General features: G+C 48.2%; 36 protein-coding genes (1 of these 36 only partly in view). 11 read left to right on the top strand and 25 right to left on the bottom strand.

Annotation, left to right across the window (positions count from 1 at the left end; genetic code table 11):
* Positions 1–139 precede the first annotated feature (139 nt).
* Both ACYVF1_RS18025 and ACYVF1_RS18020 read right to left on the bottom strand, forming a co-directional pair.
* Positions 140–2,563 (bottom strand): ABC transporter permease, encoded by a 2,424-nt coding sequence (locus ACYVF1_RS18025; protein WP_461081329.1) that lies wholly within the window; start codon positions 2,561–2,563, stop codon positions 140–142.
* Positions 2,564–2,747: 184 nt separating this feature from the next.
* Positions 2,748–5,168, bottom strand: coding sequence for an ABC transporter permease (locus ACYVF1_RS18020; RefSeq protein WP_461081327.1), 2,421 nt, complete (start codon positions 5,166–5,168; stop codon positions 2,748–2,750).
* 248 nt (positions 5,169–5,416) lie between these two features.
* Between ACYVF1_RS18020 and ACYVF1_RS18015 the strand changes: the two genes are divergently transcribed.
* The 4 genes from ACYVF1_RS18015 (at position 5,417) to ACYVF1_RS18000 (ending at position 8,274) form a co-directional block, all read left to right on the top strand.
* A complete protein-coding gene (locus ACYVF1_RS18015) occupies positions 5,417–5,869 on the top strand; it encodes a carboxymuconolactone decarboxylase family protein (protein ID WP_461081325.1) in 453 nt (150 codons plus the stop codon).
* 57 nt (positions 5,870–5,926) lie between these two features.
* Positions 5,927–6,274: a YciI family protein gene (locus ACYVF1_RS18010; RefSeq protein ID WP_461081323.1), complete on the top strand. Its 348-nt coding sequence runs from the start codon at positions 5,927–5,929 to the stop codon at positions 6,272–6,274.
* A gap of 30 nt (positions 6,275–6,304) precedes the next feature.
* Positions 6,305–7,603, top strand: a complete 1,299-nt coding sequence (locus ACYVF1_RS18005) for an RNA polymerase sigma factor (protein WP_461081321.1) — start codon at positions 6,305–6,307, stop codon at positions 7,601–7,603.
* Positions 7,604–7,722: 119 nt separating this feature from the next.
* Positions 7,723–8,274 (top strand): DNA-3-methyladenine glycosylase I, encoded by a 552-nt coding sequence (locus tag ACYVF1_RS18000; RefSeq protein ID WP_461081319.1) that lies wholly within the window; start codon positions 7,723–7,725, stop codon positions 8,272–8,274.
* Between the two features lie 324 nt (positions 8,275–8,598).
* On the opposite strand, the gene ACYVF1_RS17995 is transcribed toward ACYVF1_RS18000, so the two are convergent.
* From ACYVF1_RS17995 to ACYVF1_RS17945, 11 genes are all read right to left on the bottom strand, one after another.
* Positions 8,599–9,180, bottom strand: a complete 582-nt coding sequence (locus ACYVF1_RS17995) for a hypothetical protein (protein WP_461081317.1) — start codon at positions 9,178–9,180, stop codon at positions 8,599–8,601.
* A 203-nt stretch (positions 9,181–9,383) separates the two neighbouring features.
* Entirely contained in the window at positions 9,384–11,819 is a 2,436-nt protein-coding gene (locus tag ACYVF1_RS17990; protein ID WP_461081315.1) for an ABC transporter permease, read from the bottom strand.
* 18 nt (positions 11,820–11,837) lie between these two features.
* Positions 11,838–14,264: an ABC transporter permease gene (locus tag ACYVF1_RS17985; RefSeq protein WP_461081313.1), complete on the bottom strand. Its 2,427-nt coding sequence runs from the start codon at positions 14,262–14,264 to the stop codon at positions 11,838–11,840.
* A 49-nt stretch (positions 14,265–14,313) separates the two neighbouring features.
* Positions 14,314–15,420 carry a DUF2911 domain-containing protein gene (locus ACYVF1_RS17980; protein WP_461081311.1) on the bottom strand — a complete coding sequence of 369 codons (1,107 nt, stop codon included), beginning with the start codon at positions 15,418–15,420 and terminating at the stop codon, positions 14,314–14,316.
* A gap of 137 nt (positions 15,421–15,557) precedes the next feature.
* Positions 15,558–17,948, bottom strand: a complete 2,391-nt coding sequence (locus ACYVF1_RS17975; protein WP_461081309.1) for an ABC transporter permease — start codon at positions 17,946–17,948, stop codon at positions 15,558–15,560.
* A 52-nt stretch (positions 17,949–18,000) separates the two neighbouring features.
* Positions 18,001–20,418, bottom strand: coding sequence for an ABC transporter permease (locus ACYVF1_RS17970; protein WP_461081307.1), 2,418 nt, complete (start codon positions 20,416–20,418; stop codon positions 18,001–18,003).
* A 153-nt stretch (positions 20,419–20,571) separates the two neighbouring features.
* On the bottom strand, positions 20,572–22,992 hold the full coding sequence (locus ACYVF1_RS17965) for an ABC transporter permease (RefSeq protein WP_461081305.1): 2,421 nt from the start codon (positions 22,990–22,992) through the stop codon (positions 20,572–20,574).
* Between the two features lie 115 nt (positions 22,993–23,107).
* Positions 23,108–25,483 (bottom strand): ABC transporter permease, encoded by a 2,376-nt coding sequence (locus ACYVF1_RS17960; protein ID WP_461081303.1) that lies wholly within the window; start codon positions 25,481–25,483, stop codon positions 23,108–23,110.
* 151 nt (positions 25,484–25,634) lie between these two features.
* On the bottom strand, positions 25,635–26,312 hold the full coding sequence (locus ACYVF1_RS17955) for an ABC transporter ATP-binding protein (RefSeq protein ID WP_461081301.1): 678 nt from the start codon (positions 26,310–26,312) through the stop codon (positions 25,635–25,637).
* Between the two features lie 115 nt (positions 26,313–26,427).
* A complete protein-coding gene (locus tag ACYVF1_RS17950; protein ID WP_461081299.1) occupies positions 26,428–27,675 on the bottom strand; it encodes an efflux RND transporter periplasmic adaptor subunit in 1,248 nt (415 codons plus the stop codon).
* Between the two features lie 251 nt (positions 27,676–27,926).
* Positions 27,927–29,627, bottom strand: a complete 1,701-nt coding sequence (locus ACYVF1_RS17945; RefSeq protein WP_461081297.1) for an ArnT family glycosyltransferase — start codon at positions 29,625–29,627, stop codon at positions 27,927–27,929.
* A 210-nt stretch (positions 29,628–29,837) separates the two neighbouring features.
* Between ACYVF1_RS17945 and ACYVF1_RS17940 the strand changes: the two genes are divergently transcribed.
* Entirely contained in the window at positions 29,838–31,223 is a 1,386-nt protein-coding gene (locus tag ACYVF1_RS17940) for a sigma-54-dependent transcriptional regulator (protein ID WP_461081295.1), read from the top strand.
* Between the two features lie 205 nt (positions 31,224–31,428).
* Here ACYVF1_RS17940 and ACYVF1_RS17935 read toward each other — a convergent pair whose 3' ends face one another.
* Positions 31,429–32,172, bottom strand: coding sequence for a lysophospholipid acyltransferase family protein (locus ACYVF1_RS17935; RefSeq protein WP_461081293.1), 744 nt, complete (start codon positions 32,170–32,172; stop codon positions 31,429–31,431).
* Positions 32,173–32,323: 151 nt separating this feature from the next.
* Between ACYVF1_RS17935 and ACYVF1_RS17930 the strand changes: the two genes are divergently transcribed.
* A complete protein-coding gene (locus tag ACYVF1_RS17930) occupies positions 32,324–33,301 on the top strand; it encodes an acyl-ACP desaturase (protein WP_461081291.1) in 978 nt (325 codons plus the stop codon).
* A 4-nt stretch (positions 33,302–33,305) separates the two neighbouring features.
* Positions 33,306–34,661, top strand: a complete 1,356-nt coding sequence (locus ACYVF1_RS17925) for a sensor histidine kinase (protein ID WP_461081289.1) — start codon at positions 33,306–33,308, stop codon at positions 34,659–34,661.
* On the opposite strand, the gene ACYVF1_RS17920 is transcribed toward ACYVF1_RS17925, so the two are convergent.
* The 4 genes from ACYVF1_RS17920 to ACYVF1_RS17905 form a co-directional block, all read right to left on the bottom strand.
* Positions 34,645–35,217 carry a P-loop NTPase family protein gene (locus ACYVF1_RS17920; RefSeq protein WP_461081287.1) on the bottom strand — a complete coding sequence of 191 codons (573 nt, stop codon included), beginning with the start codon at positions 35,215–35,217 and terminating at the stop codon, positions 34,645–34,647. The genes ACYVF1_RS17925 and ACYVF1_RS17920 overlap by 17 nt on opposite strands.
* 76 nt (positions 35,218–35,293) lie before the next feature.
* A complete protein-coding gene (locus tag ACYVF1_RS17915) occupies positions 35,294–35,749 on the bottom strand; it encodes a DinB family protein (protein WP_461081285.1) in 456 nt (151 codons plus the stop codon).
* Positions 35,746–38,751 (bottom strand): glycoside hydrolase family 3 N-terminal domain-containing protein, encoded by a 3,006-nt coding sequence (locus ACYVF1_RS17910; protein ID WP_461081283.1) that lies wholly within the window; start codon positions 38,749–38,751, stop codon positions 35,746–35,748. The genes ACYVF1_RS17915 and ACYVF1_RS17910 overlap by 4 nt, the downstream gene beginning before the upstream one ends.
* 113 nt (positions 38,752–38,864) lie before the next feature.
* A complete protein-coding gene (locus ACYVF1_RS17905; RefSeq protein ID WP_461081282.1) occupies positions 38,865–39,797 on the bottom strand; it encodes an AraC family transcriptional regulator in 933 nt (310 codons plus the stop codon).
* A 494-nt stretch (positions 39,798–40,291) separates the two neighbouring features.
* Here ACYVF1_RS17905 and ACYVF1_RS17900 point away from each other — a divergent pair, with 494 nt between their 5' ends.
* Together ACYVF1_RS17900 and ACYVF1_RS17895 are read left to right on the top strand one after the other, a co-directional pair.
* Positions 40,292–41,818 (top strand): aldehyde dehydrogenase family protein, encoded by a 1,527-nt coding sequence (locus tag ACYVF1_RS17900; RefSeq protein ID WP_461081280.1) that lies wholly within the window; start codon positions 40,292–40,294, stop codon positions 41,816–41,818.
* Positions 41,819–41,904: 86 nt separating this feature from the next.
* Complete coding sequence (locus tag ACYVF1_RS17895) at positions 41,905–42,291, top strand: DUF779 domain-containing protein (protein WP_461081278.1); 387 nt, start codon at positions 41,905–41,907, stop codon at positions 42,289–42,291.
* Between the two features lie 98 nt (positions 42,292–42,389).
* Here the strand turns inward: ACYVF1_RS17895 and ACYVF1_RS17890 are convergent, their stop codons facing one another.
* From ACYVF1_RS17890 to ACYVF1_RS17875, 4 genes are all read right to left on the bottom strand, one after another.
* Entirely contained in the window at positions 42,390–43,130 is a 741-nt protein-coding gene (locus ACYVF1_RS17890) for a GLPGLI family protein (RefSeq protein ID WP_461081276.1), read from the bottom strand.
* A gap of 70 nt (positions 43,131–43,200) precedes the next feature.
* Positions 43,201–46,059 (bottom strand): TonB-dependent receptor domain-containing protein, encoded by a 2,859-nt coding sequence (locus tag ACYVF1_RS17885; protein ID WP_461081275.1) that lies wholly within the window; start codon positions 46,057–46,059, stop codon positions 43,201–43,203.
* Positions 46,060–46,363: 304 nt separating this feature from the next.
* Positions 46,364–47,668, bottom strand: a complete 1,305-nt coding sequence (gene pabB, locus ACYVF1_RS17880) for an aminodeoxychorismate synthase component I (RefSeq protein ID WP_461082294.1) — start codon at positions 47,666–47,668, stop codon at positions 46,364–46,366.
* Positions 47,668–48,675 carry an NYN domain-containing protein gene (locus tag ACYVF1_RS17875; RefSeq protein WP_461081273.1) on the bottom strand — a complete coding sequence of 336 codons (1,008 nt, stop codon included), beginning with the start codon at positions 48,673–48,675 and terminating at the stop codon, positions 47,668–47,670. Before ACYVF1_RS17875 ends, pabB begins: the two co-directional genes overlap by 1 nt.
* Positions 48,676–48,934: 259 nt before the next feature.
* Between ACYVF1_RS17875 and hisB the strand changes: the two genes are divergently transcribed.
* Entirely contained in the window at positions 48,935–50,083 is a 1,149-nt protein-coding gene (gene hisB / locus ACYVF1_RS17870; RefSeq protein WP_461081271.1) for a bifunctional histidinol-phosphatase/imidazoleglycerol-phosphate dehydratase HisB, read from the top strand.
* 290 nt (positions 50,084–50,373) lie between these two features.
* Positions 50,374–50,940, top strand: a complete 567-nt coding sequence (locus ACYVF1_RS17865) for a 1-acyl-sn-glycerol-3-phosphate acyltransferase (RefSeq protein ID WP_461081269.1) — start codon at positions 50,374–50,376, stop codon at positions 50,938–50,940.
* A 21-nt stretch (positions 50,941–50,961) separates the two neighbouring features.
* Here ACYVF1_RS17865 and ACYVF1_RS17860 read toward each other — a convergent pair whose 3' ends face one another.
* The 3 genes from ACYVF1_RS17860 to ACYVF1_RS17850 all read right to left on the bottom strand — a co-directional run.
* A complete protein-coding gene (locus tag ACYVF1_RS17860; RefSeq protein ID WP_461081267.1) occupies positions 50,962–51,414 on the bottom strand; it encodes an SRPBCC family protein in 453 nt (150 codons plus the stop codon).
* A gap of 28 nt (positions 51,415–51,442) precedes the next feature.
* On the bottom strand, positions 51,443–54,355 hold the full coding sequence (locus ACYVF1_RS17855; RefSeq protein ID WP_461081265.1) for a glycoside hydrolase family 9 protein: 2,913 nt from the start codon (positions 54,353–54,355) through the stop codon (positions 51,443–51,445).
* A gap of 201 nt (positions 54,356–54,556) precedes the next feature.
* On the bottom strand, positions 54,557–57,671 hold the 3' portion of the coding sequence (locus ACYVF1_RS17850) for a ThuA domain-containing protein (protein WP_461081263.1). Its footprint extends 311 nt past the window's final position; the window shows 3,115 of its 3,426 coding nt (coding positions 312–3,426); the start codon falls outside the window, past its right edge; it ends in the stop codon at positions 54,557–54,559.

Below are 57,671 nucleotides of genomic sequence, written 5' to 3'. Positions count from 1 at the left end.
TGTTTTCTGATCTATTCTCTTCCACATAAATAATCATGTAAATCTTTTTAATCCTGTTAAAATCCTGGCTGCGTCGGCGGTCCGATCAGAAGACAAAATCCAGAAAATCCCTAAATCCGTTAAATCCTGGTTCAAACAATTAATCCCGGTTCAGGCTTCTCACAGGGTTCGCCAATGCCGCTTTAACACTTTGATAACTAACCGTAAACAACGCGATACTAATTGCCAGTAGGCTTGCTATGGCAAACACCCACCAGGGTATACTGATGCGATACGCAAAATCCTGAAGCCATTGATTCATGAAATACCAGGCGAGGGGACTGGCGAGAAGGATGGCAATCAGTACCAGCTTTAGGAAATCTTTCGAAAGTAACGTAACGATGCTGGCAACGGAAGCGCCGAGTACCTTCCGAATGCCGATTTCTTTGGTGCGTTGAGCAACAATAAACGATACAAGTCCATACAGACCAAGACAGCAAATCAGAATGGCGATCCCCGTAAACGTATTAACCAGCCGGAATAGCAGATTTTCATTTTCGTAGAATTGCGCCAGTTGATCGTCCAGGTACGTATAGTTAAATACGTCGTTTGGGTAGAGTTTCTGCCAGACTTGCCGGATGTATTGAAGCGTTTGGGCTGGGTTTTTCCCCGATATCCGTATGCCCGCCTGTTTAAACGACGGTGAATAACTTGCGATGAAACAGGGTCCAATTTCTTCGTGTAGCGAACGTTGGTGAAAATCTTTCACGACGCCAACAATTGGTAATAGAACCGGTGATAAATAGTACTGAATTTTCAGCCCGATGGCCTGTTTTGGGTCATGGAGGTTTAGTTTTTTCAAAAATGTTTCGTTGATCAGGTACTCCCGAATGGTATCGCTGGGAACAATGTTACGTCCGGCAATGATTTGTAAACCATAGGTTTGCACATAATCTACATCACCGATACGTTCCCGAAGCGAGTATTTTTCCCAGTCGCCATGGCCTTCTACTTTTACCGAACCACTGTACAGAGACTGATTCGAGGGCGGTCGTTGACTTGCACTCACCGATTTAATGTCGGGATACTGCATCAGTTCGTTTTTGAGCGCGTCGCGTTGGCTCTTCTGCGACGTCGGCAGATTCACCACAATGACATTGTCTTTGTTAAACCCCAAATCAGCTTCGCGCAGATAACGTACCTGCGACGCTACAACTAACGCGCCGACAATCAGTGCCTGACAAACCACAAACTGCACCACAATCAGCGAATGACGTAGCGAAAAACTATCCCGGCGACTCATCGAAAGTTTCCCCGTCAAAGCCGCCCACGGACTAAAACCGGACAAGACAACTGCCGGATAAACGCCCGCCAGCACAATCACTACTACGTTGAGCAAGGCAATAAAGGAAAGCGTCACTACGTCCAGACGTAGCAGGAGAAAGGTAGACAACCACGTATTGAGCAGCGGTAACGTAACGATGGCCAGCAGAAAGGAAAGACTGGATGCGGTAAGAACAATGAGGGATGTTTCGAGCAAAAACTGCCGAACCAACTGTCCACGACTGCTGCCCAGCGTTTTACGGATACCCACTTCCTTACTCCGACGTATCGCCTGGGCCGTCGCCAGATTGACGAAATTGATACAGGCCGTCAGCACCAAAAAGAGCCCAACCAACCCCAGTGACCAAAGCAAGGAAGGTCGAATGGCACCACCAGCAACCCGTTTTACGTCGAAATGAACATCGGCTAACGGTTGAAAATGAAACTGATAGTATTTGGCCATCTCGCCAAAATGTTTCTTTCTAAGGTCAGGCATAGCCGATTCCATACTGGCAACTGACTGCGGATTTTTGAGCGTAACGAACAGTCGATCAGTGCTGTTGATATTGCTCCAGTCATTCTGTTCGTACGAAGGATCAAGTTGGGACAGGGTAGCGATGGAAATGAAAAGATTGATATCAGTATCGGTCGTTTTAGGAGGATCGGCCAGCACACCCGTCACTTTTGCCCGAACGACATGGTTTAGTTGAAGCGTCTGACCCATCGGGTCGATGTTGCCAAAATACTTCTTTGCCCACGATTCGGTGAGCACAACGCAGGCTGGCTCGCGAAGGGCTGTTTTGGAATTACCCCGAAGCCATTCGTAATCAAAAATGTCAAATAACTCAGGCTCTGCCAAAGCAGTGCTTTTGTGTTCCAGAAACCGCACTACCTGATTTGTCCTGGAAGACGCTACGTGTGGCCGCATTGATGTACCGGTTTCAACAGTTAGCTCACGGTTCATTTTCAGATAAGCAGCCTGTTCAACTTGTGGGTAGTCGTTACGTAATGCTTTTGCCATCGGCAGTGGCGCTCCAGGATCATTCTCCACCGTCCCATCATCGAGATGTAAATCCAGAACAACCCGGAAAATATGGTCGAATTTGGTGTGATGTCGATCAGTGCTGAGGTGGTAACGGATAAACAGAAAAATGAGCAGCCCTCCGGCCATTCCGACGGTCAGCCCTGTGAGGTTAAGAAGTGTGTAAATCCGCTGCGAACGGAGGTTTCGGAAGGCTGATTTGAGGTACGAACGTAGCATGGTGTTTGGTAGATTGTTTCTGAACCGCACGGACGGCCCCGCGGGATTGAGCAGATTCAGGGATTTAAAGGATTAAAAAGATTATCAAGATTTTACCGTTTGCACTACTTCTCGCTACGTCAACAAAATCGTATCAATCCTTTCAATCTTTAAAATCCCGCGGGGCCGCCCGTGCGGTTCAGAATTAATCCCGGTTCAGGCTTTTAATTGGATTCGCCAGCGCGGCACGTATGGCCTGTGTACTCACAACGAAGCCCGTCAGTAAAGCCAGAACCAACGCAACTGCTGCAAACGGCACCCACGAAAGCGTTGTTCGATAGGCGAAATGGCTCAGCCAGTTTTGCAACAGGTAATACGCCAGCGGGCCGGCAATGACGTTGGCAATGAGCAGAATTATCACGAATTCTTTCAGGAACAGGTTGACAATGCCGGCCGTCGAAGCTCCCAGTGTTTTACGAATGCCAATCTCTTTAGTACGGCGCGTTACGTTCAGTGAGACTAAGCCCAGCACGCCCAGTAATACAATTACCAGGGCTAAAACCGTAGCCAGCCTTGCCGCCTTTTGAAGCTGAATTTCAGTTTGATACAATTTCTGGAGCGTATCATCCATGAACGAATACTCGAACGGTGCATCCGGAAAAATCCGCGCCCATTCTTTGCCGATAGCCGTTACCGTTTCGGGAAGATTACGTGAAGGTGCCAGCTTAAACGTAACGTAGCGATAAATAGGATTCGTCCGGACATGAAAGAAAATGAGCGGATTGATGGATTCGTGCAGTGAACCAAAATGAAAATCTTTTAGTACACCGCCGACCCGGTTGGCTTGCCCACTACCCTGAAGACGAACGAGTTGCCCGATTGCTTTGGCAGGATCGTTCCAGCCTAATGCCTTAGCCGCCGATTCATTCAGAACTACTTGAGTCGAATCATATCCACCACCATCAGCGTGAAAGAAATGTCCCTCCCGAAGTTGCAGTCCGTACGTTTGGGCGAAGTGCTCATCGGTGGTCATTACTGTCGCTACGGCGGCATCGGTGCTGTCGCGGCCTTGCTGGAACAGGCGGCCAGTGCCACTGGCTTTCCCATCCGGAATGACGAACGAAAAACTGACGTCGCTTACACCAGGAATGCGTGTTAGTTGATTTCTAAATCCTTCCATACGTAGCACCCCCGCCGGCGACCAATCGCGCGGGACCGAAGCAACCGTCATGATCTGACTTTTTTGGTAACCTAAATCTTTGTTGAAGAAATAAGAAACCTGCCGGCTAATGACCATAGCCCCAATAAATACGAGAACCGCAACCGTAAACTGAAACACAATCAGTGCCCGACGGAAGCCAGTTCCCTTTTGCACCGATGCCGTTAGTTTGCCTCTCAACGACTCAACCGAAGGCAATCTTGACAGCACAAATGCCGGATAGCCGCCCGCCAGTAAGCCGATGCCTAAAATCAATCCCAGCAACCCGAAATAAGCAACCGGCGACCACGTAATGAGTGACGGAATCGGACGTTCCAGTACGTTGGCGAAAAGTGGTCGAAACAGTTCGTGGAATCCCAATGCCAGCAACGTAGCAACCGCCGATAGCAACAGACTTTCGGCCAGAAACTGGCCAATAAGTTGCTTTTTGAGTCCACCCAGCACCTTTCTGACACCAATTTCGCGCAGCCGTGTTGCCGACATACCAATGGTAATGTTGACAAAATTCACGACTGCCATGAGCAGAATGAACAGGCCGATGAGTGTTAGCGTCAACACCATTTTTTCGACCAACCCATTCTGTGCTTTCAAATAGTACGTTGTCAACGGACTTAGGTCGAGATGTAAATTTTCCTTAAAACTGGGAGGTGCATACGTAGCAAGCAGTTGCTCAAGCGGCTTGGTGAGTTGATCGGCAGTGACACCCGGCTGGAGTTCAAGGTAGTTGGGAATGTACTGATTTTGCCATGAATTAACACTGGTAAGCGGTGCAAAATAGCCGACATCGCGCATCGGAATGAAAATATGATCGCGATTGGGCAACAGATCCGTTACGCTATTTTTGGGTAGATTAGCCAATACGCCAGTTACCGTAAACAATTGCTTACCGCCGAGGGGCGTCTGCACCGCTAATTGCTGACGCAGTACGTCGGTTCTTCCGAAAAATTTCTGCGCCAATTCCGACGTAATGACGGCAGAGTTGGGGGCCAGCATCGCCGTTTTAGGGTCGCCGTACAGCAATGGAAATCCAAACATCGACAATACTGTAGAATCCCCTATTTCAATCCCTTCCCGAAAATGTTTTTCGCCAATTGAAACAATAGCCGTAACGCCATAAAACCGGTAATAATTAGCCACCAGATTTGGATACAACTGCTTGAGCGTGGGGCCAATAAGTCCTAACGTAGTGATGTCCATCCCCATCGTTTCCTCCTTCCACCGGCTTTGAACCAGATACTGCCGGTTGGCGTGGCGTAGCGTTTTATTGACGGCCAGTTCGCCCTGAATGTAGTTGCCAATGAGCAGTAGAAACGTAATGCCAACCGTAAGCCCGAACAACGTAACGAGGGCGTAAAATTTTCGACGTAACAGATTTCGAATGGCGATTTTAACGTAGTTTCGAAGCATAGGGTGGTCGTTTAGCGATACGTTCGTTTGTCGCCGTGAAGGTATTTACGTTTCCCCTATGAGTTGATTTTTAATACGTTAAAAGATGTTAAGGCGTAAAGGGCATGGGGGAAGGGCATAAGAAATTATGCTACGTCTACTCCCTGCCTTTGCCTCCAGGCCCTCTATAAAAAAAAATGTTTTTGATAGTTTGTCCAATTCGGTACTGTTCGATTGTCAATGGGTTGAAAAATCAAAAAATCAATTAAATGGAACAACGACTGAATCTTCAGGAAAAAGGACAAAATGCACTGAAAGTACTTTTTGGCATTGGTGGCTATCTCAAGAAATCGCCGGTTGAAGCAGGACTACTGGATCTAATTAATTTTCGAGTTTCGCAGATCAATCGGTGTGCCTTTTGTCTGGACATGCACTACAAAGATGCTCGTGCGAAGGGCGAAACCGAACAGCGGCTGTACGGCCTGAGTGCCTGGCGCGAATCACCGTATTATACTGATCGGGAACGAGCGGCCTTCGCACTGGCGGAAGCTGTCACAGCCAGCCACGTACCCGATGAAACTTACGCACAGGCGAAAGCCCAATTTTCGGGCGAGGAATTAATCGATCTGACGCTGGCAATTACGACAATTAACACCTGGAATCGCCTGAACCACGTTTTTCAGAACACGCCCGGTACGTATCAGGTGGGGCAATATCACTAAGATTCCCTAAGCCAATGAAATTGATTTATCACTAAATTCCAGCCAACAAAACGTATCATGAACGAATTTTTGATAATTATTCACCGAGATCTGATTAGCAAAGATGCTAGCCCTTCGCCCGAACAAATGCAGGCTTCCATCAAGCCATTTCAGGATTGGGTTGGCGGCATTGCGGCTCAAAATAAGCTGGTTAATCCGCCCAAACGTTGGGATTTGAACGGTCGGGTTGTGAAACAAAATAACACAGTGACTAATGGACCATACGCCGAAATTAAGGAGTCAGTGGGGGGCATGTTGCTGATTCGGGCCGCTGATTATGACGAAGCCGTCGAAATTGCCAAAGGCTGTCCGGTTATAAAGTGGGGAGCGGTTGTTGAAGTACGCATGGCTATACCAAACCCCTAACAGTCACTCAATGAAACGGCCTTTGTTTACATGCAAAGGCCGTTTTTCGATTTTATGGAGAGCCATGAACTAATACCTAATTTATTCAGAACGGAGTATCGAAAACTGGTTTCGGTACTCTGTTATCTGTTTGGTATTGAGCATATTGAGATTGCCGAAGACATTGCCAGTGATACGTTTCTGGCGGCTACTGAACTGTGGAGTTTACATGGAATACCCGATAATACGACCGGATGGTTATACACAGTTGCCAAGAATAAGACGAAAAATTACCTGAAACGGAATGCGCTTTTTGAGCAGAAACTGTCGGTCGAAATCAAAAGCAATACGTCCAAAGGCGAAGAAATCGAGATTGACCTGTCCTCGAAAAACATTGCTGACAGCCAATTGGCGATGATTTTTACCGTTTGTAATCCGTCTATTTCGGGTGAGTCGCAAATCGCTCTGGCGCTGAATCTGCTTTGTGGCTTCGGCATTCAGGAAATCGCCGACGCCTTTTTGACGAATAAAGAGGTAATCTATAAACGGATAAATCGCGCGAAATCAGCGCTGAAAGAAGCACGTATTAAAATTGAACAGCCCACTCTATTGGAAGTTAATGATCGCCTGGAAACGGTGCTTACTACGTTGTATCTACTGTTTTCTGAGGGCTATTTCTCTACGTCTCAGAACTTTCCACTACGTAAAGATTTATGTGCTGAAGCCATGCGATTGGCGTACTTGCTGATCGAAAACGAAATCACCAATAAGCCTTCTGTGAACGCGCTGTTTGCCCTGATGAGTTTTCACGCGTCCCGTTTTGACGCCCGAACCGATGAGCAGGGTGAAATTATTCTATACCAGGATCAGGACGAAACCCGCTGGAATCAGGAATTAATCGAGCAGGGAACGTACTATTTAAATCAAGCTTCTACGGGAAATCAACTATCGAAGTATCATCTGGAAGCCGGAATAGCCTATTGGCACACGCACAAGGAAGATTCACCCCAAAAGTGGGAAAGTATCTTACAGTTATATAATCACTTGCTCATTCTGGAATACTCGCCACTGGCCGCCTTGAACCGAACGTTTGCACTGGCCAAAGCCAATGGAAAAGAGGAAGCCATTCGGGAAGCTGAAAAACTGAAACTGACGGATAATCAGTACTATTATTCGTTGTTAGGCTATCTCTACACAGATGTCGATAATGCAAAAGCTATACAGTCCTTTGAAACAGCTTTAACTCTCACAAAATCGCCCGCTGTTAAAACAACGCTTGCCAAGAATATTGATCGACTGATCGAAGCTCTTAAACCGACATCAGCACCGGCTCTGGAGGATCATCAGTAAGCGGTTTGGGAGAAGCTTATTCAGTTATTCATAAAGCTCATTAAATGCTTCGCTTTATCTCTGCGGATAACTTAGGTTAAAAATATGCCTTAATTTTAACCTGAAAACGAACTCAATTTATGTCCTACTGCCGCGCCATCGAAACGATGTCTGAAGAGCGTAAAGCTCTGCACAAAGCGTACCACGATCACCTCTACGGATTTCCTATCCACGATGATAATGAGTTGTTTTGCAGACTGGTGCTGGAAATCAATCAGGCTGGCCTTAGCTGGGAAACCATTCTGAAAAAGGAAGTTACGTTCCGAAAAGCATACGACAATTTTGATCTGACTAAGGTGGCTGCCTATACCGACGCCGACCGCGAACGATTGATGGCTGATTCGGGAATTATTCGCAACCGTCTGAAGATCAATGCAGCCATTGAAAATGCAAAGGTTCTCCAGCGATTACAGCGGGAGTATGGTTCATTTGCCGCATGGCTTGACATTCATCACCCGAAAACAAAAGCAGAATGGGTAAAACTGTTCAAAAAGACGTTTCGCTTTACAGGCGGTGAAATCGTCAACGAGTTTTTAATGAGCATCGGCTACTTGCCCGGCGCTCATACAGAAGATTGCTCAGTTTATCATTCTGTGCTGGAATCTCAGCCAAAGTGGCTGACAGCGAATTGATTAATCAATGAATATTTCATTCTTTAGTTTCCTTTTTTTCGGGATATAACTCTCGGAATGCATTAAAAACGGCTTGGTGGGTTATGGTGGCGTGGTCTTCCTGCGGGAGGTAATCGAAATGAATGATCGCTTGTTTGCCGCTTATCTTCTTTAGTTTTTCGACCAACAAATTGGCTTATACTTCCATGACGTGCGGGATTTTACCAGCAATTTTTTCAGAATTTCCAGGGCCGTATTCCAGTAAAATACGGAATGTTTATGGATCGATTCGGTCGTAAAATTAGGCTCTGTAAAGGTCAGAGTTATTAGATAAAGTTCACTAGGTTAAGAGTCTGTTCCAAACAAGCTAACGATAGTTCCTACGGCGCCTACCAGACTCACAATCAGTCCAATAAATGCAAGCGTACCCGTGCCTAGAATGAGCATAAGTAAGCCTGCAATCAACAACACAATACTGCCAGCCAGCTTTCCTTTAGCAACCATCGCTTTTTGGGGATGACTAGGGGCCAGTTGTTTGCCGAGCTGCCGGTTCAGCTTCTTGAGTATCAGCCGCTCCAAACCATTCATTTTGTGCGGGGCTACGGTTATGGAAGAACCTGATGTTGCAGCTGACGCGGCCAGCATTTTCCCAATCCGGATCATACGCTTGTTCAGAGCTGTACTGGTCGCGAGTTTGCTGTCCTTCTGAACATTAGCTTCTGAGTGGTATGCGGTTATGTTCGCGGTTGCCTCTGTCTGAGCCGGTTCGATAACGTGCTGCGTAATCAGCGTGTTGGGTTGCACGCTGGCTGTAGCAGAGGACGTAACAGGGCCACGCTGAAAATAAGCGACAGGGCGACTGCACGAGGCAAGCATAGCAAGTGCTACTAAAGATGCATAGAAGGGCTTGGTAAACGTAGAGCTCATGAATTCCTTTATGATTTAAGGCAAGTTATTGAGAGTCAGTATTTTGATTAGAACATGAATCAAAAGTTGGCTCTCCTAAAAACCAAAAATACTGGAATTGACACTGGCTTTCCGTTTCAGTTCTGTTTTATAATCTCTTCTTAACGTCTTTCATCGCCTATTCGATTTTACGCTGCTCAGCGAGGACCGGGATATTGAGCAGACTATTCGCTACGTAGCGACTTCACTGGATTCATCAGCGCAGCACGGATGCTCTGAAAACTAATCGTTACCAAGGCAATACCAACCGCCAGAAGTCCCGCCAGAGCGAATACCCACCACTCAATGTCAATTTTATAAGCGAAGTCAGCGAGCCAGTTATTCATGGCATACCAGGCCAATGGTGAGGCAACGACGATGGCAATCAGCACTAGTTTCAGGAAATCTCTGGAAAGCAACGTAACGATACCGGCAACACTGGCTCCCAATACTTTACGTACACCAATTTCTTTAGTACGTTGCTGTGCACTGAACGTTGCTAAACCGAACAGACCCAGACAGGCGATGAAAATGGCGAGGATAGCGAAAATGGTGAACAACAAGCCATACTGCTTATCGGACTGGTATTGTTTGCCGTAAAATTCATCCAGAAAGAAATAATCCAGCGACGATTCCGGGAAAATGTTTTCCCAGCGAGTGGCTACCTGATCCAGCAGTTTTTGCGGGTCATCCGTACGAAATTTAATGGAATAATACTCTGTCGGAATCCAGCCGAACTTTGGGTCCATAAACAGAATGATCGGCGTAAACGACTGATGGAGTGAGCGTTGGTGGTAATCTTTTATGACACCGATAATTTCATTCGCTCGGTCGGGGGTGGTTTCCAACGCGATTTTCTGCCCAATCGCCTGCTCGGGCGACGTAAAGCCAAACTGCTTCACCGCCGACTCGTTAAGAACCAGGGCTGTAGAATCGGATGGACGATTTTTATCAAAACCACGTCCAGCCAGCAGTTGAAGACCGTAGGTCGGCATGAAATCAAAATCGACGGTTAGCATTTCGAAAAGCCGGTTATCGGCATCCCGGGCTTCAAACCGACGATTTGCCAGAAACTGCCTGACTTCCTTACCGGGAATCGCTCCCGAACCCGTTACGTTCGATACGTTTGCCAGCGACTTAACCTGCTTTTTGAAAAGCTCGACCCGCTCGGCGTGATCAGGCATATTGACAGGCGCTTTAATGACAACAGTCTGATCGGTCAAAACGCCCGGCCGCTGATTCATCATGTAAGCCGTTTGCCGGTAGACCACCAACGTACTGACAATCAGAATAACGGAAATTGCAAACTGAACCACCACCAAACCCTGACGTACCGTTCGTTCCGATCCCGAAAACAGGAATCGTCCTTTCAGCACCGAAACGGGCGAAATACGAAGCAGCGAAAAAGCGGGGTACAGACCCGTTACCAAAATACCGACGACCCATAATGCGATCATTCCGAGCAGCATAACCGGATCGGTCCAGACAATCTGCGCCGACTGCAGATGCAGCGAATCGGGAAGTACTTGTGTAGCCAGCAGAAGTAGCGGTACGGCTACCACTAAAGCAAGTGTATGCAACAGGAATGATTCAATTACAAATTGCATCAATAACATCCGGCTCGATGAGCCAATCATACGCCGAACGCCTGCTTCTTTCGCCCGGTAAAGTATCCGAGCCGTAGTAAGATTGCTGTAATTAACCCAGCTAATCAGCAGGATAACCAGCGCGATGATCGACAGAAACCGCACCACCGTTCGGTTGCCTTTTACTTCAATTTCGTTGGGTGTGGCCGGGTTGAGATGCAGGTCATGTAGCGGGATGAGTTTGATTCCCCACGTAACATCTTTCATCGCCTGCTCGGTTTTGTACTGCTCGGCAAGGGCCGGAAATTTGGTTTCTACGCGGCTGGGATCGGTATGCGGTTTGAGCTGGACGAACGTATAACTCGCGTGCTGATACCAGAAATTCCAGAATTTGGACGTAGCGGTTTTTCCCGAAATCAGCATGTCGAACTGCATGGTCGAGTTGACGGGCAGATCAGCAAAAACACCCGTTACCTGATACGTCTGCGTTTTTGCCAGTGTACTGATTTCGAGCGTTTTCCCTAACGGGTTCTGCGAACCAAAATATTTTTTCGCTGACGATTCTGATAAAACAACTGTATTTGGTTGGTTCAGAAACGTTTTGCGATCGCCTGCCCGGACGGGATAATCGAAAAACGTAAAGAAATTGGAATCGACCAGGCAAACGTGCGGTTCGCGAAACTTCTGATTTTCGTAACGTACCACCCGTTCTGAGTTGCGCCAGAAAATTCGGGTAAAGCTTTCCACCTCCGGAAAATTCGCTTTCATGGCTGTTGCATAGCCATTTGTGCTCGTCGCCCAATGCTCGGTTTTGTGCCCCGCTCCATAAAACAGACTTTCTACCCGATAAATGGGTTTGTCGCCCGCTACGTCACGATCAACCGCAATCTGATCGTAACTCTGTTCAAATCGAACGTACTGAATCAGCAACGCGCAAGTTGCCATTCCTAGCGCAAGGCCGGTGATATTGAGCAGACTATACAGCCGTTGCTGACGTATTGTTCGCCAGGCGATTTTGACGTAGTTTGTGAGCATAGGGGTAGGGGGGGCAGACTATTCGCTACGTAGTGATTTTATGGGGTTCATCAGGGCGGCTTTGATGCTCTGGAAACTAACGGTTAGCAGGGCGATGCCGATTGCTACTATACCCGCCAGAGCGAACATCCACCACTCGATGTCAATTTTATAGGCAAAATCAGCGAGCCATTTATTCATCATGTACCAGGCTATAGGCGAGGCAATAACAATGGCAATCAGCACCAATTTCAGAAAATCTTTCGAAAGCAATCCAATCAGATTGGGAACCGATGCGCCCAGCACTTTGCGGATGCCTATTTCTTTGGTACGTTGTTCGGCCATAAACGCGGCTAAGCCAAACAAACCAAGGCAGGCAATCAGAATTGCCAATACGGCGAAGGTCAGCGCAATGCTGCCGATTCGTTGTTCGGCCCGGTACATTTCGTCGAAACTGTCGTCCATGAATTGATAACTAAAGGCCTGCCCCGGTGCAATCTGCCGCCATTTCGCTTCAATTTGTTTGATCAATGCAGGTAAATCGCTGCTACTCAGCCGGAACGTAGCAGCTCCGGAATTGGGTTCAAGAACCATTGATAAAGCACCTATGTCGCGACGTAGTGATTCGTAATGGAAGTTTTTAACAACACCAACCACAGTGAAGGTTTTACGGACTTTCATCTGGGCATCGTTGAAACGCCAGATGCGCTTGCCAATCGGGTCCTTGAAACCAAATACCTTCACGGCTGCTTCATTCAGAATAATACCCGCTGAGTCTGAGCCGAATTCCTTCGAGAAATCGCGGCCTTTAACAACCTTCATTCCCATGGTTTTAACGTAGTTATGATCGACCGCCCAGCTCTGCATATTAACGCCTTTGTTCATATCTGACTGCCCTTCAGAAAAGAACGCATTATCACTACGGTTCGACGGCGTTGGTAAATACCCCGAAATACTACCGCTTACGACACCTGGTAGTCGCAAAACTTCCTGGCGGAAAGTTTCGGCCTGATTACCAATAGTATATACCCCATAAATATTGAGCATCTGATCGCGGTTGAAACCCAGATTTTTGCTTTGAATGTACGTAATCTGCCGGTAAACGATGATGGTTCCGACGATAAGGATTACCGACATCGCAAACTGAAACACGACCAATCCGCTACGAAGCCCGACACTACGAAAACTTACGTTAATTCGGCCTTTGAGTACTTTAATTGGCTGGAACGACGACAGAAAGAGGGCAGGGTAACTGCCGGCCAGCAAACCCACGACAATTGGTAATGAAATCAAAATGGGTATATAGTAGGGTGATACTAATTGGCTAAGCATTAGATCTTTAGCAGCAATCGTATTGAAGGCAGGCAAGGCAATTCCAACAATGAACACCGCCAGAAACATGGCCAGTACGGTGGTCAATACAGATTCTGTCATAAATTGCCCGATCAGTTGCTGCCGTTCCGAACCCATTACTTTCCGAACGCCCACTTCTTTCGCCCGATTCGCCGAGCGAGCCGTCGCCAGATTCATGAAGTTAATACAGGCAATCAGTAGAATAAACAGTGCCACCGCCGAGAAAATATAGACGTACTGAATATCGCCGTTCGGAGCCAGTTCTACCTGTTGTTTGGAATATAAGTGTATATCTGTCAGCGGAATGAGCCAATAAGCAATACTATTTCCTGCCTTGCGAAACTGATCCATGCTTGAGCCAATGAATTGCAGCGCCTGCGGGCCAACGTACTTGTCAATGACGGTATTTAAATTTTTGGCAAATGCCTGAACATCCGTACCAGGTTTGAACAAAATATACGTGTGGTGATTATTGCTGAGCCACTGTCCCCAGGTATAATCGTCGTTCAGCATACTCAGGAAGAAATTGCTCTGAAAGTGCGCATTCTTAGGTATGTCGCGCATCAGCCCTGTAACCTTGTATGTCTGATTATTATTGAATACCAGCGTTTTACCCATTGGATTCTGATTGCCAAAGTGTCGTTTAGCCGCCGATTCACTAATAACTACCGAATTGGGTTCGGCCAACGCCCGCTTAGGGTCGCCGGATAGGAGCGGTAACGTAAAGACGTCAAACAGGGTTGAATCGGCAAACGTAATGTTGTCTTCGCGAAGATTAGTCGATTCGCCCGTTCGCTTTACCGACCATGTTCCCTGCTGGTGAAGGCGTGTAAACTGCTCGACTTGAGGATAATCTTTCTTCAACGTCGGGCCGATCGGATCAGGCGAAACCGCGAAATGCATATCGTTACCCCCAAACTTAATGTCGGACTGCACCCGATAAATTCGGTCGGCTTTCTCGTTGTAGCGATCAAAGCTGAGCTCATCCAGTACGTAGAGCATGATGAGCATGCAGCAGGACAGGCCGGTCGCTAAGCCGAAAATATTGATAAAGGTGAATCCTTTCTGTTTCCGAAGCGTCCGCCAGGCGATTTTGAGATAGTTGATTAGCATAAGATTGAGGATTAACATAGAGACAGGGCATGTCTGTCCCTACAAATAGTTAATTAATAATCGGCTTGCCTTCTGAAATAGATTTTATCATCGCTTCTACATTGCTCTTATTCAGTGGATTGGGTGCCTGTGGTAGAGCAGCCTGCAAATAAGGCAGGGCATCTTTTGGTTTTCCTATAGCTATGAGCCCCCGACCCATGCCCAGGTTCGTCGTAAACTGATTTGGATTTTTGTCATAGTTGGCTTTAAACACTACGTAGGCTTCCTGATTTTGCTTTTGGGCCAGCAAATTGCGGCCGTACTGGTGCAATTCGTTCATGTTTCCCAACGGCATGGCTTCGGCCATGAGCACTTTGGCTTCGTCAGATTTATTAAGGGCAGTTAGCAAAGCCGCTTTGGTGCTGAGTGTCTGGAAATTTTTCTGACCAACGTAGCGGGCGTTGATGGCCTGATCGGCCCAGATGAGTCCCTGTTTGAGATCATGACTGGTTTCCAGACAATACGTAGCAGCCTGAACCAATGATGGCCACGTAAAACCCGGCTTCGACAATAACTCACGACGGAACGACGCCATTTGCTGGCCTACTAAATCGACGCTCACACGAAATGGAATCATACGTTTTTCCCAACTTAACGCTACGTTCGCCGAACTATCGGTCTGATTGACAAAAGAATAAGTTAGCAGTTCAACCGATTTGTCGAGCGGTTGATTTTTCACTGTGACACATAGCACATCCATCGCCGGATCGTAATAAAAGCTACCCCAGGAAACGACGATCTTGGAGAAAATAACTGTAGTTTCCTGGTCGCCCAGGTTCATAAAAAGGCCATACGTACCAGCCGCTAACGGCTTTCCTTCAACACGTACGTCGTTAGAGAACGTAATGTTTGTCGTTTCATTTGCGCCCGCCCGCCAAGGAGCTGGCTGCCCCGGACCATACCCCAAATCCTGAAAACCATAATGCGCAATGGGCGTCCCCCAGATTTTTCCTTCACGCCCCTTCACACCGGGCCGGTCGTAGTGAATGGTTACCGTCGTCAGGCCAATTTGCTCAGAAACCGAAGCTTTTTTATTTCCGCCAATAGGGGGCGTAGTGAGCTGCGCATGAACAGCTATTGAATTGGCTAACAAGAAAACAAATAGCACGTAACGCATAGGGTAAGGGTTTCTGAACCAGGATTTATGAGAAAGATTTACAGGATTTTGTTTTTTGCGCTACTGCTCGTAGCATAAGAAATCGTATAAATTTTTATAATCCTGAACATCCCGCCGGGCTGCCGGTGCGGTTCAGACTATTCACTGCTTAAACTTTTTACCGGATTTGTCAACGCGGCTTTGACACTTTGGAAGCTTACGGTCAGCAAGGCAACAATAACTGCCACCAGGCCGGCTACCAGAAAGATCCACCATTGAATGGTAATTTTATAGGCAAAATCGGCTAGCCATTGGTTCATAGCCCACCAGGCAATGGGGCTGGCAATCAGTATGGCAACGACGACCAGTTTCAGAAAATCTTTCGAAAGCAACGTAACGATACTGCCAACTGACGCCCCAAGAACTTTCCGCACGCCGATCTCTTTGGTACGTTGCTCGGCCGTGAATGCCGCCAGCCCAAACAGACCCAAACAGGCAATTAGAATGGCCAACGCCGAAAAGACCAGGACGACCTGGGCAGTACGTTGCTCGGACCGATAAAGTGTATTCAGGAAATCATCCAGAAACGTAAACTCAAACGCCGAATCGGGCATGTCTTTTTGGAAGATACGTTCCAGCTGGCGCATAGTTTCGGGTAGATGTGCCGTTCTGGTTTTGACGAGTAAATAAGGGCGCCCTTCCGTATCGGCGTTGTGGAAAGCGTAGGCGCCAATAGGCGTGTGAAGCGATTCGAAGTGAAAATCGTCGACAACACCAATGATCTCGGCGCGGTCCCAGCCAAACAGGTTGTGCGCTTTCTGGCCGATGGCTTTTTGGGGTGTATAGCCCAAATACGCAACAGCCGTTTTATTCAGAACGACCTGCACGGTTGTGTCTTTCTCATCTTTGCTGGCCGGGAGCGTTTTGCCCGCCAGCAGACGCAATCCCAATACGTCGACAAATTCTTTCCCAACGTGGTTTGTCTTGATCGCCATACCACCGGTAGAATTGTCGGTTTTGGAAAGTGTTCGCCCACTGCCTCCATCGCCCGGAAAAGCTTGCGCCCGACAAACCTCTTCTACGTTACTGAGACTTCTGTAATCGTTCATGAGGGCGTCAATCTGGGTTTTATCCTTAGCAGCTGCGGTCATCACGGCCAGTACCTGCGTTGGCTCGTAACCCAGTTTCTGGGCCTGAATGAATTGCAATTGCTGATAGAAAATGGCTGTACAGACGATCAATATCACTGAAGCCGAAAACTGAATCACTACCAGCGACCGTCGGAACAAACCGGCGCCTGACTGGTTGCGGAACGTAGTACTCAGCAGGTATTTGGGCGAGAACGACGAAAGGTAAAACGCTGGATACGAGCCTGCAATGAGCGTAATCAGCAGACCAATGGCCAGTAAGCCAACCATTACTTCGGGCAGTAGTAGCGCCGAAAAAGGCAGTTGCTTGCCCGTTAGTTGATTAAAGAGCGGGAGACTTGCGATTACAATACTAATGGCTAATAGAACGGCAAGGCTCACCATCAGCCCGGTTTCCAGATAAAACCGACTGACCAGATGCCGCATCGATGCACCAACCGTTTTGATAACGCCCACTTCCCGGAAACGAATCTGCGCCTTGGCTGTCGCCAGATTCATGTAGTTGATGCAGGCAATCAGCAGAATAACTATTGCCAGAACGAGCAGAATTTTTACCTGTCGGAAATCACCAATGCGGCTGGTGCTGGCGTTGGTGATATCGGCCGAATGCAGGTGAATATCTTTCAATGGTTGTAACCAAAGCGAAAACCACTGCTCTTTCTTTGGTACGTTCTTGTTGAGAACATCAGCCATTTGTTTCTCAACTGAAGCAGCTTTGGCCGGAGGGCTAAGCAGTACGTAGGTTTCAAAACTGGCGTTGCTCCAACTTAGGTTTTTGGCCCAGCGAACGGTGCTGAACGAACCAATCAGATCGGCATCGAGTGTCGACGTACCCGGAAAATTTACGTACACACCTGTCACTTCGAGTGTATCCCTGTTATCAACGTAGAGAACCTGACCGACCGGGTTTTCTGAACCGAAATACCGGTTCGCTGTGGTCTGGCTCAGCACTACTTTTTTCGGGCCATTGAGCGCTGTTTTCGGATTTCCTTTGAGCAGCGTAATATCGAATACGTCGAACAGACTGCTATCGGCCCAGTAAACATTCTTTTCCGCAAACTTCCGATCGCGGGAGTTGACAAAAGCGGTTTGCCCAAAATTGTGTCGAAGTAAACGTACCTGCTGCGCTACGTTGGGCACATCAGATTTGAGCGCTGGGCCTACTGCATTTGGTGCGTTCGCCCACTTCATACTTTTCCCGTCGAACGTAGCAGTCACACCAACCCGATAGATACGTTCGGCATTGGCGTGGTACGTATCGAACTGAAGTTCATCTTTTACGTACAGCATCAATAGCAAAGCAACCGCTAGTCCGGTTGCTAACCCAATCAGGTTCAGAAACGTAAACAGGCGGTTTTTCAGAAGGCCGCGCCAGGCGATTTTGAGGTAGTTTGTGAGCATAGGAAATTAGGGATTGTCTGAGCATCCCGGCCGCGTCGGCGGTCCGATCAGATTATTCGCTACGTAATGATTTCACTGGATTCGTCAACGCGGCTTTAATGCTCTGGAAACTTACGGTTAGTAAGGCGATAAGCAGAACCAGCGTAAAGGGTAGGGCAAACAACCACCATTGAATCGTTGTGCGGAAGGCGTAGGTTTCTAACCACTGACTAACAGCGTACCAGGCCAGGGGAGTGGCAACAACAAAAGCTACCAGAATCAGAATGGCAAACTCGCGGTAAAGCATCTGTACAATTTCGCCGACCGACGCGCCCAGCACTTTCCGGATGCCGATTTCTTTGGTACGTTGTGCCGTCGTGAACGACGCTAGTCCGAACAGGCCCAGGCAAGCTACCAGAATGGCCAATGCCGTAAACAAGCCAAACACCTGCCCAAACCGTTGGTCGGCGCGGTATTGCTCGTTGAAACGCTCGTCTAAAAATGAATACTCAAAAGGATTGCCGGGGAAGAAACGATTCCATTCCGTGCGAACAGTTGCCAACGTACTGCTGAGGTCAGTAGCGGCCAACTTAACTGAAAAATAGCCTCTTACATCGGGAATGAGACGTAATATGAGCGGCTCATAAGCATCACGTAGCGATTGTTGATGGAAATCGTCGGTTACGCCTACGATGGTGAAATAATCGCCCCAGAAATCAAGTTCTTTGCCGATAGCCTCTTCAGGGTTATCGAAACCTAACTGTTTGATCGCCTTCTTGTTAAAAATTACGGCTTTCTTTTCCAGGCCGTATTCTTTGGAAAAATCACGACCGGCAATCAGTTTCAGATCGAATGTTTTCAGGAAATCGTAATCAACCGCAATAACCCGGTACTGCGTTCCCTTGCTCGGGTCGGCTCCTTTCAAGCGGATAGTGCCCGCGTTCCAGTCCGAAGCCTGCCCCGGCACAACCGACGAGGCCGTGATATTCTGAATGGCGGGCCGACGTAGCAGTTCGTCTTTAAAAGCGACCATCTGCTTCATAAACGTGGAGTCGGTTCGGATAATGGGCGGATTAATAACCAGCGTCTGGTCAATATTGAGTCCCAGGCTTTGTGCCCGCATAAACTGAATCTGATGGAACACCGCCAACGTACCAACCAGCAGAAATAACGAAGCCGCAAACTGAAATACAACCAGTGACTTACGTAGCAAAATACCCTGCGACGTAGAACTGACTTTCCCTTTTAGGACCGATACTGGCTGAAAACCAGATAGTACAAACGCCGGATACAAGCCCGACAAAAACGCACCTATCACAAATAGCCCAACCAAAGGCAGCCAGAACGTAGCACTGCCCAGCAACGAGAAAGACAGTTGCTGACCCGATAATTGATTAAAAGCGGGAATCGAGACGGCTACCAACAGCAGCGCCAATATGACCGAAATACCGTTTAGCAATACTGATTCGGTCATGAACTGGCGGATAAGTTGACCTCGTAACGAACCCACCGCCTTTCGAACGCCCACTTCTTTGGCCCGATTGATGGCCCGCGCCGTGGCTAAATTGATGTAGTTGACCCAGGCAATGACCACAATAAAAAAGGCAATACCCAGCAGTAGATAAACCGTTTTGCCATCGCCGTTTGGCTCCGCTTCTTCCATCAAATGCGAGTACAAGTGAATGTCACGTAGCGGCTGGAGTTTGTAGATGGCATCAGCGTCGTATTTTTTCAGTTCTGCGCCGATGGTTTTCTGAATATAGGGCACAAACTTCGCTTCGAGGGCTTTAGGATCGGTGTCGGGACGTAGCAGCAGGTACGACATGGCACCATCCCACATCCAGGCATTATCGGGGTTATTGTCTTTGCCAACCTCCTGGATAAAAGTAAGATGTGGAATCAGCAGATCAGCGTGGAGGTGCGTGTTAGCGGGCATATCCTTGTAAACGCCCGCTACCTTCACGGCCTGCTGCTGATTGAATTTTATGGTTTTGCCCATCGGATTCTCAGTGCCGAACAATCGTTTGGCAACCGATTCGGACAAAACGACGGTATTCGGTTCGGAGAGTACTGTGGCGGCATTCCCGGCCAGCAATGGATAGGAAAATATCTTGAAGAACGATTCGCTGGCGACAAATACGCGCTCCACTTTCAGGCTTTTGTCGCCATAATCGGCAATCAATGTTCTGCGTTTCAAGACTTTTACATAGTCCTCAACTTCGCCGAAAGCTGCTTTAAACGAATTTCCCGCGGCCTGAGCGCCACCCGCCCATTGTGTGCTGAGTTTCCCTTTGTCGTACCGATCCTGTTGAACGCGGTAGATCCGGTTGCCTTTCGTATGAAAGTCGTCGTAGCTTAACTCAAACGATACGTACTGCAAAATGAGTACGCAGGCAGCAACGCCGATAGCCAGTCCCAGAATGTTAATAGCCGAAAAAGCTTTGTTGCGAATCAAATTCCGCCAGGCGATTTTGAAATAATTTTGGAGCATAGTTGTGTCTGTGTTGAGACCGGTCTGCCGATGCGGGGCATGTCCTGTCTCATGTTCGAATAGTATTTGTTGAATGGTTTATAAACTAGGTAATTTATTGCTGCCGCTAGTGAGACAGGGCATGCCCCCGCATCGGCAGACCGGTCTCTACCCTTATTCGCTACGTAAACTTTTCACTGGATTCATCAATGCCGCCCGGATACTCTGGAAACTCACCGTTAGTAGGGCAACGCTGACAGCCAGTAAACCCGTCAGGGCGAAGACCCACCACGATACTTCGGTTTTATATGGGAAATCGCTTAACCACTGATTCATGCTATACCAGGCAATGGGTGAAGCAATCACCAGCGCGACCACAACCAGTTTGAGGAAGTCTTTTGATAGTAAAACTACAATGCTCATTACGCTGGCACCCAATACTTTGCGGACACCAATCTCTTTGGTACGTTGCTGAATCGTCATCAGCGCGATGGCAAACAGGCCCATGCATGATAACACAATGGCAATGCCAGCAGCCACACTGAACATCTGTGACAGTTTTTCTTCTTTACGGTACCAGCGATCCGTGTTTTCGTTCATGAAACTCCCCTGAAATTCTGACTTGGGCGCAATTTGCCGCCATTCCTGTTTGAGCGTTTCCATCATAGCCAACAAACTCTGGGGCATCACCCGAACAAACAGATAGCTGACGTTAGCATCCTGATGCATATGCATTGCAATCGGCTTGATTTCATTCCGTAACGCATACAGATGAATGTCAGGGATAAGGCCGATGATCTGGTAGCGGGTTCCGGCGGAGTCGGTCTGGAAGAAGGCACCAAGCGGTTGTTTTTCACCTAGTTCTTTCGCGAAACTACTGCTGACAACCACCGAGACTGTTGAATCCGTTGGATACTGACGGCTAAAGTCGCGGCCAGCTAAGAGTTTGATGTCCAACGTTTTCAGGTAATCATAATCCACACGTAGCCAGTCGCTGGTTACGTCCCGACCATTGTGGAGAAAGCCCACCATATTCCGGCTGGAGGAACCATCTAACCCGCGGCCAAGGTTAACGCCTGTTCCGGTGATGGATACTACGTTGGGATTATTGGCCAAGCGATTACGTAGCTGGGTCAGGGCATATTTGCCTTCCACTTCGCTACCCACCGGAATGCTGATGACTTGCTCCGTTTTGAAGCCCAGGGGTTTTTCGCGCAGGAATTTAATCTGACGTAGCACGACAAACGTACTGATTAGTAGCAAGCAGGTAATCGAAAATTGCGTAATAATCAGGGTATTACGTAGCATTCCTGGTCGGCCAGCTTTGATTGTTCCTTTCAGTACCTGAACCGTCTGAAAACGAGTCATGACCAGAGCCGGATAACCCCCAGCGACCAGCGTAACCAGCAAAAACGCCGACAACACGATAACCAGGGTCATGGGTTGTAATAAATAATCTGTTGTCAGTTTGGCGTTAAAAACGGCGTTGAATTTCTCACGTAGCGCCACTATCAGCACCGCGCCGATAAGCAAACCCGAACCGCACATGAGTAGTGTTTCGCCCCAGAGCTGTGTAAACAACTGACCCCGTTGGGCTCCCAGCGACTTTCGAACACCAACCTCCCGGGCCCGCGTAAACGACCGGGCCAGCGTCAAGTTCACAAAGTTGATGGCCGCAATAGCCAGAATAAATAGGCCAATGAGCATCAGCGTGTACACATACATGCGGTTCGTGCCTAAGCCCTGAATCATACCCGTCTCAAAATGCACATCGAGCAGTGGTTGCAGTCGCGTGCTGAAAATTTCGCCCCGTTCGTCAGGTTTGGCGCCTGTTTTTTTTAGTTCAGAAATAGTACTCTGAAAGTATTTCCCGGTAAACGGTTGCAGACGTTTTTCAAACGAAGCCTGTGACATGCCAGGCTTCACTTTCACATAAACCGTGTGCTGGGTATTGTCCCAGCGGTCTTTGTTGATCGGGTATTCAGGAATATTTTCGATACGAACAAAGGCATCGTACTGAATACTGGAATTATCAGGAAAGTCAGCAATTATTCCCGTTACGATAAAATCTTTCCAGCCGCCGAAGCCATTGACGCGTAGTGACTTACCCATTGGATTGGCCGTCCCGAATATGTCTTTCGCTACGTTCTCGCTCAGCACGATACTGCTCAGACTATTAAGCGCTGTTTGAGCATTACCCTGCCGCATCGGAAACGAAAAAATCGTTAACATGTCGGCATCGACCCCGTCGATTTGCTTTTGTATCTGTTTGTCGCCGTACTGAATCGCGCCGTGCCCTTCCTGATAGCGCGTCGCTCCTTCCAGTTCGGGAAACTCCTGCTTCAGCGCGGGTACAAATGGGTAAGGCATTGAGGAACGGAGCTCCGTTCCTTTGGGGTCGTTGATGCGAAAATAAGCTCTGTAGATGCGGTCGTGATCAACGTGAAAACGGTCGAAGGACAATTCGAACGTAGCGGACAGAAACAGTAACGTAGCACTTCCGAACGCCACCGACAGCCCTACAAGGTTGATAAACGTAGAGGATTTATGCTTCCAGAGTGTACGAAAAGCTATTTTGAGGTAGTTTGCTAGCATTGTTGTTTATAGTTTTATGCAGAGACAAGACATATCTTGTCTCCTAACCGGATGGTTTGCAGACGTAAAAATTGCTGACGCGCATGAGACAAGGTATGCCTAGTCTCAACATGTATTATTCCGAACGTAGCGCTTGCGTTGGGTTGATGACGGCGGCTTTAATGCTCTGATAACTAACCGTCAACGTAGCAATGGCAATCGACAGGACTCCGGCCAGACCGAAAATCCACCATGTTAGTTCAGTTTGGTAGGCGAACGTGCCGAGCCATTTATCGAGCGCCCACCAGGCCACTGGAAACGATAGCAGTAAGGCGATGAATACCAGTTTTAGAAAATCAGTCGAAAGCATTCCTACGATATTCGTAATGCTGGCTCCCAAGACTTTACGAACGCCAATTTCTTTGGTACGTTGCTCAGCGGTAAACGCTGCCAGGGCAAACAATCCCAGACACGAGATCAGAATGGCGATAATTCCAAAATAATTGACGAGCGTATGAACCTGTTGTTCACTGCGATACAGGCTCTCATATTCTTCGTCTAGGAAATGAAAATCAAAAGGGTAGTTTGGATTAAATTGCTTCGAAATCCGCTCCAAATCGGCGAGTGCCTGCTGCGTTTGTCCGGCTCTGGTTTTTACAAGTAAATAGCTCGTATTCTGATAATTATAGCAGAGAACCAAGGGTTTAATAGCTTGGTGGAGCGATTGCAGATGGAAATCTTTCATCAGGCCAACCACAGGCCCTTTTCCCATCCAGAACTTAATTTCCTTACCGATCGGATTTTTCATGTCCGGCGTAGACTGAGCCATCATTTTGGCAGCCGCTTCGTTGATAATGTAACTCGATGAGTCGGCTCGGCTGTTGGCCCGAAAATCGCGTCCGCCCACTAACGTAATGTTCATGGTACGTATAAAATCATGCCCCACGAACATACAGGCTACATTATTATCCAATTTTGTATTTCTGCCCGGCCAGTCCAAATCGCCCGAAGATCCTTGTATGTTAAGTGGCAACGCCATGGTGGTTGTGGCAGATGCAATAGAAGGCTGACGAGTGACTTCCTGTAAAAACGCATCGAATTTTTTCGTATCGGTAAATCCCTCAATGACCCAGTAAAGCACGTTTTCGCGGTTGAGGCCAAGATTTTTAGTACGCAGGTAATTCATCTGTTTGCCCACCGCCAGCATACCGATAATCAGAAAAATTGAGAGTGTGAACTGAAACACGACTAACGTTTTTCGGAAAAAAGCCGGCCCGGCTCCAAATTGCAATCGACCTTTAAGAATTTTAATTGGCTTTAGCGACGACAGGAAAAGAGCGGGGTAACTGCCAGCCAGGAATCCAGTAACAATCACCAGGCCCAGCAGGAGCAACCAAAGGGCTGGATCAGCGAAATCAAGCGCCAGCTGTTTCCCAAAAACCGTGTTGAACGCAGGCAGTGTGTACCAGACTAACAGCAGTGCCAGTACGGTTGACAGTAGGCTTGTTAATAGCGATTCGCTCAAAAATTGCCGGATGAGCGAGGAACGTAGCGCGCCAACTACTTTTCGGACGCCCACTTCTTTGGCACGGGTAGCCGAACGGGCCGTGGCCAGATTCATGAAATTGATACAGGCAATCAGCAGGATGAATAAAGCCACTACCGAAAAAATTCGAACGTACTCGATACGCCCTCCAATTGATTTTCCGTCTTTATACTCACTATATAAATGAAGGTTGGTAAGGGGTTGTAGGGTGGGACGGCCTGCTTCGAAGTTTTTACCGGCAAAGCGCGGGTAGATACTGGCCATCGCTTTTTCAGCCTGCGCCAGCGTTGTTTTGGGCTGTAACCGAACGAAAGTAGAGAAAGAGCTATTACCCCAGGTCTTCATCCAATCCTGCTCCTGTTCTTTCCAATTGACTAACCAGTCGAACTGCAGGCTTGACGTAGGGGGGAGGTTTTCAATTACGGCCCCAACAACGTAGTATTTATCATTATTGAGCTGAAGTGTTTTGCCAATGGCCAGGCCATTCGGAAAGAATTTTTCGGCAACTTTTCGGGTAATTACGATCTGGTTTGTCTGGGCAAGGGCAGTACCAGGATTTCCATAAACGGCGGGCAAGTCGAATACCCCAAAAAAATCCTTAGTTGCGTAGAACCCTTTTTCTTTAGCTTTCTTCTCGCCAACTTTTAGTAGATAATCAGAACTGAAATTTAACTTAACCGCGGCTGCTACTTCAGGAATGCTTTGGGTTATTGCTTCCTGCAGCGGCCCCGGCGTTACGTTGTTTGTGCCAATCTCACCCGTATTTGGATTTAGAAAATTGACCCGGACGAAACAGATGCGTTCGACATTAGGCAGAAAACGGTCGTAACTCAGTTCATCGCGTACCCATAATCCAATGAGCAAGCTACAGGCTAGCCCCAGTGCCAGTCCTAAGATGTTGATTGAGGAGTAAAGCTTGTGCTTGAGCAAACTCCGGAAGGCAATTTTGACGTAGTTGCGAAACATAAGGATTAGGAGCAATAAGAACCGGGATTCAACGGATTTAAGGATTTTCTGGATTTTGTTCGAACGCTTCTTTCAAGCGCTTTCATCGAGAACAAAATCCAGAAAATCCTTAAATCCGTTGAATCCCGCGGGGCCGCCCGTGCGGTTCAGACTATACGTGGAAATTTTCGGTCACCACTTTACCATCGAACAGGTTGATGATGCGGTGGGCGAAACCGGCGTCATACGGAGAGTGCGTTACCATGATGATGGTCGTACCTTCATCGTTCAGTTCACCAAGCAGCTTCATTACTTCCTCCCCGTTTTTCGAGTCGAGGTTACCCGTCGGTTCATCGGCAAGGATCAGCTTGGGTTTAGCAACTACGGCGCGAGCGATAGCGGTACGTTGCTGCTGACCGCCTGATAGTTGCTGCGGGAAGTGATTACGTCGGTGCATAATACTCATGCGTTCCAGCGTCTCTTCAACACGCTTTTTCCGTTCGTCGGCAGGCGTTTTCAGGTACAGCAGCGGAAGTTCTACGTTTTCATAGACGGTCAGCTCATCAATCAGGTTAAAGCTCTGGAATACAAAGCCAATAGAACCTTTCCGAAGCTGAGCCCGTTGTCGTTCAGTCATTTTGGCCACTTCCGTACCGTAGAAATTATACTGCCCTTCGCTGGGGTTATCGAGCAAACCCAGAATATTAAGCAGCGTGGATTTTCCACAGCCTGAGGGCCCCATGATGGCTACGAACTCGCCGTCTTTCACATCCATATTGATGCCATTGAGGGCGGTGGTTTCTACTTCTTCGGTTGCGAAGAGTTTCTGAAGGTCAACTGTTTGGATCATTGTGTAGGGGTTTGTCTGACCAGGATTTCAACAGGATTGGAAAGATTTTCAGGATGTTAAGCATCAGCCCATCTTGTTTAATCCTTTCAATCCTGATAAAATCTAGATTCTGATTTTAGAATTCAAGTACTTCGTTATCACCAAAATTTTCGTAAGAACTCGTAATTACTTGTTCGCCAGGTTCTAAGCCCGACAGCACTTCGTAAAATTCGGGGTTTTTGCGGCCTAACGTAATGGGTCGTTTTACGGCCCGCTTGCCCGATTTATCCACTACGTATACCCAGTTGCCACCTGTGTCGGAGAAGAAACCACCAACGGGAAGAAGGGTAGCTTTAGCCGCTTTGCCCAATTCCAACTGAATCGGCGACGACTGACCCCGTTTGATACCTTCCGGTGCTTTTTGTGGGAAGATCATATCAACTTCAAACCGGCCGTTACGTACTTCTGGATACACCCGACTGATCTCCAGCCCGTTCATTTTCCCATTAAACTCGAAGGAACCTTTCAGGCCCGAAAAAACCCGGCTGATGTAATGCTCATCGATACCAACGCGCATTTTAAAACCGTTCATATCATCAATCTGACCAATATTCTGACCCCGGTTGATGTTCGAACCCACTTCTACGTCGATGCTCGACAATTGACCCGAAACAGGCGCTTTTACCACCAGATTGTCGAGTGTCTGCTGCCAAAGAGCGACATTTTTCTGCGTACGTTGCAACGTACCTTCCAATTGTTTGATCTGGAACTTGGCATTTTCTTCCTGATACTTCTGCGTTTCGATCTCGATGTTACGTTGGCTCACGAGCCGTTCGTATGCACGCTTGGCTTTCAGGTAATCTTCTTCCGAAACAACTTTATCTTTAAAGAGCTTCTCCTGCCGTTCGTAAGTGTCTTTCGCCTGTGAAATTTGAGCATCTACGTCAGCCAGCGTTTTACGTAGCGTAAAGCGTTCAATCTGAATGCGTTGACGGGTATTCTGTAAGTCGTTAACGAGTCGGTTCGCTTCCGTTTCCGATTGCAGGAAGCTGAGTTTCAGACTTTGGTTTTCAAGTTTGAGCAGCACTTCGCCCTTCTTCACCATGTTACCACCTTCAACAAGTTTCTGCGTTACGTATCCGCCTTCAATGGCGTCGAGACGAATGGTTTTCAGGGGTTGAACGACGCCCGTTACGGCAATGAAATCTTCAAAAGGTCCGGTAGTTACGTCGGATACGGTTATTTTATCTTTTTCAACATTTAACTTCGACCGACGGTCGGCAAATAAAAGTGTGTAGGCAAGTAAGCCGATGATGAGCGCACCACCACCAATAATTGCGATACGCTGTGTTGTCCAAAATCGTTTAGGTAAGACGCGATCCATTTTTTTAAAGAGCGAAAGAGTGAATGAGTGAAAGAGCGAATGAAAAGTGACACTTGAATAATCGCTCAGAACTCTCTAGCTAATAAGCTTTGTGCCAATGTCATGCCAACTGCTGAATATAATTGATTATCAGTAATTTAATATATAATAGAGTAGGGTGGTTGTCCGCTTTCGGACGAGATTTGTCCGGTTTTAGCCGAGCCGTTTCTGTTAACCTATTCGCTCTTGTACTGCCTTGGCGACCCACTCTTTTACTCTTTCGCTCTTTCGTTCTTTAGTTCCACCAGTACATACGACTGCAACGTTTGAGGGCGAGTCTCTGGATTCAGAAAAGCGTACGTCAACCGACTAACGTGGTAATAGGGGAACGTAGCAAGATGCCGCACCGTGAAGCCCCGGCTCATCAGTGAATCAGCCTGTTCAGTTGTTGTAAACACATGTTGAGACCCTTTCAAAAGCTGAGAACGTAGCGACGAATCCGAACGAACGTAGTGCGTGGGCGCATCAGCATAAAATTCGTACGACCAGAAACTGCCACCCCCAACGCCGGTTCCCGGCATGTACAGAAGCGTGGGTTTTTTAGACAGCGTGGCTTGCTCGTTGACGTATCGGGCGGTTGTCATACCGGCCTGGTAATTCAGAAAAGTAGGATACAAAATCAGGTTCAGCGAACCAGCCAGAATCAGCATGCTACTCACCATTCGACCCATCAACGACGCCAGATTATTCCGTCGGAACAGGGTGAACGTAGCAAACGTCATGACGGCAATCCAACAGACAGTGCCCACCAGTTGATTTGGTCGTACCAGCACCAGTAAACCAATAGTTAACGCGATGATCAGGACGCCAATAATCGTCTGGCCAATCGTCCAGCGACGTAGTACCGATGGCGTGAGATTCGTTAGAAAATGCGCGGTCAGGATGGCGTAAAACGGGAAGACGATATTCAGATAATGAGGCAGCTGAAATCCCGAGAGTGAGAACAAGGCGAACGTAGCAAGGCCACTACCCAGCGATACGTATTCGGGGGCGTTACGTTGGCGTTTAGCGAGGGCGATCAGTTGTTTACCAACTTCTATGTATAAGGGTATCGACCAGGGCAAAAACGCCCAAAGCAGCGTGTGGACAAAGAAAAATTTATCGCCCGAACCTTTGATGGGACCCGTATTGAAAAAGCGTCCGAACTGGCTGTCCCAGAAGAAAAATTGAATACCTGATACGTTCGTTCTGCCGAAAATAACCTTCTCTGGATGAAGGTCAAACTGTTGATATAAGCAGTAAATTTCTGGTAACGTAAAAACAAATGACAACGCTACCGCAACGTACCAGCGCCAGTTTAGGAACTCTCGCCAGTGGCCCGTCAGCAGCCAGTGAACAATCAAACCGGCGCCGATTGGAATCAGCACAAAAACACCTTTGGTCATCAAGGCGCAGCCGGTTAGCAACGAACCGATGAGCAGGTGATAAAACCGCCCGCCTAGAAATACGCGGTAAAAATGGTAGACTGGCCCAATAATAAGTGGCATCAGGTAAGGTTCAGCCCGGACATCGCTATTGGACAACACGCCATGAAAAGCAGTCAGCAGCACCAACGTAGCAACTTGGGCTACTCCTTTCGAATACGTTAATCGGGCAAAATGATACGTATAAATAACACTCCCGAGGAAAAACAGTAGCGCCGGAAATTTATAACCAAACGTATTGATACCGAAAAGTTTATAACTGCTCGCTGCTACCCAGAATGGAAAATGGGGTTTATCGAGCCAGTCAGCACCAACGGCGTATAGATTCACAAAATCACCGGACTGAGCCATGGCCTTGGCGATGCAGGCATACAGCGCACCATCGAGCTCCATGATTGGCGGAAATAGGCCAGTTGCATTCAGGAGCACACCAGCCATCACAAGCCCATAAAACAGGCGGCTATCAAAACCGTCAAATTGACTAGACATTTCCGGCGTTTGTTGCTAAATTAGGACAATTATTAACAACCATCCGTGACATGTCGATGGTCGTACGTCTAACTATATAATTGACCATCTACTTCTAATAAACTACCACTTAACACATATTTAACGGCCAAAATACGGAAGAAAACCGTAATTCGTTGTGGAATCAGATGCTCGTGCAACCTATTCGCCTAGTCTGTCATCTTTGGATATATGCAAGACGCTAAACTTCTACTCGTCGACGACGACCCCGATGTACTACTGGCGGCCCGCCTGCTGCTAAAACGCCACGTAGGTGCAGTGGATATTGAAAAGAACCCAGAGAAATTGCCGTTTCTGCTCAATAATAATCAGTATGATGCCATTGTGCTGGATATGAATTTTCAGCGTGATGTGAGCAGCGGACGCGAGGGTTTCGCCTGGCTCGACCGTATTCTGGACATCGCTCCCGACTCAAAAGTAATTTTGTTCACGGCCTACGGCGACGTAGAAATGGCCGTTCGGGCCATCAAAGCAGGGGCAGTCGATTTCGTATTGAAACCCTGGCAGAACGATAAATTTCTGGAAACCATTCGGAAGGCTGTTGAAGCCAAAAAAGAAGCCGGTGAGGAGGCCGTACTGATTAATGGAAAAAAGAATGGCAAGGATTCTGGTGATAAAAAAGCGTCGAAGCAGACCAATATCATCGGCTCGGCCATGCGCCCCGTTCTCGATACAGTTGAGCAGGTAGCCCCTACCGACGCCAACGTATTGATTCTGGGCGAAAACGGTACGGGTAAAGATCTGATTGCCCGCGCTATTCACGAACATTCGGACCGACGTGACAAGCCATTTGTGAGCGTCGACGTAGGCGCACTGACCGAAAGTTTGTTTGAAAGTGAACTGTTTGGCCACGTTAAGGGTGCCTTTACCGATGCCCGCGACGACCGCGCCGGACGTTTTGAGGAAGCCAACGGCGGCACGATTTTCCTGGATGAGATCGGTAACCTCACGCCATCGCAGCAGGCTCGTCTGCTGACGGTGCTTCAGCAGCGGCAGGTAACGCGCGTCGGCTCGAACAAAGCCCGTCCAATTGATGTCCGACTCATCTGCGCCACCAACGCCGATTTAAATGAACGGGTAGCAGAGCGGGCTTTTCGGCAGGACTTACTGTACCGTATCAATACCATCGAACTACACCTGCCTCCGCTGCGTGAGCGTCCGGGCGATATTGGGCAACTGGCTGAATTTTTCCTGAAAAAATACGCGAAACAGTATAACCGGTCCGTATCTGGCCTGAGTCCAGCATTACTTGTCGAAATGAAGCAGTATCAATGGCCGGGCAACGTTCGGGAGTTGCAACACGCTGTTGAACGGGCGGTTATTCTGGCTCGCCCTGAACTGACCACAGGAACGATGCTCGAGCCAACAAATTTCGTATTCAAAAACGGAGCGGCAGTAGCATCTCCTGTTAATGATACGCTTCAACTGGAAGATATGGAGAGACAGTTGATAAAACAGGCGATGCAAAAATACAGAGGCAGTATTACCGACGTAGCACGTGAGCTGGGTCTGTCACGCCAGGCATTATATCGTCGCTTGGAGAAGTTCGGAATGTAATTAGTCTACAAATCATCTACTTGTTATAGCCGATCAGTAAAAGGGTCAGTATTTGTTGCTGGATGTACTCAACCTGCGCAAGTCCTGATTCATTTTCTGTCGTAATAGACTGATCTGAGCTAATATTTAGACAGAACTCTGACGTATTTCGATTGTCAATCCTGCGACCACACGGTCTGCAATTTCTAAAATCTGTCCGGTTGAATTAATTATGCCCCAACTCCTTTGCAATAGATTCCTGCGCCTGTTTAACTACTTCATCAGGCGTTAAACCGGTGGGTTCAATGCCGGGCAACGTAGTCCACGACATGCGTGTAAACGACGTTAGCGGGAAAAGGCCAGTTGGGTTGAAACGGCCAGTTCCTCGAATGGCTATTGGGACCACAAGGGCATTCGGAGCCCGCTTCAGCAACGTAGCGACGCCACCCACCACAAAAGGTTTCATACGCCCTTCCGGGTCGCGCGAGCGGGTACCTTCCGGAAAAATAACCGCCGATCGATTCGTGTCTTTAATGAGTTTTCCCAAACGGGCGATTTCCATAATGGCCTGTTTCGGATCTTTTCGGTCGATGAGGGCGGCTCCGCTTTTCCGTAAATTGTAGGATACGCCGGGAAGGCCCTTCGCCAGTTCGATTTTGGAGACGAAGATGGGGCCGTGCCGTCGTAAGAACCAGATAATGGGCGAGATGTCGAACATACTCTGGTGATTGGCCACGAAAATGATAGGGCGGTCGGTAGGCAGGTTAGGCGGAATATGGAAATGAATGCTGCTTCCGGTCAGATACCAGCCGTAGGAGATGGCCGCGTTCATCCAGTCGACCGTTTTTTTGTGCGCCTGTTTTCCAAATACATTGAACGCAATTACCTGTAATACGTGGAAAATAACCAGCACTAATCCAAAGTAGAGTAGATAAACGCAACTCAATAAATAATCCAGCACTTTTTTCATTTCAGAATCAGCAAGCTATTTCTAGCCAAAATTAACAACCCGTTTCATCTTGTTACAGATAAAAATGGTTTCCGAGATAAATCATCAGCGATTTTAACGGAACTTTGTCCCTTATTTGGATTAATTATTCATTTTCTACGTTGTTTAAAGTATGAGCTTAACAGGTGCACGTATTGAGGTTATGCAGTTCGTCGGTGAAAAAGTCGATAACTCCATTGATGAATTTCTCAAACCGATTGAGACGTACTGGCAACCGTCTGACATGCTGCCTGATACTACCAAAGAGTCGTTTCTGGATGAGGTGAAGCTGCTTCGGGAAAGCACTCGCGAACTGTCATACGATTATATTGCCGTGCTTGTTGGCGATACCATTACGGAAGAAGCGCTGCCTACCTACGAATCGTGGCTGATGGACATGGAAGGTATCGACCAGAATAATCCGCATAGCTGGACGCGCTGGATACGTAGCTGGACCGCCGAAGAAAACCGCCACGGCGATCTGCTCAATAAATTTCTTTATCTGTCGGGCCGGGTGAATATGCGGGCGATGGAAGTGTCGACCCAATACCTGATTGCCGATGGATTTGATATCGGCACAGGACGTGATCCCTACCGGAATTTCGTTTATACATCCTTCCAGGAACTGGCTACAAACCTTTCTCACCGACGTACTGCTACGTTGGCCAAACAGGCAGGTTGTACGCAGTTGTCGAAAATCTGTGGCGTTATTGCTTCAGATGAAATGCGCCATGCCAAAGCCTACAAATCGTTTGTCGATCAGATTTTCGAGGTAGATCCGTCGGAAATGATGCTGGCGTTCGAGGACATGATGCGTAAGAAAATTGTGATGCCAGCTCACTTCCTGCGCGAAACCGGCGTGAAACTAGGCGAAACCTTTAGCCATTTCTCGGATGCTGCTCAGCGTTTGGGCGTTTATACAACCCAGGATTACATCGACATCGCTGATTCGTTGTTAACTGACTGGAAAATAGCGTCGATAACGGGCCTGAACGATGCCGGTCAGCGCGCCCGCGATTACCTGATGGCATTACCGGTACGTCTGCGTCGCGTGGCCGAACGTACTAAAATCCCGGCGCTTGAGTACCCATTTAGTTGGATAGCGGCTTAGAGATATGAACCGTTTCGCTATCGGCATAGGCTGGCGCATTGCGGGTGTCATCGTATTGGCCGGCGCCATTACGTATGGATATGTTCGGGAAACGAACGGACTCGTGATGTTTCCGCTGTTTATCCTGGAAATCGTTCTAACGGCTAATCTGTATCAATACGTAACGAGCCTGAACCGAAAGCTGACCCGCTTTCTCGAATCGGTACGTTATTCTGACTTTGCCGTAGCTTTCCGGGCCGATAGTAATCTGGGTCCTACGTTCTACGAACTCAACGACCAGTTTAACGAGGTGCTTGATGCCTTTCGGCAGGCGCGGGCCGAAAAAGAAGCGAATCTGCACTACGTCAATACGATTATTCAGCACGTAAATGTTGGTCTACTCACGTTCGACGCGGCCGGTCAGGTGGAATTGGTCAATCAAACGGCGCTACGTCTGTTAGGCATCTACCGGCTCCGAACCCTTGCCGATTTAAAAAGTACCCACGCCGAACTTGCTACGTTACTCAAAGCTGCTGCTGCGTCGCCCACGCCGGTATCGTACCAGACAGGGGCTGATGGTGAGTTGTCGATACGTTGCACAGCTGTTCGACTACGGGGAAGACTAGTAACGGTTGTGTCGATGCAGAATATACGTAGCGAACTTCAGCAGCGGGAACTTGATGCCTGGCAAAACCTGACGAAAGTACTACGTCATGAGATCATGAATTCGATCACCCCGATTGTGTCGTTGGCGGGCACCATGCGTGATATTGTGGAAACGGATTTGGTACCTTTTACGTCAGACGAAGCACAGCATCCAGTCCCAAAGTATGTGAATGAATCTGTGAATGATTTGCGTGATGCGCTGTCGACCATCGAACAGCGCGGAACGGGGGTGATGCAGTTTGTGGATGCGTATCGAAATTTTACGACCATTCCGCAGCCGATTTTTGCAGATGTAGCTCTTGAACCGCTGTTACGTAACGTTGTTCAGCTGGCCGAAACCAATGCCCGCAAACCGACCATTACCTGTACGGTTTCATCGCCCAACCTAGCCATTCGGGCCGATGCCGGACAGATTGAGATGGTTCTTATCAACCTGATTAAGAACGCAGTAGAGAGTCTTGATAAAGGCCAGACACCCGTTATTGACCTTCTTGCCGAAGCGGCTGGCCCCCGCGTTATAATTCACGTGAAAGATAACGGTCCCGGAATTGAACCCGAAGCATTGGAGCAAATTTTCATTCCGTTTTATACCACAAAAAAAACAGGCTCTGGCATCGGTCTGAGTCTATCACGGCAAATTATGCAACTGCATAACGGCCAGCTCACTGCCGAATCGACGCCGGGACAGGGAAGTACATTTAGTCTGGCATTCTAAATTTGACCTCTGAGCGAATAGTCATGCGCTCAAGTTCAGCCTTCACGGCTTTCATGCGCTCTTCTACAGTTAAGTCGCCTTCGAGTCGGAGAATAGGGCAGAGGAGTTGTCTTATCCAGGCTTCGTGGCGGGGAAGGCTACGACCTTTCAGCAAACCCGAATCATAAGCGGCTGCCCAGTCGATAAATTCTCGGGAGCGTTGTTGCTGAATACTATCCTGCTGGTGCCATCCGTATCGCTCGATTTCTCGTTGCCAAAGACGTTCAACTCGGATATCGGTGGGGAGCCATAAAAAAACGACCAGATCGAAAAGCGACGGCCAAAATTCTCCCCAGCTATCTAACGAGCCGCCCAAAACCCAACTAGTTTGCTCATTCAAGTCTTTCAGCAAACTGCTGTTACGTTCTAATGGATCACGCTTGATTTCAAAAGGAGGGGAGCTAGGTAACCAGTAGTAGTCATCAGCATCAAAATAGGGAATAGCCAACTCAGCTGACAAAGCCTTGCCAAGTGTCGTAACCCCTGAACCTGAAGCGCCAAATATGTGAATACGCATATAGCTGAAAAACTGTGCGTTACGTCTGCTTTTGGCGCTACGTCTTAACTAGCTGATATAGAAAACGCCGATAAATTCACACTTCCCGAATCCAGAAAATATAATCAGTTACGGGCGCGTCTGCGATTAAAGGACGTATCAGCTGCACGACCTGCCCGCGGTGATAAGCCGCGTGATGACTTGTATGGGTCAAAATGTCAAACACGGTGCTTTCGTAAGGCTCACCTTTAGACGTACTGTAGGAAATCAATCTCAGTAAGTCCGTTTCGGAAAGAGTCGTTACGTAACTCACCAATTGCCGGTGCTGCCGTTCGGCAATTTCGCTCATCCAACTGACCGGCGTATCTTCCCAGATAGCTACAAACGCCGGATCGTTCATGATACGTCCGAGCCAGACGTGTTGCGCCGACAGAATATGCCCCATAACCGCAATGGCTCGGGCGGGCGGATTCGTGATGGTTTCGAGTGCGCTGATCACACGCTGGTTGGCCCAGAGTTCGTAATTCAGTAGTTGAATCAGATGATCTCTCATTGAATTCCGCGTTTCGTTGCCTGATAAAGCGCTTCTACGATATTGGTTCGGGTATTTAACGTAATGACTTTGTTGTTGTTACGTGTCGGATAAACCCGGTTCGATAGAAATACGTAGGTTAAATTATAGGCCGGGTCTGGTTCAACCCAGACGAACGTACCCGTGAAACCAGAGTGCCCATAACTGGCTTTCGTTGCTGACCGGGGACCATTTCCTGAATACGTAAATGACGGTTTGTCGAATCCCAGCCCCCGTCGGTTGCCCAATTCAGGGAACTGATAACGGGTAAATTCAGCGATGGTTTTCTGGGAAATAAATCGCTGGCCGCCATAACTACCCTGTTGTCGATACATCTCATACAATTTCATCAAATCGTTGGCTGTGCCAAACAGGCCGGCATGGCCTGACAAACCATTGAGCATGGCCGCACCTTCGTCATGTACGCGCCCCCAGATGAGCGTTTTACGGAATAACGAGTCATATTCCGTTGGAACAATGCGATTTAGCGAATAAAACCGACGTGGCTGGAACGTGAGCGTTGTAGCGCCCAGCGGACGATAAAAGCTGCTTTTGACGTATTCTTCAAAATCAGTACCCGTGATACGTTTCACAATCTGCGGATACAAAATGAACGACAGATCGGAATAAACGTACTCTTTTTTGGCATTCAGCGGAGAGTCTCTGATCTGCTCGAAAATGGTTTTCGGATACCGCCGAAACTCGTACAAACTGTCGGTTATTTCAATCGGGTATCGTCCGCTACGTTCTTTTTGAAACGTCTTGGATTTAAAAGTGCCGTCCGGATTTTTGGTATCCATCCAGAACGGTATCCAGGCTTTCAGGCGGGCCTGGTGCGTCAATACGTCTCGCCAGACCAGATCGGCTTTGTTCGATTTTTTGAAATCGGGCAGGTAGTCAGCCATTTTTCCGTTCAGGTTGAATTTGCCTTCATCGACCAGTTTCATCAGCGACGGCGTCGATGTACTAACTTTGGTAACCGACGCCATGTCAAATAAATCGTCGAGTTGCGTGGGCTGGGGTTCAGCTCCGAGTGAAGCATCGTAGGTATGGTTTCCGTAAGCCTTGCGGAAAATGACTTTACCATCTTTGGCCATTTGTACTACGCAACCCGGAAACGCATGTTCGGTAAGGCCGACGTTTACCAGCGAATCGACCTGCTGAGTCAGGTAACGGCTGTCGATACCCACTTCTTCGGGGATAGTGTATTTAAGACGGCCAAGCGACGAAACGGGCAAACCATCGCCCGCCCGGAATCGCTGGTTGACGGTAACCGGTAATTTACCCGATGCGCCAATCGCTCCGAAAATCAACTGCGCTGATAGTTCTTCGGTGTAATTGGTTAATTGATAGGGCATTACGATGGCTCGTGCATCCTCAATGTTACGACTGGTTTTGGCCGTATCCATCGGGAATGTCAGCTTATCGAGCACGTAGACGTTCCCGAATACCGTCACCACAGCTTTGCCGGTTGAAACCATTTCGCTAACCAGAGCCGCCGTTTTGGTTTGCATCCCGTATTTGGCCGCCGGACGAATGTTATTCAAATGAACATCGACCAGAATCAGGTTGTAATTTTTGAGCGAATCACGTAGCGCCCCCAACGTTGAATCGGGCGTTTTTGACGTTACGTTGAAATGGTCGACTTGGGTATAATTCCCGGCCATTTGCTGAAAGGCGGTGATCTTATCGCTTTCGATGGCTACCGAGGCAATACGTAACGTATCGAGCCGCTGCAAAGGCAGGATATTTTTATCGTTTTTCAGAACAGTCAGGCTGGATTCGGTCAGTTTCCGATTCAACAAATCGTCCTGCACGGAGTTGAGGTCATTAACCAGATTTTCCATCACGATGGGTTTGTACTGGTCGAGACCCGCCCAGGCTTTGGCACGTAGCACTTTCAGGCAACGGGCATCTAGCGAAGCCTGCGTGATACGTCCAGAAACCACGGCCCCTTTGATCTGAGCCAGTGCAGCCGGTACGTCCTCCGTGAATTCCAGTACGTCCATGCCCGCTTCCATACCCAGCTCATCGGCCTGCCCCGATGGGAAATATTTGGTTACGCCCTTCATATTCATGGCGTCAGAAAATACCAGCCCTTGAAAACCTAACTCATTCTTAAGCAGATTGGTAACGATGGCGGGCGATAGCGTAGATGGGCGATTACGTGTTGTGTCCAGCGAAGGAATACTCAGGTGAGCGACCATCACGCCCGAAGCCCCCGCATCAATTAACTGCTTAAACGGATACAGCTCCAGCGAATCGAGTTGGGCACGGCTTTTGGCAATCAGCGGCAAGTCGTAGTGCGAGTCGGTGCCTGTGTCGCCGTGGCCGGGGAAGTGTTTGATACTGGTTAACAGTCGGTTGTCTTGCATCCCCCGCATGTAGGCGAGGGCTTTTCGCGCTACGTCATACTTGTTTTCGCCGAACGAACGGAAGTTGATAACTGGATTATTCGGATTATTATTGACGTCAACTGATGGCGCGAAATTGATATGCATTCCCAACCGACGTGCCTGACGTGCCAGATTCGCGCCCATTCGGTAAATCAAACTGTCGTTCCCCTGAATGGCCCCTAACGTCATCTGGTAGGGATAACGTACCGTGCTGTCTAGCCGCATAGCTATTCCCCATTCGGCATCCATCGCAATGAGCAAGGGAACGCGCGCAATGGCCTGTAATCGATTGGTAAGCAGCGCCTGACGTACCGGCCCGCCCTGAAACATGACCACGCCACCCAGTTTATAAGTCTGTACCAGACGTATCAACGAATCTTCGTAATTAGGTTTGCGGTTGGAGTATCCGGCGACCATGATTAATTGGGCAATCCGGTCTTCGGGACTCATGTTGGTAAATACCGAATCGACCCAACACGCCTGACGCTCATTGAGTTGTAAAAACGAGGGTGATTTAGTTTGCGCGAATGAAGTGAACGACAGCAGCAAGTAGCAGAAGCCGAAGAAAAAAGACCGGCAATGGGGCATAAGTAGGCAGAATTGTATATTGGTCTCCCAAAAATACAAAACTATTCTACAGCACACATGAAAAAGCCATTGTAAGGTTCTAGGCCATCCAGAAGCTCGTCACGTTCACTACGTTACGACGTAATGAGTTGTTTTCGATACTGAGCGGGCGATTGACCCATTTCCCGGCGGAAGAGTTTCATAAAGTACGTCAGGTTGTTAAAACCGCATTCCGTGCTGATGTCGTCCAGACAGCGGTTGGTAGTACGTAGCAGTTTTGACGCCTGAGCGATACGTTGCTGATTAATGTAATCGACTGGCGTTAAGCCGAACGTCTGCTTAAACGTCCGGTAAAAATTGGGTTCACTCATGCACGCCTGATCGGCCAGTTCCTTAATCTGCAAATTCCGGTGCAGGAATTTATTGATATACTGCGCTACGTGTGCCAGCCGATTGACACTCACCAGCGACGTAGCGGGGCTAAGCAGCAGCGCCCGTGCCTGAGTCTGCATGAGCCTGACAACCAGTTCCTGCAGCACCAGATTGGCGAATACATCCTTGGCCTTATTGTTCTCCGTGAAGATGTAAATCAGGCGGGCAATGAGCTGATGAATAGGTTCGTCGTTCGTCAGAAAGAAGTTTTGCTGACCAAACTGCCATCCCTGAGGAGTATCTATCAATGGCGTCTGGTCATTAAGCAAATCGGTAACCTGACGAACTTTATCGGGAGCAATCGCCAGCGCCAGACATTGTGTCGGATTCTGCAATTGCGCTTCCGGAAAATCAATACACATGGTTTCATCGCCCGGCACAATGACCGACTCACCAGGCAGAAAATCGAACGAAGGCGTATTGGGTAAATGCATCACTTTTTTACCACGTATCATGCTGGCCAGCACCGGGCTATTGAACGTAAGTTCAACCTTCTCCGCTACGTGTTGCGTTTCATAAATATTCAGTTCAGCCGTGTCGATGGTATAGGCTGTCCGGTTTTCTACCTCCTGCTCCAGCTGTCGCGACTGCAAATGGCGAGAAACATCAAAGGAAGGAGTCTGTCCGCTTTTCATATGAAAAAATGGGGAGGAATTGCCTGGTAAATAAGCATTTGGCTAGCTAAATGTACGTATTAATCGGCAATTAAAAATTGATATAATACTATTTATAACCTCTTTGACAACGAATCGTTTGGTTTGTTACGTGCCTAACTCAGGTTAAAAAATCGTAAATGTCGAATGCTGAAAGTTCCATTTTAAGAAACTGGTTAAGCCAGACAACCACTCGTCGCATAGCGACCTAATGTTTGTAGCAATCGAAATGCCCCCGTCTAACTTCGTCGCGTAGCGACCTAACAGATCGTTTAAATGTTAGGTCGCTACGCGACGAAGTTCACTGTGAAAGATTTTGTGACTATAAACCTTTGGTCGCTATGCGACGAGTAGCTGTCTGACTTAACCAATTTTGATAGAATCGTTCAGTTGAATGATACGATCGCTCAACTTCCCATTGACTAATTCCGGCAAACTTTGTGACAAATCCAATTTAAACTTTTTCGGTATTAGATATGGAAGTCCTAGAAGCTCCTAGCAAAATTCTGCCTCGCCCAGAGTTTAAAACGCAGTATGAAAATTACATTGGTGGTAAGTGGGTTGCACCGGTTAATGGCGAATATTTCAACAATACGTCGCCGGTTGATGATAGTTTGATTGCGCGTGTACCCCGTTCGAATGCTGCCGATATTGAACTGGCCATCGATGCGGCTCACAAGGCATTTACCAGCTGGTCGCGTACGTCGGCTACCGAACGTAGCAATATGCTCATCCGTATTGCCGACCGCATCGAACAGAATTTAGAATTTCTGGCGCGGGTCGAAACGGTTGAAAATGGGAAAGCCGTTCGCGAAACGATGGCTGCTGATTTACCGCTGGTCGTTGATCACTTCCGGTACTTCGCGGGCGTCATCCGGGCCGAAGAAGGCTCGATTGCCGAATTGGATAACGACACGGTTTCTATGATTATCAAAGAGCCTATCGGTGTTGTCGGACAGATTATTCCCTGGAATTTTCCCCTGCTGATGGCGACCTGGAAACTGGCTCCGGCACTGGCAGCAGGCTGCTGCGTCGTGATGAAACCCGCCGAACAAACGCCAACGTCAATTCTGGTGTTGATGGAAATTCTGGAAGGTTTGATTCCGCCGGGCGTCGTAAATATTGTCAATGGATTTGGTCCTGAAGCCGGTAAACCCCTGGCGCAGTCGAAGCGAATTGCGAAAGTGGCTTTTACGGGCGAAACCACCACCGGCCGACTTATTATGCAGTATGCGTCGGAAAATCTGATTCCCGTGACGATGGAACTGGGCGGCAAATCGCCCAATATTTTCTTGGAGTCGATTGCAGATGCCGACGACGAATTTTTTGATAAATGCGTAGAAGGGGCCGTGATGTTTGCCTTAAATCAGGGCGAAATCTGTACCTGCCCATCGCGTTTGCTGATTCACGAACGGGCTTATGATCGGTTCATTGAGCGCGTTATCGAACGTACCAAGGCCATTAAAATGGGCCATCCGCTCGATCCTGATACCATGATGGGTGCGCAGGCCAGCAACGACCAGTACGAGAAAATCCTGTCGTACATCGACATCGGCAAACAGGAAGGAGCTGAAGTACTGACGGGTGGCGGCCCGGCTGGACTGGTTGGTGATGGACTTGATTCGGGCTATTACATCCAGCCAACCATTTTTAAAGGCAACAACAAAATGCGAATTTTTCAGGAGGAAATCTTCGGGCCAGTCGTGTCGGTTGCTACGTTCAAAGATCAGAATGAAGCGATTTCGATGGCGAACGATACGTTATACGGACTTGGCGCTGGTGTCTGGACTCGCGATGCGCATGAGTTGTACCAGGTTCCACGTCAGATTCAGGCGGGTCGCGTTTGGGTGAACTGCTACCACAACTACCCGGCGCATGCACCGTTTGGAGGCTATAAAAAATCAGGATTTGGCCGTGAGAATCACCACATGATGCTGAACCACTATCGGCAGAGCAAAAACCTGCTGATTTCGTACAGCAAGAACAAATTAGGTTTCTTTTAATAACTAGACAGCGAAGGTGAAGGGAGGAGGTAATCGTCAAAAGTTACCTTCCTCCCTTATTTGTTTTACTCATTAACCCGCTGATTATGACTACTGAAACCATTTCCCGAATCGACGTAACACCCGCGGCAAAGGAAGTTGTCGAGAAACTACGTACCGAACACGGGCCGCTTATGTTTCACCAGAGTGGCGGCTGCTGCGATGGTTCGTCGCCCATGTGTTACGCCCAAGGCGACTTCATCATTGGCTCGTCGGATGTGTGGCTGGGGCAGATTGACAACTGTGATTTCTGGATGTCGAGTGACCAGTTTGAGTACTGGAAGCACACACATTTGACCATTGACGTAACGCCCGGACGCGGAGCCAGTTTTTCGCTCGAAATTCCGCTCGGCGTGCGTTTCCTGATACGTTCCCGCTTATTTACTGAGGAAGAATCGGCTCATCTGACGCCGATACGTATCGGGAATGAGTAAGAAGGCCCCGACAGCCTCTGGCTGTCGGAGTCGCGTCAGCGACTAACCACCTACCATCCGGTAACTCCGACAGCCAGAGGCTGTCGGAGCCTTTTTACTCAATAACGTAGCGCCCAGTAAGGATTACGGTGGGCGGTCATGCTTTCGGCAATGTGCTGTTTAATCAGCGTATCGTAGGCCGCATCATTGATTTTCTTGCCCTTCATTTTGGGGAGTTTAAGCTCCTCGGGCGTTACTTTTTTGAGCGTTACCTTGGTCGCTTCGATCACTACGTCGTCGTTGAGGCTAAGTTCCAGAATTACACCGGGTAAGCCATTATACCGCTCCGGTCCGGCTGAAACGGGAATGTCCTGGGCAAACCAGGCCGTAATTTTTTGCTTTTTGATCGGATCTTCAGTTTCGGCCTTCATGCAGACGTAACCAGCAACGTCTTTAATCTGATTGCCGATTTTCCAGGTTGGGGTACGTAGCGAATCCTCAACAACATACGTCTTTCCCAACATTTCTATAAGGTCCATTTTCTGGTCTTTTGCAAAATTTCGATAGAGAACCAGTTCCGAATTGCGCCAGGAATACCGACCATCTTCGGTTTCGCCCTGACCAGCGTAGGTATAGATGCTCTCATTCTCTGTAAACGTTAACGTCATCTTCTCTTTAGACTCATCATCGTTCTTCCATGTCTGAGCGGCCCGGTCCTTTTGCTCCTGGCTCAGAAAGGTCAATCGGGTAATCAGTTTAGTCCAATACGTTTTGCGTTCGTACGTAATGACGCCCTCGGTATTTTGAGCCCACGAAGTTGCGCTCAGCAAAAGAAATAATCCAATCAGGTAAGGTTTCATGTGTTTTTGTTTCAGATTTTAGGTTGACTGACGCATGAACATTGCGCACACATCAGCCACCCTGATACAATTAATATCCTCCATCCCGGCGCATTTTGGCCTGCACCCCGCGCATATTGTACGTGAAACTAAGCATAAAATACCGGGCCAGCGTCTGAACTCGCTCTTCCTGCACGTAGTTCTGTCCGGCGTACTGCGATACGTTCAAATTGCGATTCAGCATATCGACGCCTGATAGTCGAATTTCGGCTTTTTTCGCTTTACCCACAATCCGATATACGGAAGCGTTCCAGATTGGAATGCGCTGGTCGAACCCGAAGCGATCATTTTTATAAATGCGGTAATTCAGCGTCGTATTAGCGTAAATACCGCCCGGTAATTTGAGCGTTAAATCTCCATTGTAGGTATTGTTCACAATGGATTGATTCTGACCTGAGTTGATCGAATAACGCGTGTTCGTCCGACCAACGTTGGCGTTTCCGTAAAAGGTAAGCCAATCAGTGGGAGTCAGTTCGAGACGGGCGCCGAATGTGTAGTTCTCGTTATTGGTCTCGTTCCGAATGCCGTTAATATTGGTTGGGTTATTCCCAAAATTCAGCTGCGTATTCAGGTTCAGGGTCGCTTTCGTTTTCTTCAGCGGAAATCCAAAGCTCATGTATGAACCGAGGTTTTTGCCACCCTGTAAATTTTCAGGTCTTGTGGTGGTGATTAACGTCTGAGGATCAACAAACTGGCTGTATACAATCTGGTTGACGTAGTACGTACCGTAGAGATTTACGAACAGGTTTGTGAAACTAGCGGGGTTGAAATAACTGAAACCACCGTTTACGTTGTGTCCGAGTTGTGGCAGCAAAGTCGGATTCCCTTCGTTGATAAACAGCGGGTTAGTATTGTTGATAAGCGGCTGCAAGTCGCGGGAAGACGGAATCCGCACGTTGACGTCATAACCACCGTAGAGGTAGCGGTTATTTTTCATGTCGTAATTGAGCGATACGTTCGGAATCAACGTAGTAAACGTCCGGTTGATCGTATTGAACGTGCGCGAGGTCTGGTCGGGCGCGTATTGACCATCGAGCGTAAACTGCTGACCCGCTGCCCCCGCCGATATATTTAATCCTTTATACGAATAGCGGACACTGCTACCCAGCCGGTTGAAGGTGTAATTGTTTTTGTAATAGCGGCTCAGCGAATCGTTACGGGTACCACCACCGACTTCGCCCACGTTCAGTACGTTCCGATCAACTTCATCGTAACGCAGGCTGAAATTGTAGAAGCTTTCCCAGAAGAATTTCTTCGCAAAGGGCTCGATGTAGAGTAAACTAGCCCGGTATTCGTTACGTAGGCTGTTGGTATTCTGGTCCTGACGAATGATACGTAACTGATCGTTGATGTTCGTAGCCTGAAAGAACTCGTTACGTGCCCGAAGTGCCAAATCGCCGTCGTTGGTGTTAATCTGATACGTAGCGCTGGCGGCAAATGAGCGCCCTTTTTTCTTGAATTTCAGGCGGTAAATAAGCGAATTGGCCGAGCCGAACTGATTTGCGTTGCTAAGGTTGTTGGTCGTATTACGTGTAGAAAGGGTTTCTGTTAACGAGGCAATGCGAAAAAGATCCTGGCGAGTGCCAACATTAGAGTTTCCCATGCCAAGCCGGCTGTTGTTCAGGAAAACCAGCGTATTGAGCGAATCAAGCTGCTTTTCAAACCGAATGCTGACGCGGTGATTGCCGTTAAAATTGATCTGATTACTATTTTCTTCCGTGCGGAACGAGCCTGATTCTAAGAAGTTTTTCCGGTTACGTAGCGAGTTAAGTTCGAGCCGGGTCTGGTTATAGTAGTAGCTGGTACTGAGTTTGGTTTTCTTGGTATCGTAGTTGTAGTTGGCACCACCCGCTGCGTTGTTCGAAAAGCCTCGGCCACTACCGCCATTTACCGGAATTCCCAGCGTTTCTTCATCATCTCCAAACGAAATAAAGCGGTTCCCGCTACTGAACCCAAAATCGGCATTATCATTCCAGTTGAATGAGTTACTCCCTCTAAAGTCCTGATAATCATTCCAGGAAATGCCCTGCTGATTGGTGTTATTGCCTAAGCCGACCAGCGAGAACTGTTGTTTCGAATTGAATTTGTTGTAATTTCCCTTCACTTCAGCCCGTGGAGCAATGTCATTAGAAGCTGGGCCGACACCAGCGGTTATTTTCCCAAAACCACCTTTTTTGAATTCTTCTTTTAACTCCAGGTTAACGGTTTTCTCTTTCTTGCCATCTTCAACACCCGTAAGTTTAGCCTGTTCTGTTTTATCATTGTAAACCTGAACTTTTGTAATGGCATCGGCCTGTAAATTTTTAGTAGCCAGCTTTGGGTCATTGCCAAAAAAACTCTTACCATCAACCGTAACCTTTTTCACTTCCTGGCCCTGCGCCCGGATATTCCCGTCCTGATCAACCTGCACGCCTGGCAGCTTGCGTAGTAAGTCTTCAACCGTTGAACCCGGCGGTACTTTAAACGACGCAGCATTGTACTCAATCGTATCGCCTTTGATGGTCAGTGGTGCGCGCGCCGTTTTCACGACTACCTCGAACAGCTCCTTCGTGATTGGCTTCATTTTCAAATCTCCCAGATCGATAACAGGGTTACTTTCTGTTTTAATCGTCTGGTTAAACGGAATATAGCCGACGAAAGAGATTTTCAACAGATAGGTTCCTGGTCGGAGGTTCTTAAAAGAGAAAGCGCCTTTGTCGGTGGCACGGGTGAAATTGACCATTGACGAATCTTTCGGGCTCAAAAGCATGACCGTCGAGGACGGGAGTGGTGCCGCCGACGAATCGACAGCGCGACCCTGAAGCGTAAAACGGGTGGGACTGCCCGGATTTTGGGCATAGAGCATGGCCGACAGCAGACACAGCAAGGTCAGCAGGAAAAGGTTTTTCATGGGAAGCGTTTAAGAAAAAGAGCGATTGTGCAAAGCTATGTGAATGGCTCACAAACTATATATCTCGTTAACGATTTTTAACTAAATTTATAGTAGTTAATTTCGTAAGCGGTCTACTGCCTTCACAATGAGTCATTTTTGCAAACAAATGTTGCATGACTCATATTATAAGAGAAGAAAATAATGGAAATTCCATAATATGGAGAAGATAATTTTTAACTAAAGGCTTCGACAGACTCCGCCTGTCGGTTGTAGCTGCTAGTTTAGTCGCTCTGCGACTCCAAGAGCCAGAGCCTGTCGGGGCCTATAATTCCAATACTTCCCGAATCGCTTTGGCTTTCAGCAGGCATTCGTCCCATTCTTGTGCGGGGTCGGAGTCATACGTAATGGCGCTGCCGACGGAGAAAGATAAGTACTGATTCTGAGCATTATAGAGCAGCGTTCGGATAACGACGCTAAAATCGAAATCGCCAGCGGGCGTAACGTAACCAATGGTTCCTGAGTAAACACCTCTTCGGCTAACTTCGAGTTCATCAATCAGTTGCATGGCCCGAATTTTAGGAGCACCAGTCATGCTACCCATCGGAAACGCGTAACGTAGCGCATCTGTCCAGGAGATTTCGGGACGTAACATAGCCGAAACCGTCGAAATCATTTGGTACACCTGCCGGAAACCGTAAATTCCAAACAGTTCATCAACTCGTACCGAGCCTGTTTGGGCAGAACGGGCCAGATCGTTACGTACCAGATCGACAATCATCAGATTTTCAGCCCGTTCTTTTTCGGAATGGAGAAGTTGGCTACGAAGCAGTAGGTCATCTTCGGGCGTTTGCCCACGCCGGATGGTGCCTTTGATGGGTTGAGAGAGAATGGTTTGGCCTTCTTTTTTCAGGAATCGTTCGGGCGAGGCACCCATAACATATTGATTGCCAATTTTTAGAAAGTTTGAAAAAGGCATTGGCGAACGTTCATTGAGCGCCCGATACGTTGCCAATGGATTGAACGAACTGGTTTCGTTACGTTCAGGTTGGGCAAAAAATTCGATACAGTAATTCAGCTCATACACATCGCCTGCGCGAATATGTTGCTGAATTTTTCGGACGGTAGCCTGATATTCTTCGGGCGTTACGCGGCATTGGACGTAGCAAGGAGCAGAGGGCGGCAACGTCGATGCTACGTGGTTGGCAATGTGATGCAGCAGTTCGGTCGGGTCGCCATCGCCCTGGATGAGGATGCTACGTTCTTCAAGATCAATAACCCATTCTGGCTCAACAAAATAGATTTCCGGGAAACCCGTTCGGTTAGGGTTGCGGCTGCTGAGCGGTTCCAACTGATTTTTTAAGTCGTAACCCAGATAGCCGACCAGATAGGAGGGGCGTTTGAGGTGAGCTTGGTACAGCTCAGTTAGCGAATCCGGTCCGGTAAACGAAACAACCCGTTTCGCACCGATAAATAATCGATTGGGAAACGGGTTGTTTGGGTAAGAAAGACCATTATTGTTGAGCAGTGCCACAAAACCGGTGGCCTGCGGTTGATACGCTATGGCCCAGTCGAGTGCCTGCCAGCGCCAGCTCAGCGGATTATTGACAGCAACGCGAACGCTACGTATCATGCGCCGTGAAGCAGTCGTACATCAACGGCAATATCCTTGCCTTCGGCGTTCTGACCGATGGAAAACTCAACCGTATCATCGACCTGTAAATCGTTAAAGTCCGTGTCGATGAGGCTCGTATAATGAAAAAACAAGTTGTTTGGCGGAAAATTCACAAATCCATAACCCGTTTTTAAGCTACGTATCGTACTGGTTTTACGCCCTTCTGCACCTTCAACATCGGCAACGTTATAATTGGGCTCATCGGCCGGATAATCGCCATAATTATCGCCATACCCATTCATATAATTGCCGCCATTTCCAGTTCCGTAACTACTACCATTGGTGGCCGAGAAAGTGCGGGTTGGCTGGGGTTTAACAAACAAATTTTGAATAATCACATCGTTACGTCGGCTGCGATCATCGATAATACCGTGCATACCAACTGGATACGAGACTTCTTCAAGCAAATCCTGTGAGGTGCGCGTTACCTGTTTTTCACCCTGCTCGTTCAGGAATTCGAAATCCCAGCTCAGCACCATGATGCGAGACCCTAACGTATTGAGCTTACGAATCAGCGGTACGTAGTCGCCATCGGACGTAATAAGCACCACTACGTCGAATTTTTTGTATTGAGCCAGTTCGAAGGCTTCCAGCGCCAGCCAGACGTCGATGCCTTTTTCCTGCCTATATCCCTGATACGTTTTAACCGGCAAATAGTGCGTCACTACGCCCTCCGACATCAGAATATCGTCGAAAAGCCGGTCGTAAAATAATTGATTACCACGTTGATTCGCTTCATGGGCGTTGAGTCGTCCCCGGAAATAATGGGCATCTACAATCTGGCACAATCGCTCGTTAACACCTTCTTCTTCAGCTACCTGACGCCGGATAAAAGCGTGTAAACCGGAAATGCTAATGCGGCTGCGCCGTTCGTGAGAATAGTTGTAGTAGTTACTTACGTGTAGAAAATAATTACCGTCATAGAATACCCCAATTCGGGTTAGTCTGGATTCTGCTGGCATTTTTACTTAAAATATAAAAGTGTATGAGAATGTGTTTACGATTTCTTTTAGTACGGATTAGGTTGATAGAGGCTGGTGACTTTTAAAAATTCAGCGTACAAGTTTTCGGTGCTACGTATAAAAGTTACTACAATAATTACTAAGGAAGGTATAAGGCAAACAGATAAGAGAACGGTATGAATAGCTAGGCTGCAAACATAGTACATTTTCGCGGGAAACACACGGGAATACTATCTTTGTCGGCTCATTACTGCCTATTATGCAAAAAATCCTATTCATTGATCGCGACGGCACTCTTATCGTTGAACCTCAGCCCGACCAGCAGGTCGATTCGTTAGCCAAACTCGATTACATTCCCAATGTTATTTCGGCGTTACGTAAAATCGCTGAAGAAACCGATTTCGCCCTGGCGATGGTAACAAATCAGGATGGCTTGGGAACCGATTCGTTTCCAGAAGATACATTCTGGCCCGCCCACAATAAGATGATGTCTACCTTTGCAGGCGAGAATATTCATTTCGAAGCGGTACACATTGACCGGCATTTCCCGCGTGACAATGCCCCGACTCGCAAACCGGGTATTGGTATGTTGACGGAATATTTTAACGGAAACTACGATCTGCCAAACAGCTACGTTATCGGTGACCGCCTGACTGACGTACAACTAGCCATCAATCTCGGCGCAAAAGCAATACTTTTCCTACCCCCAAACGGCCTGGCAACGGTGCAAACGGCCGATATCGGCGGTATGACCGAAGAGCTACGTAGCGCCATCGCGTTTACCACCGACGACTGGAACAAGATTTACGAATTTCTGCGCCTGCCCGCCCGAACAGCTACGGTAGAACGTAACACCAGAGAAACCCAGATTCGGGTCGATTTAAACCTCGACGGTCAAGGAAAGGCTGATATGCACACGGGACTCGGTTTCTTCGACCACATGCTCGACCAGCTTGCTAAACATTCGGGAGCTGATCTGTCGATTCGGGTCAACGGCGATTTGCATATTGATGAGCATCACACAATTGAAGATACGGCGCTGGCCCTTGGCGAAGCGTATCGACGGGCCCTCGGCGATAAACGCGGCATCAGTCGATACGGTTTTTTGCTACCTATGGACGAAGCTTTGGCACAGGTCGGTATTGATTTTTCGGGACGCCCGTGGCTAGTGTGGGAGGCTGAATTCAAGCGTGAGAAAATCGGGGATATGCCAACCGAGATGTTCTTCCATTTCTTCAAATCGTTTTCTGATACGGCGCTCTGTAACCTGAATATCAAGGTTGAAGGCGACAACGAGCATCATAAAATTGAAGCCATTTTTAAAGCATTTGCCAAATCCATAAAAATGGCCGTTCAACGTAACGTAAAAGAACTGGACAACTTGCCGAGTACAAAAGGAGTGTTGTAGGTTTATAGGCGCTAGTTGTCAGTCAATAGTTAACAGACCATAATAAACTGACAAACTATCGACTAACGACTGATGACTATCGACTTTTCTCCTTATTTTTGCCCCTGAATTCAACTGAATACTGACATGGATTTATCGACTCCGTTAACCATTCTCTTCTACGTTGTTCTGCTGGTCGCTTCGTTCATTACGGGCCGTTGGCTGGAACGTAACGATCGGAAGTACTAATTTAGTGGGTACGTATCAGGGAGAACAACCTTCCTGATACGTATCACAACGACCGAACGCATATGCTCAGCGCCATTCTCCGCTGGTTATTTCACATTGCCGGGTGGCGATTGGTCAATCCCGTTCCTCAGGTGCCCAAAGCGATTTGGGTAGTTGCTCCTCATACCACTAACTGGGATTTTTTAGTAGGGCTAGGTACCCGGGCGGCTACAAGAGTCTGGATTCAATACCTCGCCAAAAGTTCGTTGTTCAACTGGTACGCTGGCTGGTTTTTCCGGGCTACCGGCGGAAAGCCTGTCTATCGCGACAAGTCGCACAATCTGGTCGATGCCATTGTGAGCATCTTTAACCAGAACGAGTATCTTCATATTTGCATCGCACCCGAAGGCACGCGTAGCAACGTAACCAAACTCAAAACGGGTTTTTATTACATCGCCCTTAAGGCCAACGTACCATTAATCCTGACTGGCTTCGACTGGCCGCGCAAACAGGTTATTTTCAGCGAACCGCTATACGTAACAGGTGATTACCAGCGAGATATGCTGATTATTTACGAATTCTTCTCGCAGATACACGGTATCAAGAAAGATTGGCTCAAACGTTGGGAAGAAACCGGCATTATTGAATAAGCTTGCTACGTTGGTGCAGTTCTATGCCGTGTCTGCCAGGTTAAGCGCTTCTATGTGTGCTTTCAGAAGATGCATAGTCGACTTCCAGTAAAATTCCAGATGTTTACGTATGACCTCCGTTGGGAAACCTTCGATGTGGAGTATCAGCAAGGTTTGTTTGCCAATCGGCGTTAGACTGAACTTTAAAAGTGAATAATTTTCGGGCGAATCCGGAAGTCGGGAAACTGAACTTAGTTGAGTGTAACGTAGCATATTCTCTTTATCAAATTGAAGTACAATACCCTTATTTTCAAAGTTTTCGTGATGAAACCCGCGAATGATAATGGGTGTATTGATATCCCAACTGGTTACTACGTCGATGTTCATTTCCGGCTCGCCCATCCATTGCACCATTCGTTCAGGGTTCGTTAGCGCAGTCCATATTTCTGCAGTACTTGCATTTATTTGAATGGCCGTTGAAAATGCATCAGACATAAACGGGCTATTTTAAATTTAACGGGAGTTAATTGGCCAGTTGTAATTTGCCCCCATTAGTATAGATCACTTTTCCCTTCAGTTCCATGTTTTTGGCCTGGACGGTCACGGCATCAATCGTTACGTTGTGACCCGGTTGAATCAGTACATTCTCGCTGCTAATGGGTACGCGTCCGCAGGCCCAGGTGGTTGGGTCGTTCCAGTTGCCCGATTTTGCGCTGGTCATTACGTCAGTACCACAAGCCATTTCGTTGATGTATTTCATGGCTTGCGACAGCAACCGAATGTAAGCACCCTGCGAGTAGATAGCTGGTTCGTTGAGTTGCCACGAATTTTCGGGGTAACTCGTGTTCCAGGCTTTATAAGACTTCTGAATGGGTTGATTCTGAGGAGGGGAGATCACAATTCCCGCGTCATTGGTGTAGGTTGGATTGGCACCGCCCATCAGGTAACCCGGTGGCGGATTCGTATCAAAAACTGTACCGTCGGCGAACCAGGAATGATACATGGTTGGCGCCGTAAACTCTCCGCCATGCTCTTCCATGTTCGTTATGTAGGCATAAGACGTAGGATTTACGCCGTGGAGATAATGAACAAACCCCATCGCTGCATCGCGGTAATTCGTTTTGTTGGTAGTGTCCTGCGCATAAACATTCATGGCAAAAAACATATTGCCCTGATGCGCTTTAGTTTCATTACTGCCCCAGGTATAATTATCGTTTTTCAGGAACGCCCGATACGCATCCGATTGATTCAGATAGGAGGGGAGATTGTCGGAATTGCCAGTTTTCAAACTGCTCGTATAGGTCGACAGAATATTGTTTTTGACTGACGCAGTAGCCCCTGGAGCCTTGGTATAATACAGCAGCGCATCCTGATACGTTGCTTCGAAGGGATAGGCAAAGCCCCACTGAATCAGGTGTACTTGATTATAATTAGCGTCGAAAAACGTTCGGTACGTAGCGTTTCCCGTCAATACGTATAAAAATGCGGCCGCAGCTACGCGTCGCGAAAGCCGGTCACTTTCAGAACCCGTTGCCGCTACACTCTGAAACCCTGTGTTGTTAAATAATACCGATGGATTACTGTTTGCCCAGTTATACGCGTTGATGGCTGCCGTTTGCAACGTATTACCGAAAGACTGCATAGCAGGATTACTCAGCGATTTGAACTGAATCGCAGCCAGCGCAAATACGGCGGCCCCAGTAGCTGTGGCGTCGGTGCTGGCCGCTCCATATCGGCGAAAATTCGTATCAGCACTTGGTGGCGACGTAGCACTGAAGTCCGTTACCGATACCTTGTGCAGCAACGAGCCATTGGCCTGTTGCATCCGAAGCAGCCAGTCGAGTTCCCATTTCACCTCGTCCAGCAAATCAGGAACGCCGTTTCCTGACTCAGGAATGTTAAAATCGTCAGTCCAGGCCGTTGGGTTTTCCTGGTAAGCCAGCAGCATGTCGACTAGCGGCCCGTACGTAAAAGGCACATATTTGTTATAGTCGCCCGCATCGAACCAGCCACCCCGGAGGTCTTTCGACGTAGCAGCTGACGTATTAGTTACTAATCGACAGTCGGTATCCTGTTGCGCCCCAAGAAACGCTGCACCATCCGTCCAGGGGCTTTCGGCGTAGGGCGATTGCTTGGCAAAACCGCTACGTTGGTAGAAGAAAACCCGGCTTGCCTGTTTGAGTACGTCCTTATAAACTGTATTACTGATCTCGAACGGGTACGATTTTTTGTCTTTTCCTACGTCATACACGTAGTACGTACCGGGCGTCTGCACCGACGAGAAATCGAACCACCACACTTTATCGCCCGATTGCGCGTGCGTAGCTCCGCCGTTCCAGGCAACCGGTGCGCCTTGCAAAACGACGGCATCATTGGTCGCATTTCGGAGTTGATACGTAGTGGATGGCGTAAACGTATCACTCGCATTATAACCCGTTTGCGGACTACTGATTACCGCAATTTTTTTCGCTAATGGCAAATAGCCAAACTGGTCAATTTTCAGGTGATTACCGAATCCGGATGCGACGGGGGCTGCTGGTAACTGCTGCGTTTTAAAGAAATTCCAGATGCTCTGCGCTGCGTTGAACGTCGAAGGCCAGTTGTGCGTCGCATCTTTCGTCATGATAAGCACCGCTTTTTTGCCTGATCCACAAAAGGTTAACGAATCTGTATTCGGATTAAGGGCTGTTGTTGTATATGAACTCCAATTGTTGCAACCTAAGCCAGCGTAAGTCGAAAGAGGCCATACATAAGCAGGCGTTTTTGGATAAGGCTGGATAGGGGGCGTAACGGTGGGATCGCCTGCACTGTGAATGTGCATCACTGGGATGGGTGTGTAGTTGCCTGCCGTGAAATAATTGCTTTGGTACGTATTGTTACCCCACAAACTGGCCGCTACTGGCGCAATGGCGGCAATTTTATTGGCCAGCGCCATGCTCAGAAAATAGCACATAAACCCTCCTCCCGAATGCCCGGTGGCATACACGCGGCTGCGGTTGATCTGGTACGTCTGCGCGAAATAATCGATTAAATCAGATGTAAATAATACGTCGTCTGGGGCATTAGGGTCAGCCGGATTAGGCCCATTTGCGTCACCCGCCGAACCGAATCCCGGCGACGTATCGGCGTATTTATTGAACTGAATACCTCCGCCAACTGTCACGGCATTGGGATAGACGACGATGAAGTTCTGCGTATTTGCTACGTTATCCAGACCCGCGTATCCCTGCAACCCAGCGCCTGTTCCGCCATCGCCATGAAATGCAATTACAAGCGGTAGGTTAGCCACCGGAGACGTAGCGGGCAGATGGTAGGAGAATGTGCGCGTCCGCCCGCCCGACGTAATACTACCCGTGCCATTGACGGGGTTCTGCGATTGGCTTTTATGCGCAAGGCAAAAGCTCAGAAGAACGAAAAGAATACAAGTGCTTTTCATAACTGCTACGTGTTTTAAATATCTTAGCTTCGGTAGCTAAAATGCCTGATAAGGTAGCAAATAAGCAGAAAAGTAAAATTGCTTTATTGGTTTTCTGCGTAAACGGTCATCTAATTGTTGAGCCGAAATCATCTATAAATAAAATTGCCCCGACCAATGCTGGCCGGGGCAATTTTATTTACTACGTAGTACGTCAATAGTTTACATTCCTTGATTCGTGAACTGAATCTTATCGACAGCGAACAAAGCTTTTTGGCCAGCATTGGGATTGACAAAAACAAGATAGAGTTTTTGCATACCCTGAACCGGTTGCCGAATCGGAATATTCACAGCCCCCATAGTACCCTGTTTTACTTCTGCTTCGCCAATTAGCGGGCCGGTTGGCGAGTTGATACGTGCTTCTAGCTTGCCGCCAGCCGTTTGCGAAGTTGAGGCAAATACGGTTGGTGAAATCTGCTCGATACCAGTCATGTCGATATCTTTGAATGCAATATAACTCCCTGATTTCGTACCAATTGTTGCTGGACCTACTTTAGGAATATCGTACTGGAAAATGTCCTGTTTCATGTCGGCCGAAACTGCTTTTATCGAGGGCGAACGTAGTGCCAGTGACGTAGAACCCGTTAGCGGTCCAATGACGCCATTGCCTTTATCGGTATACGTTGCGGTCAGAATGTAAGAACCGTCTTTTTTCTGTTGCTCCGGTACGTAATCACCGGCTATTGGCTTCCGATTGGCAGCTTTATTGTCGGCCAGCGACAGAATATAATTGACCATATCGGCTACTTCGCTTTCTTTCAATTGCGGGTGGGCGCTCATGGCCTGCTCACCCCAGACACCGCCACCGCCCGTAATGATTTTACGGATCAGTTTGCTCTCAGAACCAGTGCCTTTGTACTTTTTCGCTACGTCCATGTAAGCTGGCCCAATCGATTTCTGATCGATGGTGTGGCAGGCTTTACAGTCGCTTAGGTCAATCAGGCGTTTGCCGGTCGAGGAACCCGTATTGGCCTGGTGCCCCTGCGCCAGCATCGTTTTGTCGAAACCTTCGAGGTAGTCGATGGTCATCGTTACGTCGTCGGGGCTGATGCCTTTCTGCAACGTACCGTCTTCTTTGTCCATCACCTTCACCGAATATTTGACGGGCTTGTTCGGGAAATAAAATGTCTTGTTACCAGCGACGCTTACTTCCACTTTAGGCTCGTCGTTACCGACTTTGATGTCCATCGTTTTTGTTGCTACGTTCCCGGCGGCATCAGTCACTTTCAACGTAGCAGGATATACGCCGGGTTTGCTGAACGTAACGGTCGGCGAAGCCGTGGTTTGTTTTGGCATGGCTTTCCCGAACGACCATTCATATTTCAGGGCGTCACCGTCGTAATCAACCGATTCTTTTCCGTCGAATTTCACCGTCAGCGGGGCAGCTCCTACCATTTTGTTGGCGCTGGCAACGGCCACTGGTTTGCGGTTCCCGGCGTTATACGTAATACGCGACAGGCGAGCATCGGCGTTGGCACCGAACCACTTCTGACCATATTCGAGTGTATAAAGCGAACCGTCATTGGCGAACTGCATGTCGATCACGTGCGAGAATTTCGTGCTCGGCATAAAGGTTTCCATTTTCACGAAATCGCCGTTTTCTTTCATCGTAACCGGGTGAATCCAGTCGCGAATCCAGTCGTAAGCGAAGAATTTGCCGTCGTAATGGCGTGGGAATTTAACAGAGGATTCTGCATAATCGTCGTAGTAATAAACCGGGCCGCCCATAGCGTTACGTCCGCCTTTGCCCACGATTTCGCCAAACTCCGGCGAATCAGCATAGGGGTAATAAATGTAAGCTTTCTGGGCAGGAGGCAATTCACGCAAACCTGTGTTGTTCGGCGAATCGTTGATAGGCTTCATCGGGTCGAAGAGAGCCCCTGTGGTGCTGTCGGCAAAGGTACGCGTGTGATAAGGCCGATTGTCAGCTACAAATAACGGCCAGCCATAGTAGCCCGCCTGCCGAGCCTGGTTAATCTCATCGTGACCACGTGGGCCGTATTTTTCGCTGTTTTCGCCAGCATCTGGACCCACTTCGCCCCAGTATAGAAAACCGGTACGTTGGTCGATCGAAATACGGTATGGATTCCGGTTGCCCATTACGTAGATTTCAGGACGCGCTTTGGGATTGCCTTTCGGAAAGAGATTTCCTTCGGGAATTGAATACGTACCGTCGGCTTCGGGGTGAATCCGAATAATTTTTCCGCGCAGGTCATTGGTATTGCTGGACGTCAAACGAGCGTCCCAGCCGCTACGTCCGGGGCGCTCGTCGATGGGAGCGTAACCGTTGGAATTGAACGGGTTCGTGTCATCACCGGTCGAAAGGTAGAGATTACCTTTTTTATCCCACGCGATTGAACCGCCCGTGTGGCAGCAGCCATCCCGTTTCACCGGAATGGTCAGCAACACTTTTTCGGTACTCAGCAGAACGGTGTCTTTTACGTCGTCATACACAAAGCGCGACAGGTGTTGTGCCGTATCAGCTACGGTTTTACCCGTTACCGGCGAATAGTAAGCGTAAATCCACTTGTTTTGCTTGAAGTTCGGGTCGATGTTCAGTCCCATCAGGCCATACTCGAACTTGGTGAAAACCGGGAAGTTAGCGACCGTTTTTACTGTTTTTTTTTTCGGGTCATATACCCGAAGCTCGCCTTTTCGCTGAGCATACAGTACTTTACCGTTGTCGAGCACGGCCAGTTCAGTTGGCTCGTCCATACCCGCAATCAGAACGTTCTGCTCAAAGCGGTTTTCTTCGGGATACGGCTTGGTTGTCGCCTGACCGAATTTCAGGCTGGTCGCCATCACCGATTTGATACCACCCAGAATGTGCTGTAAGAACATAGCATCGGTGTACGACTCGTCGGTATGGCCGCCACCCGTGTAAAACGCTTTGCCGCCATCCACTTCATGATGCCAGATAAACGGGTGATTATCACCATTTTTGCCACCTTCGTACGTTTTTTCATCCAGCTTACCCAGCACTTTCAGGTCAGTCTGAATGCTTTTGTAGTTGTACCACTCGTCCCAACGCTTCCAGCGATCAGGAAGCATTTTGGTCGAAGGATGGCTCTTGTCGACAATTTCGATTTCGGCATTCTGCTGCTTGGGGTGACTCAGGAAATACGCGCCCACCAGTTTGTTATACCACGGCCAATCGTATTCAGTATCAGCAGCCGCGTGAATACCGACGTAGCCACCGCCCGCCTGAATATATCGCTCAAAAGCAGCCTGTTGCGCATCATCTAATACGTTGCCAGTGGTGCTGAGCCAGATCACC

It is taken from the genome of Spirosoma flavus (genome assembly GCF_054778555.1).
This window is presented reverse-complemented; position numbering and strand designations above follow the sequence as displayed.

Excerpts from the sequence above, each read along its gene's own strand:
- ACYVF1_RS18025 (WP_461081329.1), bottom strand. The coding sequence starts at position 2,563 with ATGCTACGTTCGTACCTCAAATCAGCCTTCCGAAACCTCCGTTCGCAG.
- ACYVF1_RS18020 (WP_461081327.1), bottom strand. The coding sequence starts at position 5,168 with ATGCTTCGAAACTACGTTAAAATCGCCATTCGAAATCTGTTACGTCGA.
- ACYVF1_RS18015 (WP_461081325.1), top strand. The coding sequence starts at position 5,417 with ATGGAACAACGACTGAATCTTCAGGAAAAAGGACAAAATGCACTGAAA.
- ACYVF1_RS18010 (WP_461081323.1), top strand. The coding sequence starts at position 5,927 with ATGAACGAATTTTTGATAATTATTCACCGAGATCTGATTAGCAAAGAT.
- ACYVF1_RS18005 (WP_461081321.1), top strand. The coding sequence starts at position 6,305 with ATGCAAAGGCCGTTTTTCGATTTTATGGAGAGCCATGAACTAATACCT.
- ACYVF1_RS18000 (WP_461081319.1), top strand. The coding sequence starts at position 7,723 with ATGTCCTACTGCCGCGCCATCGAAACGATGTCTGAAGAGCGTAAAGCT.
- ACYVF1_RS17995 (WP_461081317.1), bottom strand. The coding sequence starts at position 9,180 with ATGAGCTCTACGTTTACCAAGCCCTTCTATGCATCTTTAGTAGCACTT.
- ACYVF1_RS17990 (WP_461081315.1), bottom strand. The coding sequence starts at position 11,819 with ATGCTCACAAACTACGTCAAAATCGCCTGGCGAACAATACGTCAGCAA.
- ACYVF1_RS17985 (WP_461081313.1), bottom strand. The coding sequence starts at position 14,264 with ATGCTAATCAACTATCTCAAAATCGCCTGGCGGACGCTTCGGAAACAG.
- ACYVF1_RS17980 (WP_461081311.1), bottom strand. The coding sequence starts at position 15,420 with ATGCGTTACGTGCTATTTGTTTTCTTGTTAGCCAATTCAATAGCTGTT.
- ACYVF1_RS17975 (WP_461081309.1), bottom strand. The coding sequence starts at position 17,948 with ATGCTCACAAACTACCTCAAAATCGCCTGGCGCGGCCTTCTGAAAAAC.
- ACYVF1_RS17970 (WP_461081307.1), bottom strand. The coding sequence starts at position 20,418 with ATGCTCCAAAATTATTTCAAAATCGCCTGGCGGAATTTGATTCGCAAC.
- ACYVF1_RS17965 (WP_461081305.1), bottom strand. The coding sequence starts at position 22,992 with ATGCTAGCAAACTACCTCAAAATAGCTTTTCGTACACTCTGGAAGCAT.
- ACYVF1_RS17960 (WP_461081303.1), bottom strand. The coding sequence starts at position 25,483 with ATGTTTCGCAACTACGTCAAAATTGCCTTCCGGAGTTTGCTCAAGCAC.
- ACYVF1_RS17955 (WP_461081301.1), bottom strand. The coding sequence starts at position 26,312 with ATGATCCAAACAGTTGACCTTCAGAAACTCTTCGCAACCGAAGAAGTA.
- ACYVF1_RS17950 (WP_461081299.1), bottom strand. The coding sequence starts at position 27,675 with ATGGATCGCGTCTTACCTAAACGATTTTGGACAACACAGCGTATCGCA.
- ACYVF1_RS17945 (WP_461081297.1), bottom strand. The coding sequence starts at position 29,627 with ATGTCTAGTCAATTTGACGGTTTTGATAGCCGCCTGTTTTATGGGCTT.
- ACYVF1_RS17940 (WP_461081295.1), top strand. The coding sequence starts at position 29,838 with ATGCAAGACGCTAAACTTCTACTCGTCGACGACGACCCCGATGTACTA.
- ACYVF1_RS17935 (WP_461081293.1), bottom strand. The coding sequence starts at position 32,172 with ATGAAAAAAGTGCTGGATTATTTATTGAGTTGCGTTTATCTACTCTAC.
- ACYVF1_RS17930 (WP_461081291.1), top strand. The coding sequence starts at position 32,324 with ATGAGCTTAACAGGTGCACGTATTGAGGTTATGCAGTTCGTCGGTGAA.
- ACYVF1_RS17925 (WP_461081289.1), top strand. The coding sequence starts at position 33,306 with ATGAACCGTTTCGCTATCGGCATAGGCTGGCGCATTGCGGGTGTCATC.
- ACYVF1_RS17920 (WP_461081287.1), bottom strand. The coding sequence starts at position 35,217 with ATGCGTATTCACATATTTGGCGCTTCAGGTTCAGGGGTTACGACACTT.
- ACYVF1_RS17915 (WP_461081285.1), bottom strand. The coding sequence starts at position 35,749 with ATGAGAGATCATCTGATTCAACTACTGAATTACGAACTCTGGGCCAAC.
- ACYVF1_RS17910 (WP_461081283.1), bottom strand. The coding sequence starts at position 38,751 with ATGCCCCATTGCCGGTCTTTTTTCTTCGGCTTCTGCTACTTGCTGCTG.
- ACYVF1_RS17905 (WP_461081282.1), bottom strand. The coding sequence starts at position 39,797 with ATGAAAAGCGGACAGACTCCTTCCTTTGATGTTTCTCGCCATTTGCAG.
- ACYVF1_RS17900 (WP_461081280.1), top strand. The coding sequence starts at position 40,292 with ATGGAAGTCCTAGAAGCTCCTAGCAAAATTCTGCCTCGCCCAGAGTTT.
- ACYVF1_RS17895 (WP_461081278.1), top strand. The coding sequence starts at position 41,905 with ATGACTACTGAAACCATTTCCCGAATCGACGTAACACCCGCGGCAAAG.
- ACYVF1_RS17890 (WP_461081276.1), bottom strand. The coding sequence starts at position 43,130 with ATGAAACCTTACCTGATTGGATTATTTCTTTTGCTGAGCGCAACTTCG.
- ACYVF1_RS17885 (WP_461081275.1), bottom strand. The coding sequence starts at position 46,059 with ATGAAAAACCTTTTCCTGCTGACCTTGCTGTGTCTGCTGTCGGCCATG.
- ACYVF1_RS17875 (WP_461081273.1), bottom strand. The coding sequence starts at position 48,675 with ATGCCAGCAGAATCCAGACTAACCCGAATTGGGGTATTCTATGACGGT.
- hisB (WP_461081271.1), top strand. The coding sequence starts at position 48,935 with ATGCAAAAAATCCTATTCATTGATCGCGACGGCACTCTTATCGTTGAA.
- ACYVF1_RS17865 (WP_461081269.1), top strand. The coding sequence starts at position 50,374 with ATGCTCAGCGCCATTCTCCGCTGGTTATTTCACATTGCCGGGTGGCGA.
- ACYVF1_RS17860 (WP_461081267.1), bottom strand. The coding sequence starts at position 51,414 with ATGTCTGATGCATTTTCAACGGCCATTCAAATAAATGCAAGTACTGCA.
- ACYVF1_RS17855 (WP_461081265.1), bottom strand. The coding sequence starts at position 54,355 with ATGAAAAGCACTTGTATTCTTTTCGTTCTTCTGAGCTTTTGCCTTGCG.